The 57671-nt window shown below is 63.8% G+C and carries 50 protein-coding genes and 1 pseudogene (1 of these 51 running past the window's edge); 32 read left to right on the top strand and 19 right to left on the bottom strand.

All coding sequences use genetic code 11. The features are described 5' to 3' along the window. The 3 genes from AWB82_RS18895 to AWB82_RS18885 all read left to right on the top strand — a co-directional run. Nucleotides 1-4: the 3' portion of a GNAT family N-acetyltransferase gene (locus tag AWB82_RS18895; RefSeq protein ID WP_086969858.1), read on the top strand. The gene continues 509 nt to the left of window position 1, outside the view; only the last 4 of its 513 coding nucleotides appear in the window; its start codon lies beyond the left edge, outside the window; the stop codon is at nucleotides 2-4. 521 nt (nucleotides 5-525) lie between these two features. After that, on the top strand, nucleotides 526-1083 hold the full coding sequence (locus AWB82_RS37160) for a hypothetical protein (protein WP_143756773.1): 558 nt from the start codon (nucleotides 526-528) through the stop codon (nucleotides 1081-1083). Between the two features lie 54 nt (nucleotides 1084-1137). Next, nucleotides 1138-1848, top strand: coding sequence for a DUF2968 domain-containing protein (locus AWB82_RS18885; protein ID WP_086969854.1), 711 nt, complete (start codon nucleotides 1138-1140; stop codon nucleotides 1846-1848). An 88-nt stretch (nucleotides 1849-1936) separates the two neighbouring features. Here the strand turns inward: AWB82_RS18885 and AWB82_RS18880 are convergent, their stop codons facing one another. From AWB82_RS18880 to AWB82_RS18860, 5 genes are all read right to left on the bottom strand, one after another. Beyond that, nucleotides 1937-3343 carry a gamma-glutamyl-gamma-aminobutyrate hydrolase family protein gene (locus tag AWB82_RS18880; protein WP_086969852.1) on the bottom strand — a complete coding sequence of 469 codons (1407 nt, stop codon included), beginning with the start codon at nucleotides 3341-3343 and terminating at the stop codon, nucleotides 1937-1939. 162 nt (nucleotides 3344-3505) lie between these two features. Next, a complete protein-coding gene (locus AWB82_RS18875) occupies nucleotides 3506-5263 on the bottom strand; it encodes a cation:proton antiporter (RefSeq protein WP_086969850.1) in 1758 nt (585 codons plus the stop codon). Between the two features lie 220 nt (nucleotides 5264-5483). Beyond that, nucleotides 5484-5822: a P-II family nitrogen regulator gene (gene glnK / locus AWB82_RS18870; RefSeq protein WP_086969848.1), complete on the bottom strand. Its 339-nt coding sequence runs from the start codon at nucleotides 5820-5822 to the stop codon at nucleotides 5484-5486. A 149-nt stretch (nucleotides 5823-5971) separates the two neighbouring features. Next, entirely contained in the window at nucleotides 5972-8026 is a 2055-nt protein-coding gene (locus tag AWB82_RS18865) for an NAD(+) synthase (RefSeq protein ID WP_086969931.1), read from the bottom strand. A gap of 103 nt (nucleotides 8027-8129) precedes the next feature. Next, nucleotides 8130-9272 carry a GNAT family N-acetyltransferase gene (locus AWB82_RS18860; RefSeq protein ID WP_086969845.1) on the bottom strand — a complete coding sequence of 381 codons (1143 nt, stop codon included), beginning with the start codon at nucleotides 9270-9272 and terminating at the stop codon, nucleotides 8130-8132. 174 nt (nucleotides 9273-9446) lie between these two features. On the opposite strand from AWB82_RS18860, the gene AWB82_RS18855 reads away from it, so the two are divergent. Further along, on the top strand, nucleotides 9447-9740 hold the full coding sequence (locus tag AWB82_RS18855; RefSeq protein WP_086969929.1) for a GIY-YIG nuclease family protein: 294 nt from the start codon (nucleotides 9447-9449) through the stop codon (nucleotides 9738-9740). Between the two features lie 54 nt (nucleotides 9741-9794). Here the strand turns inward: AWB82_RS18855 and ppa are convergent, their stop codons facing one another. Then, nucleotides 9795-10322, bottom strand: a complete 528-nt coding sequence (gene ppa / locus AWB82_RS18850; RefSeq protein WP_086969843.1) for an inorganic diphosphatase — start codon at nucleotides 10320-10322, stop codon at nucleotides 9795-9797. A 231-nt stretch (nucleotides 10323-10553) separates the two neighbouring features. On the opposite strand from ppa, the gene AWB82_RS18845 reads away from it, so the two are divergent. The 19 genes from AWB82_RS18845 (at nucleotide 10554) to ureG (ending at nucleotide 28704) form a co-directional block, all read left to right on the top strand. Continuing rightward, nucleotides 10554-11993 (top strand): aldehyde dehydrogenase family protein, encoded by a 1440-nt coding sequence (locus tag AWB82_RS18845; protein WP_086969927.1) that lies wholly within the window; start codon nucleotides 10554-10556, stop codon nucleotides 11991-11993. Nucleotides 11994-12004: 11 nt separating this feature from the next. Beyond that, nucleotides 12005-12781 (top strand): SDR family oxidoreductase, encoded by a 777-nt coding sequence (locus tag AWB82_RS18840; RefSeq protein WP_086969841.1) that lies wholly within the window; start codon nucleotides 12005-12007, stop codon nucleotides 12779-12781. 177 nt (nucleotides 12782-12958) lie between these two features. Further along, nucleotides 12959-14275, top strand: coding sequence for an MFS transporter (locus AWB82_RS18835; protein ID WP_086969839.1), 1317 nt, complete (start codon nucleotides 12959-12961; stop codon nucleotides 14273-14275). A gap of 314 nt (nucleotides 14276-14589) precedes the next feature. Beyond that, entirely contained in the window at nucleotides 14590-15897 is a 1308-nt protein-coding gene (gene urtA / locus AWB82_RS18830) for an urea ABC transporter substrate-binding protein (protein ID WP_086969837.1), read from the top strand. A gap of 88 nt (nucleotides 15898-15985) precedes the next feature. Then, on the top strand, nucleotides 15986-17590 hold the full coding sequence (gene urtB / locus AWB82_RS18825; protein WP_086969835.1) for an urea ABC transporter permease subunit UrtB: 1605 nt from the start codon (nucleotides 15986-15988) through the stop codon (nucleotides 17588-17590). Nucleotides 17591-17593: 3 nt separating this feature from the next. Next, nucleotides 17594-18787 carry an urea ABC transporter permease subunit UrtC gene (gene urtC, locus AWB82_RS18820; protein WP_096031440.1) on the top strand — a complete coding sequence of 398 codons (1194 nt, stop codon included), beginning with the start codon at nucleotides 17594-17596 and terminating at the stop codon, nucleotides 18785-18787. Then, nucleotides 18784-19668 (top strand): urea ABC transporter ATP-binding protein UrtD, encoded by an 885-nt coding sequence (gene urtD / locus AWB82_RS18815; protein WP_407643012.1) that lies wholly within the window; start codon nucleotides 18784-18786, stop codon nucleotides 19666-19668. The genes urtC and urtD overlap by 4 nt, the downstream gene beginning before the upstream one ends. 84 nt (nucleotides 19669-19752) lie before the next feature. Beyond that, nucleotides 19753-20445 carry an urea ABC transporter ATP-binding subunit UrtE gene (gene urtE / locus AWB82_RS18810; protein ID WP_086969833.1) on the top strand — a complete coding sequence of 231 codons (693 nt, stop codon included), beginning with the start codon at nucleotides 19753-19755 and terminating at the stop codon, nucleotides 20443-20445. 30 nt (nucleotides 20446-20475) lie between these two features. Next, nucleotides 20476-21336 (top strand): urease accessory protein UreD, encoded by an 861-nt coding sequence (locus AWB82_RS18805; protein WP_086969831.1) that lies wholly within the window; start codon nucleotides 20476-20478, stop codon nucleotides 21334-21336. A gap of 172 nt (nucleotides 21337-21508) precedes the next feature. After that, nucleotides 21509-22297, top strand: coding sequence for a transporter substrate-binding domain-containing protein (locus tag AWB82_RS18800; protein ID WP_086969920.1), 789 nt, complete (start codon nucleotides 21509-21511; stop codon nucleotides 22295-22297). An 18-nt stretch (nucleotides 22298-22315) separates the two neighbouring features. Then, nucleotides 22316-22993 (top strand): amino acid ABC transporter permease, encoded by a 678-nt coding sequence (locus AWB82_RS18795; RefSeq protein WP_086969829.1) that lies wholly within the window; start codon nucleotides 22316-22318, stop codon nucleotides 22991-22993. Then, entirely contained in the window at nucleotides 22990-23640 is a 651-nt protein-coding gene (locus AWB82_RS18790; RefSeq protein WP_086969827.1) for an amino acid ABC transporter permease, read from the top strand. Before AWB82_RS18795 ends, AWB82_RS18790 begins: the two co-directional genes overlap by 4 nt. Then, the gene (locus AWB82_RS18785) at nucleotides 23627-24346 is read left to right on the top strand and encodes an amino acid ABC transporter ATP-binding protein (RefSeq protein WP_086969824.1); all 720 of its coding nucleotides are present in this window, start codon (nucleotides 23627-23629) and stop codon (nucleotides 24344-24346) included. Before AWB82_RS18790 ends, AWB82_RS18785 begins: the two co-directional genes overlap by 14 nt. A gap of 88 nt (nucleotides 24347-24434) precedes the next feature. Continuing rightward, on the top strand, nucleotides 24435-24737 hold the full coding sequence (ureA, locus tag AWB82_RS18780; protein WP_086969822.1) for an urease subunit gamma: 303 nt from the start codon (nucleotides 24435-24437) through the stop codon (nucleotides 24735-24737). Between the two features lie 4 nt (nucleotides 24738-24741). Further along, nucleotides 24742-25047 carry an urease subunit beta gene (locus AWB82_RS18775; protein WP_061121130.1) on the top strand — a complete coding sequence of 102 codons (306 nt, stop codon included), beginning with the start codon at nucleotides 24742-24744 and terminating at the stop codon, nucleotides 25045-25047. 15 nt (nucleotides 25048-25062) lie between these two features. Further along, nucleotides 25063-26781 carry an urease subunit alpha gene (gene ureC, locus AWB82_RS18770; protein ID WP_086969820.1) on the top strand — a complete coding sequence of 573 codons (1719 nt, stop codon included), beginning with the start codon at nucleotides 25063-25065 and terminating at the stop codon, nucleotides 26779-26781. Nucleotides 26782-26787: 6 nt separating this feature from the next. Continuing rightward, the gene (ureE, locus tag AWB82_RS18765; RefSeq protein ID WP_086969818.1) at nucleotides 26788-27375 is read left to right on the top strand and encodes an urease accessory protein UreE; all 588 of its coding nucleotides are present in this window, start codon (nucleotides 26788-26790) and stop codon (nucleotides 27373-27375) included. After that, the gene (locus AWB82_RS18760; RefSeq protein WP_086969815.1) at nucleotides 27362-28042 is read left to right on the top strand and encodes an urease accessory protein UreF; all 681 of its coding nucleotides are present in this window, start codon (nucleotides 27362-27364) and stop codon (nucleotides 28040-28042) included. Before ureE ends, AWB82_RS18760 begins: the two co-directional genes overlap by 14 nt. A gap of 11 nt (nucleotides 28043-28053) precedes the next feature. Next, a complete protein-coding gene (gene ureG, locus AWB82_RS18755; RefSeq protein ID WP_086969813.1) occupies nucleotides 28054-28704 on the top strand; it encodes an urease accessory protein UreG in 651 nt (216 codons plus the stop codon). An 18-nt stretch (nucleotides 28705-28722) separates the two neighbouring features. Here the strand turns inward: ureG and AWB82_RS18750 are convergent, their stop codons facing one another. From AWB82_RS18750 to AWB82_RS18730, 5 genes are all read right to left on the bottom strand, one after another. Then, a complete protein-coding gene (locus AWB82_RS18750; protein ID WP_086969918.1) occupies nucleotides 28723-29529 on the bottom strand; it encodes an FkbM family methyltransferase in 807 nt (268 codons plus the stop codon). 188 nt (nucleotides 29530-29717) lie between these two features. Next, the gene (gene waaA, locus AWB82_RS18745) at nucleotides 29718-31040 is read right to left on the bottom strand and encodes a lipid IV(A) 3-deoxy-D-manno-octulosonic acid transferase (RefSeq protein WP_086969917.1); all 1323 of its coding nucleotides are present in this window, start codon (nucleotides 31038-31040) and stop codon (nucleotides 29718-29720) included. Nucleotides 31041-31072: 32 nt separating this feature from the next. Next, a complete protein-coding gene (locus tag AWB82_RS18740) occupies nucleotides 31073-31957 on the bottom strand; it encodes a Kdo hydroxylase family protein (protein WP_086969811.1) in 885 nt (294 codons plus the stop codon). A 51-nt stretch (nucleotides 31958-32008) separates the two neighbouring features. Further along, on the bottom strand, nucleotides 32009-33004 hold the full coding sequence (gene waaC / locus AWB82_RS18735; protein ID WP_086969809.1) for a lipopolysaccharide heptosyltransferase I: 996 nt from the start codon (nucleotides 33002-33004) through the stop codon (nucleotides 32009-32011). Nucleotides 33005-33163: 159 nt separating this feature from the next. Further along, entirely contained in the window at nucleotides 33164-34564 is a 1401-nt protein-coding gene (locus AWB82_RS18730) for a phosphomannomutase/phosphoglucomutase (RefSeq protein ID WP_086969807.1), read from the bottom strand. Between the two features lie 454 nt (nucleotides 34565-35018). Between AWB82_RS18730 and AWB82_RS18725 the strand changes: the two genes are divergently transcribed. From AWB82_RS18725 to AWB82_RS18705, 5 genes are all read left to right on the top strand, one after another. Next, nucleotides 35019-36281 carry an oligosaccharide flippase family protein gene (locus AWB82_RS18725; protein WP_086969805.1) on the top strand — a complete coding sequence of 421 codons (1263 nt, stop codon included), beginning with the start codon at nucleotides 35019-35021 and terminating at the stop codon, nucleotides 36279-36281. Further along, nucleotides 36278-37084 (top strand): glycosyltransferase, encoded by an 807-nt coding sequence (locus AWB82_RS18720; RefSeq protein WP_086969804.1) that lies wholly within the window; start codon nucleotides 36278-36280, stop codon nucleotides 37082-37084. Before AWB82_RS18725 ends, AWB82_RS18720 begins: the two co-directional genes overlap by 4 nt. 82 nt (nucleotides 37085-37166) lie before the next feature. Further along, a complete protein-coding gene (locus tag AWB82_RS18715; RefSeq protein WP_086969802.1) occupies nucleotides 37167-38306 on the top strand; it encodes a glycosyltransferase family 4 protein in 1140 nt (379 codons plus the stop codon). Between the two features lie 25 nt (nucleotides 38307-38331). Continuing rightward, nucleotides 38332-39366 (top strand): UDP-glucose 4-epimerase GalE, encoded by a 1035-nt coding sequence (gene galE / locus AWB82_RS18710; RefSeq protein ID WP_086969800.1) that lies wholly within the window; start codon nucleotides 38332-38334, stop codon nucleotides 39364-39366. A gap of 86 nt (nucleotides 39367-39452) precedes the next feature. After that, complete coding sequence (locus tag AWB82_RS18705) at nucleotides 39453-40562, top strand: MraY family glycosyltransferase (protein ID WP_086969798.1); 1110 nt, start codon at nucleotides 39453-39455, stop codon at nucleotides 40560-40562. A 57-nt stretch (nucleotides 40563-40619) separates the two neighbouring features. On the opposite strand, the gene AWB82_RS18700 is transcribed toward AWB82_RS18705, so the two are convergent. Further along, entirely contained in the window at nucleotides 40620-41315 is a 696-nt protein-coding gene (locus AWB82_RS18700) for a dienelactone hydrolase family protein (RefSeq protein ID WP_086969796.1), read from the bottom strand. A 634-nt stretch (nucleotides 41316-41949) separates the two neighbouring features. On the opposite strand from AWB82_RS18700, the gene AWB82_RS18695 reads away from it, so the two are divergent. Further along, nucleotides 41950-43371, top strand: coding sequence for a hypothetical protein (locus tag AWB82_RS18695; protein ID WP_086969794.1), 1422 nt, complete (start codon nucleotides 41950-41952; stop codon nucleotides 43369-43371). A gap of 11 nt (nucleotides 43372-43382) precedes the next feature. Here the strand turns inward: AWB82_RS18695 and AWB82_RS18690 are convergent, their stop codons facing one another. The 7 genes from AWB82_RS18690 to AWB82_RS18660 all read right to left on the bottom strand — a co-directional run bounded on the left by AWB82_RS18690 (nucleotide 43383) and on the right by AWB82_RS18660 (nucleotide 54376). Then, entirely contained in the window at nucleotides 43383-43844 is a 462-nt protein-coding gene (locus tag AWB82_RS18690; protein WP_086969792.1) for a hypothetical protein, read from the bottom strand. 130 nt (nucleotides 43845-43974) lie between these two features. Then, the gene (locus AWB82_RS18685) at nucleotides 43975-46236 is read right to left on the bottom strand and encodes a tetratricopeptide repeat protein (protein ID WP_086969790.1); all 2262 of its coding nucleotides are present in this window, start codon (nucleotides 46234-46236) and stop codon (nucleotides 43975-43977) included. A gap of 427 nt (nucleotides 46237-46663) precedes the next feature. After that, nucleotides 46664-48892 (bottom strand): polysaccharide biosynthesis tyrosine autokinase, encoded by a 2229-nt coding sequence (locus tag AWB82_RS18680; protein WP_086969788.1) that lies wholly within the window; start codon nucleotides 48890-48892, stop codon nucleotides 46664-46666. Nucleotides 48893-48981: 89 nt separating this feature from the next. After that, nucleotides 48982-50136 carry a polysaccharide biosynthesis/export family protein gene (locus AWB82_RS18675; RefSeq protein WP_086969787.1) on the bottom strand — a complete coding sequence of 385 codons (1155 nt, stop codon included), beginning with the start codon at nucleotides 50134-50136 and terminating at the stop codon, nucleotides 48982-48984. Nucleotides 50137-50186: 50 nt separating this feature from the next. Continuing rightward, on the bottom strand, nucleotides 50187-51566 hold the full coding sequence (locus tag AWB82_RS18670) for an undecaprenyl-phosphate glucose phosphotransferase (RefSeq protein ID WP_086969785.1): 1380 nt from the start codon (nucleotides 51564-51566) through the stop codon (nucleotides 50187-50189). Nucleotides 51567-51702: 136 nt separating this feature from the next. Then, nucleotides 51703-53232 (bottom strand): mannose-1-phosphate guanylyltransferase/mannose-6-phosphate isomerase, encoded by a 1530-nt coding sequence (locus tag AWB82_RS18665; RefSeq protein ID WP_096031439.1) that lies wholly within the window; start codon nucleotides 53230-53232, stop codon nucleotides 51703-51705. A gap of 145 nt (nucleotides 53233-53377) precedes the next feature. Further along, entirely contained in the window at nucleotides 53378-54376 is a 999-nt protein-coding gene (locus tag AWB82_RS18660) for a GlxA family transcriptional regulator (RefSeq protein WP_086969915.1), read from the bottom strand. 1168 nt (nucleotides 54377-55544) lie between these two features. Between AWB82_RS18660 and AWB82_RS18650 the strand changes: the two genes are divergently transcribed. The 3 genes and pseudogenes from AWB82_RS18650 to AWB82_RS18640 form a co-directional block, all read left to right on the top strand. After that, nucleotides 55545-55997, top strand: a complete 453-nt coding sequence (locus AWB82_RS18650; protein WP_086969779.1) for a GDP-mannose mannosyl hydrolase — start codon at nucleotides 55545-55547, stop codon at nucleotides 55995-55997. 250 nt (nucleotides 55998-56247) lie between these two features. Further along, nucleotides 56248-57306, top strand: coding sequence for a GlxA family transcriptional regulator (locus AWB82_RS18645; RefSeq protein WP_086969776.1), 1059 nt, complete (start codon nucleotides 56248-56250; stop codon nucleotides 57304-57306). A 43-nt stretch (nucleotides 57307-57349) separates the two neighbouring features. Then, nucleotides 57350-57671: pseudogene (locus AWB82_RS18640) on the top strand (phosphatase PAP2 family protein); the annotation flags it as partial.

Genomic DNA, 57671 nt, shown 5'->3' with positions numbered 1-57671 from the left:
CTAGACACGAGACAGAAATTCAGTCAATAAGCATTCCTGTCAAAAATTGACAATAGGAATCCTCTGGTCGCCGGAAGCGTAACGATTTCGTATGATCGCGGGTCGAAATTTCGGCCTTCCTCGCGATGGTTGTTGTTCGCGTATAAACCGGCTCCGCAAGGCGTTACGCAGCCCGCGCCCGCCAACGAGGTCGCGACGCGCACACAGCCGGCCAAGCCCGCGTCGGCGCCGACGCAACTCGCGGCCACCGCCGCAGCCACGCAGGATCGCGCCGCCAAGGTCGCACGGACACCGAAAGCGCCGACGGCGTCGGCAACCAACGCTGCCCCCAAAGCAGACGCCAATAATTCGGCACCGCGAAGAACGGCGACCGTTTCCGCTGCGACGGCACTGCCGCCGGCAAAACCTGACAGGCGCGTCACTGCCGCAGCGGCGGAGCACAAGCACAGCGGGCGCGCGAAAGCCGTGCAGACGGCTCAAGCGAAGCCGGGGCGGTCGCGCGCCCATGCATCGGCGGAACGTGTCGTGAAGCAGGAATCCACGCCGCGCGCCCGCTCGACACCGTCTGTCAATACGGCGAGCCGGCCCGTGAAGCAGGAACTCGTGGAGCGCGCACGCTCGACATCGCCTGTAAATGTGGCGAGCCGCCCGGCGAAGCAGGAACTCGCGGAGCGCGCATATGCGACACCGCCTGTAAATATGGCGAGCCGCCCCGCGAAGCAGGAACTCGCGGAGCGCGCATATGCGACACCGCCTGTAAATATGGCGAGCCGGCCTGTGAAGCCGGAACCCGCGCAGCGCGCACGCTCGACGCCGATCGAAACGATCGCGAGCGGTTCCGTGACTCGCGAACCCCCGCCGCGCGCGTATGCGTCGCCGATGAAACCGGTCGCGAGCGTGCCCGTAAAACCCGAACGCACGCGGCATGCGCAAGCTCCGCTGTTCGCAAGAGCAACGAGCCGCCCCGCGACCGCTTCCGTTTCGATGGACCCGGAGACGCTCTACTCGATGCTTCAGCACTCACCGACTCTCGACAACAACGCGACCCCGTCCGGTCGCGGCGCTGCGAACGGCGCGCACTAACCGGCGCACTATGCACCAGCAGCACGATCAACCTTTCCGGCCACGATGCCAAACATGACGCAACTACGTTATCTCCGTTACGCGACGCTCACGCTCGCCCTGACCCTCTGCGGTCTGTTTGCGCCGGTCACGAGCACGTTTGCCGCGAAGGTCGCGCCATCGACTTCCGCGAGACGCGAGCCCGCACAGTCCGCGCCCGAAGACTTGTCCGACCTGAACGCCAATTCGAACGCGCCCCGGGTCGATGGCAACATCGACGAATTGCAGAAACTCACGCAGGCGGGCGGCCTCGCCGAATTGCGCGCGACGCGCAACGGCAGCTACGGCGCACGGCTCTACTTCCTCGCGACGGAAATGCTGTACTACGTCGCGCTGTCGCAGGACGCGCGCTGGTGGCGCGTCGTAAAGACGCAGGACGCAGCCCGCGCCGAATCGATCTACGCGCAGTTCTCGCGCAAGAGCTTCGAACTCGCCGATGGCGAAATCCGCCGCGTGCAATTGCAGGCGCAGAAGGAGTTGCTCGATCGCGTGATCGCGAAATCGGCGGATCGGGCGAACCGTCTCAGCGCCGATCTCGAACTTGCACAGCAGCAGGATTCGCAGGTATCGCAGCGTCAGCAACAGTTGCAGGCTGAATCGGCCGTGCTGCAAACAGACAAGCTGGAAGCCGAACGCAAGCTGCGCACGCTGCAGTTGCAGGTCGAACAGCTGCAGAGGCAGACGGAAGCCGGACTCGCGCCGGGAAACCTGCCGTCCTCGCGTTGATATCGGCAATACGCGCCTGAAGACGAAACAGGCCCGCTCGAACCGAGCGGGCCTGTTTGCTTTACGAAGTGACCGGAAGCGTTGCGCGTCAGAAGCGGGTTTCGCGCGCGACGCGCAGGAACGTGTCGAGCAGCGGCGTGCAATCGAGCAGTTCCGCGCCGCCCGCGCGATGAAACTCCGGATGCCACTGCACGCCGACGACGAACGGCGCCTTCCGGTACCGCACCGCCTCGATGATCCCGTCCGAGGCCGACACCGCCTCGATGTTCAGATCGCGCCCGATCGTCTTCACCGCCTGATGGTGGATCGAGTTGACGATCGCCTCGCGCTGGTGCGGGAACATGTTGACGAGCGTGGAGCCATCGGGAAAGCGGATCGAATGCCGATGCTGGTCGTATTGCTCGTTGACGTGGATGCCGGCCGTGGGCACGTCCGTGGCGATGTCGCCGTAGAGCGTCCCGCCGAACGCCACGTTGATCAACTGACAGCCGCGGCATACACCGAGCACGGGCTTGCCCGACTCGACGAACTCGTGCAGCAGTTCCAGCTCGTACATGTCGCGCACGCGGTCGCCGGGCCATTCGGGACGCGTCGTCGCTTCTTCGTATGACTGCGGCGAGACGTCCGCGCCGCCTTGCAGCAGCAGGCCGTCGAGATGTTTCGCGTAGTCGCGCAGACGGATATTGCTCGTGTGCAGCATGCCCTGATTGCCGACCGTCGGAATCATGAACACGAGCACGTCGCGCGACATCACCCAATGCGCGATGGATTCTTCCAGATATTGCAGCGTCTTGCCGCGCAAGCCTTTCGCGCCCGGCTCCGGATGAAAGATGCGCGCCGATACGCCGATGCGCAGCGTGCGCTGCGTCATGCGCTGTCCCGCGCGATCGAAAATCTGCCGTGCACGCGCCGCGATCACGCGGCCGAACACGGACCACGCGGAGTCGGATTGCCTGAAATACGCGGGTTGAGCCGGCGCGGCGGTCTGTTCGGTCGATGGCAGCGGCGGCGGATTGAGCGTGCTGAAATCCGGCGCCGCGGTGAATTCGGGCGGCAGGACCGTGGCGCGCCCGGTCGGGGAATCCGACGCGGCGGATTGCGCGTTGGCCGTGCTGGCGGCTTCCGCGTCGGTCGCGGCTTCGAAATTCTCGGCAAAGCTCGCCTTGGGTTTTCCGGATGCGCGCTGCCTCTCGCGCACCTCGGCTTCCTGCGCGGCGGTCGCGCTCGCCGCCGATGCGCGCGCCTCGCGGGCGTCCTGCAAGGCTTCGTCGCGGCGGGCCTGCGCGACATCGACCGCCTCGACACCCGACGCGCTCGAAGGCGCATCCGTCGATGCGCGTTCGGCCGCGCTCGCCTTCGGGCCGGGCGCTGCGGCCGCTGCCGCCGCTTCGGGCGGCGCCGTGGGATTCGCGCTTCGTGGCGCCGCCTGAGAATCCGCGCCGCTTCGGCGCGCGTCGGTGCTGTTTGCGTCGTTGGAGGTTTTGTTATCGCTCATTCTTGATTCAGGCGTTCGAACGCCATAGGGAGAATGGACAAGCCCCGATTATCCGCCTCAGAACAGCACGCGGCAAACCAGCACACATTTGGTCACATTGGCACACATTATCGCGGGAACCCGTCGCGCGCGGCTGTCAGGGCAATCCCGCGAAGAAAGCCGTCAATGGTCGCGCGTCTCTTCGAAGGTTTCGCGCAGGGCGATTTGCATCGTCGCGTGGATTTTCACGCACCAGCGCCACAACACCGTCAAGAGCAGCGCCACGCAGAACAGCACGGCGATCATCAGGCCGAACGGCGGAAGGATGCCGCCCGAGAGCGCCGCGACGAGCAGGAAGACGCCGAACATCGCGACGATCGGAATGAGGCCGGAAATCGCCAGGCGGATTGCGCGTGTGAAGCGCCCCGCTTTCGCGGGCTGCACGCTCACTTCCGCGAGCAGAAGCGCGAGCGATTCGAGCTTGCGATACACCGCGACCAGAAACGGCAACGCGACCACGAGCGCCGCGCTCCACAGCACGACGCGCTGCGCGTTGTCGGTATCGAGCCAGCGCGAGAGATAGCTCGACGCGAACGGCGCCGAATACGACGCGGCGAGGAAAATAGCCGAGACGAGCGCGAGATTCACCGCGATCTGCAGCACGATGCGCCGCGTCATCGAGAAGAGCGTCGGGCCGCCGGAAGCGGGCGTCAGGCTCGCGAGCCATTGCGAATAGAGACCGAACGTGTGCGCGAGCGGCGCGGGCATCGCGCGCGAGAGGCGCGCCGTGAGCGGGTCGGCGGCGCGGATCAGATACGGCGTGAAGAGCGTCGTGAGCGCGGACACGGCCACCGCGATCGGGTAGAGAAAGCTGCTCGTGACCTTCAGCGAAAGCCCGAGCGACGCGATGATGAACGAGAACTCGCCGATCTGCGAGACGCTCATGCCGACGCGCATCGACGTGCGTCCGTCCTTGCCGGCGAGAAACGCGCCGAGCCCGCACGACACGATCTTGCCGAGCACGACGGCGATCGTGATGACGGCGATCGGCCACGCATAGTCGACGAGCACCGTCGGGTTCAGCAACAGGCCGATGGTGACGAAGAAGATCGCCGAGAACATGTCGCGCACCGGCGCGATCAGATGCTCGATGCGCGCGAGATGGCGCGACTCCGCCATGATCGCGCCGATCAGGAAAGCGCCGAGCGCGATCGAATAATCGAGCTTCACGACGAGCAGACAGAAACCGAAGCAGAAGCCGAGCACGGTGACGAGCAGCATCTCGTCGCTCTTCGCGCGCGCGACGTAGTTGAGCGCGCGCGGCACCGTGAGAATGCCGACGACCAGCGACACCGTTATGAAAAGCAGCAGCTTGCCGAGCGTCACGACCGCGACGCCCGCGCTCACCGAGCCCGTCTGCGCGATGCCGGAGAGCAACACGAGCATTGCGATCGCGAGAATATCCTCGACGATCAGAATGCCGAACACGATCTGCGCGAAGTGCTCGCCCTTCATGCCGACCTCGGAGAGCGCCTTCACGATGATGGTCGTCGACGAGATCGCGAGCATCGCGCCGAGAAAGAGCGAGTCCATCGAGTTCCAGCCGAACCAGCGCCCGATCTCGTAGCCGACCCAGATCATCAGCACGATTTCCGAGAGCGCGGCGACGAAGGCGGTCGCGCCGACCTTGAACAGCTTGCGCAAGCTGAATTCGAGCCCGAGCGAAAACATCAGGAAGACGACGCCTAACTCGCCGAGCGTCTGGATCGTCGCTTCGTCGTGGATGAGATTGAACGGCGGCGTGTATGGCCCGATGATGACGCCCGCAGCGATGTAGCCTAGGACGACCGGCTGCCGCAGACGGTGAAACAGCACCGTCACGACGCCCGCGATGGCCATGATCACCGCGAGATCCTGAATGAAGCCGATCGCATGATGCATCAACTATTTCCTTACAAAACAATTATGGGATAGCCGATGTTACCGCGCGGACGCGAATTCCTGCCTTCCGACGAGCTATGCGGTCGAAAAATCAGGATGACGGCGCGCATCGCGCTGGTGCACGGGCGCATCGGGAAGACGGGGAAAGAAAGGCCCGCGTGAATAGCGGGCCCGATATGACTTGAAAAGCGGTGTGACGCGTTGAAAAAGACCGCGGCGCTCAGACCGCCGCTTCGTTTTCCTCGCCGGTGCGGATGCGGATCACGCGCTCGACTTCGGCGACGAAGATCTTGCCGTCGCCGATCTTGCCGGTGCGCGCGGCGCCGATGATCGCATCGATGACCTGATCGGTTTGATCGTTCGCGACCACGACTTCGATCTTCACCTTCGGCAGGAAGTCGACCACATATTCCGCACCACGATAAAGCTCGGTATGCCCCTTCTGACGGCCAAAGCCCTTCACTTCCGTGACCGTGAGACCCGTGAGGCCCACTTCGGCTAGCGCTTCGCGAACTTCGTCGAGCTTGAACGGTTTGATGATGGCGGTGATGCGTTTCATGGCGTGCCTCGCGTAAAGGTCGATTCAGAGGGTTCGAAAAAAGTCGTGTCCCGCGCGGGACAGATGTTTTCGATTCTAGCCGCGTTTCATCGAGCAAGCGGTCCGGAAATTCGCGAGGCGTTCACCAGACGATCGAATATCGCGCGGTATCACTCTTTCGCCGGGACGCGTTCGAGGTCCGCGAGCCACACCGTCGCCTGCCCGTCGCTCGGCGCGCGCCAGTCGCCGCGCGGCGAGAGCGAGCCGCCCGAGCCGACCTTCGGCGCGTTCGGTATGCATGAGCGCTTGAACTGGCTCGTGCGGAAAAATCGATCCAGAAATATCCGCAGATTCTTGCGTATCTCGCCGAGGTCGTATTGATTGCGCGCGACCGTCGGGCCTTCCGGCCACGCGCCCGCATCGCGATCGCGCCACGCATGCAGCGCGAGAAACGCGACCTTCGTTGGTGCAAAGCCGAAGCGCAGCGTGTAGTAGAGGTTGAAGTCCTGCAGTTCATACGGACCGATGACGCTCTCCGTCTTCTGCTCCACCACGCCGCTCGTCTTGCCGGGGATGAGTTCCGGGCTGATGTCGGTGCTCAGGATGTTTTCGAGCACATCGGTTCCGCTTCCGCCGATCTGCCCCGACTCCGCGACCCAGCGCACCAGATGCGTGATCAAGGTCTTCGGCACGCTCGCATTCACGTTGTAGTGGGACATGTGATCGCCCACTCCATAGGTGCACCAACCAAGTGCCAGTTCGCTCAAATCTCCCGTGCCGATCACGATCGCATTGTTCAGGTTCGCGAGCCGGAACAGGTGGCTCGTGCGTTCGCCGGCCTGAACGTTCTCGTAGGTGATGTCGTATTGCTCCGCGCCCGTGCTATGCGGATGGCCGATGTCGGAGAGCATTTGCGCGCAGCTCGGCCGGATGTCGATCTCGCTCGCCGTGCAGCCGACGACTTGCATCAACTCGCGCGCCTGCCGCAATGTGCGGTCGCTGGTCGCGAAGCCGGGCATCGTGTAGGCGAGGATGTTGGCGCGCGGCAGTCCGAGACGATCCATCGCTTTCGCGCACACGAGCAGTGCATGCGTCGAGTCGAGTCCGCCCGAAATGCCGATGACGACCTTCGACATGCCCGACGATTGCAGCCGTTGCAGCAGCGCCTGCACCTGAATGTTGTAGACCTCGTTGCATCGTTCGTCGCGGCGCGCGGCGTCGGCGGGCACGTAAGGAAAGCGCGCAACGCGACGCGTGAGCGGCAGCTTTGCGTCGGCCGGAACTGCGAGCGGAAATTCGATCACGTCGAACTGCGCGACTTCGTCGGCGTGCCGGTGCGTCGAACGGCCGAAGGTGGTTTGCCGCATGCGCTCGCGCGAGAGCCGTTCGAGATCGACATCGGCGTAAATGAGATGCGACCGGTCCGAGAAGCGCTCGGATTCCGCGAGCAGCTCGCCGTTCTCGTAGATGAGCCCTTGCCCGTCCCAGGCGAGATCGGTGGACGATTCGCCGTGTCCCGCCGACGTGTACAGATAAGCCGCGACGCATCGCGCCGACTGCTGCCCGACGAGCTGATGCCGATACGCCGACTTGCCCACGACGATATTCGACGCCGACAGATTCACGAGCACGGTCGCGCCCGCGAGCGCCGCGAACGACGACGGCGGAATCGGCACCCACACGTCCTCGCAAATTTCGACGTGGAACCGAAAGAGCGGAAGGTCCCTGATCTGAAACAGCAGCGACGCGCCGAACGGCACGCTCTGGCCGCACAGCGTGATCGTGTTCGTGGCCGCGGCATCGGCCGGGCTGAACTGCCGCGCCTCGTAGAACTCGCCATAGTTGGGCAAATAGCTCTTCGGCACGACGCCGCGAATGAATCCGTCGGCGATCACGACCGCGCAGTTGAAGAGCTTGTGCTCGGCCCGGATCGGCGCGCCGACGATCATCGCGATATTGAGTCCCTTCGACGCGTCCAGGATGCTTTGCAACGCATCCTCGCAGGCATCGAGCAATACGCGCTGATGAAAGAGGTCGTCGCAGGTGTAGGCGGACACGCCGAGTTCGGGGAACGCGACGAGCACGGCGCCGTGCGCGGCGGCTTCTTTCGCCAGTTCGATCGTCTGCGCCGCGTTGAATGCGGGATCGGCGACCTTGCAGGACGGAACGCCGACCGCGACGCGCGCGAAGTCGTGGCTGTACAGGTTGAAGAAATTTCTGCTCATGGTCGACATGGATGTGCGCGTGTTGCTGCGGGAACGAGACGGTGCGAAAGGGACGAAAAGCCAGGCGTAAAGCCGGGCGAACGGTCTCGTCGATTATCGCATCTCAGCTTTTCTTCCTGAACGGCGTGTGTGCTTCGAGTTCCCCGATATGCTGATCCATCGCCTGGGTTTCGGCATCGAGAAACTCGCCGATCGCGTGCGCGAAACGCCGGTCCGCGATCCAGTGCGCGGACCATGTGGGCGTCGGCAAAAGGCCGCGCGACATCTTGTGCACGCCCTGCGCGCCGCCCTCGAAGCGCGCGAGCCCGTGCTCGATGCAATACGCGATGCCCTGCATGTAGCACGTCTCGAAGTGCAGTCCCGAGACGAACTCGCGCGTGCCCCAGTAGCGGCCGTACATCGTGTCGCCGCCGATCATGTTGAGCGCGCACGCGAGGCGCTCGCCGTCCGCCTCGGCGATCACGAGCAGCATGCTGTCGGGCGCATCGGCGTGAATCCGGCCGAAGAACTCGCGCGTCAGATACGGCGCGTTCCAGTGCTCGCGATACGTGTTGTCGTAGCAGTCGTAGAAGAAGTCGAGCGCGCTTTCGTCGATCTGCTCGCCGCGCAGCCAGGTGTACGTGACGCCCGCGTCCGCCACGCGCCGGCGATCCTGCTTCACTTTCTTGCGCTTGTCGTGGCTCATCGTCGCGAGGAAGGCGTCGAAGCTCGCGTAACCGTCGCCGGGCAGGTTTTCCCAGTGGAATTGCACGCCTTCGCGCAGCAGATAGCCCGCGTCCGTCAAAGCCTCGACATCCTGCGTGTGCGGAAACAGCACGTGCAGCGACGAGAGTTCCAGCCGGCGCGTCAGTTCGATTGCACCCCGCGCGAGCAGCACGCGATCCTCGTGATGCGCGGCGATGAGGCGCGGACCCGTGACCGGCGAAAACGGAACGGCGGACACCGCCTTCGGGTAGTAACGCAGACCGTGACGCTCGAAGGCATCGGCCCATGCGTGATCGAACACGTACTCGCCGCGCGAATGCGACTTGATATACAGCGGCATCGCGCCGGCGAACTCGCCGCCGCGCTTCAATATCAGATGATGCGCGCGCCAGCCGGTGCGCTTCACCGCGCACTCCGTCTCCTGCAACGCCGCGAGAAACGCGTGGCGCACGAACGGGTTATCGCCGGCGAGCCGGTTCCAGTCGTCGGCCGGGATCTCGTTGAGCGCATCGACCACATGAATTTCGACCTCGCGATTCAACAGGCTACCTCGCTGTGATTGATCGACGAGCGCGCCGATACAACGCAAAACGCGCCCGAAAGCGGCTATTCTCGCGCAAGTCGCAGCGCCACGCCGAAGCGGACAAAAGCGCCCCGGCGCGGTGCTTTCGGCGATAATGCGCGGCAAATCCTTCACGAACGCACACGAAACGCGATGCCGTGGTTCCTCTATCTGATCGAATGCGCCGACGGCAGCCTCTACACGGGCATCGCGACGGACGTCGAAGCGCGCTTCATCGCGCATGCGAGCGGCAAGGGCGCGCGCTATACGCGTTCGAGAAAACCGTTGCGCGTGCTGGCGTCGTTCGAGCTGGCGGGGAGATCGGAAGCGTCGCGCGCCGAATATCGCGTGAAGCAGTTGACCGCGCAGCAAAAGCGCGCGCTGATTGCGGGAGAGCGGACGCTCGAATCGTTGTTGCCTCAGACCGAGACAAGCGAAGAAGAATAAAAAACGCCGCCGCGCTTCGAAAACGCGGCGGCGCTTTGTCGGAAAAAAACCCGCTTACTTCTTGAAGTTCGCGACGCCTTCCGAGATTTCCTTGTGCGCGGCGTCGATGCCGGCCCAGCCCTCGACCTTCACCCACTTGCCCTTTTCGAGCGCCTTGTAGTTCTCGAAGAAGTGCTTGATCTGGTCTTTCAGATATTCCGGCACGTCGTCGATCGACTTGATGTTCGCCGTCATCGGGCAGACCTTGTCGTGTGCCACGGCGACGAGCTTCGCGTCCACGCCCGATTCATCGGTCATTTGCAGCATGCCGACTGCGCGCGCACGCACGACCGAGCCCGCCAGCAGCGGATAAGGCGTGATGACGAGCACGTCGACCGGGTCGCCGTCGCCGGAGAGCGTCTGCGGAATGAAACCGTAGTTGGCCGGATAGCGCATGCCGGTGCCGACGAAGCGGTCGACGACGAGCAGGCCCATGTCCTTGTCCGCTTCGTATTTGACCGGATCGCTCTGCGCGGGAATCTCGATGATGACGTTGAAATCGTGCGGGAGATCTTTGCCGGAAGGTACGTTGTTGAAGCTCATGAGCACTCTCTGGAGAAGTTGAGGTCGGAGATGGAATCGCACGGGCGGACGCGTTCTGCCGAAACCGCCGGGGCGTCGCGCCGGCCGGCGCGTGAATACATCATTATAGCCAATCGAGTCTCGCCGCCTGCCGCCGCCCGCCGCTTCCGGCGCGCGGCCGAGGTTGGCGCGATAATCGAAATACGCATCGAATTCGACCTGCAGGCAGAGAACCGATTTCAGGAGACGTGCATGGAAGACGCGAAGCATTTCATCGATAACCGCTGGATCGCGGCATCGGGCAACGAGACGATTCCCGTCGTCGATCCGTCCGACGGCCAGATCTTCGCGCAGATCGCGCGGGGCACCGCGGCCGATATCGATCGCGCGGTTGCCGCCGCGCGCGCGGCCTTCGAAGGCGGCTGGGGCGCGACGAGCGCCGCCGAACGCGGACGCATTCTCGCGCGCCTGTCGATGCTGATCGCCGCGTGCCACGAGGAGATCGCGCAGGTCGAGGCGCGCGACACCGGCAAGCCGCTCAAACAGGCACGCGCCGACGTCACCGGCATCGCGCGCTATTTCGAGTTCTACGCGGGCGCCGCCGACAAGCTGCACGGCGAAACCCTGCCGTATCAAACCGGCTACACCGTGCTCACGATCCGCGAGGCGCACGGCGTGACGGGCCACATCGTCCCGTGGAACTATCCGCTGCAGATTTTCGGGCGCAGCGTGGGCGCGGCGCTCGCCACCGGCAACGCGTGCGTCGTGAAGCCGGCGGAGGACGCGTGCCTTTCTTTGTTGCGCGTCGCGGAACTGGCGGCGGAAGCCGGCCTGCCGGATGGCGCGCTCAACATCGTCACCGGTTACGGGCACGAAGCGGGCGCGGCGCTCGCGCGGCATCCGGGCATCGACCATATTTCGTTCACGGGCTCGCCGGCGACGGGCGCGGCCGTCACGAAGATGGCCGCCGACAACCACGTGCACGTCACGCTGGAACTGGGCGGCAAGTCGCCGCAAATCGTTTTCGCCGATGCCGATTTCGACGCCGCCCTGCCCGTGCTCGTCGCCGCGATCGTGCAGAACGCCGGACAGACGTGCTCGGCGGGCAGCCGCGTGCTGATCGAGCGCGCGGCGTACGAGCCGCTCCTCGACCGGCTGTCGCAGGCGTTCGCGGCGCTCAGGGTCGGCCCGAGCAAGCTCGATCTCGACTGCGGCCCGCTCATCAGCGCGAAGCAGCAGCAGCGCGTCTGGGACTATCTGTCCGATGCGCAGCACGACGGCATTCCGATGGCCGCGCACGGCGAAGTCGTCGGCGATGCGCCCGAAGCGGGCTTCTACCAGGCGCCTACTCTGTTGCGCGATGTTCCGCGGACGCATCGTCTCGCGCGCGAGGAAGTGTTCGGTCCGGTGCTCGCCGCGATGCCCTTCGACGACGAAGCCGACGCGCTCAGGCTCGCCAACGGCACCGACTACGGCCTCGTGGCCGGCATCTGGACCCGCGACGGCGCGCGCCAGATGCGGCTTGCGCGCCGCGTGCGCTCGGGGCAAGTGTTCATCAACAACTATGGCGCGGGCGGCGGCGTCGAATTGCCGTTCGGCGGCGTGAAGCATTCGGGACACGGGCGCGAGAAAGGCTTCGAGGCGCTGTACGGCTTCACGACGCTCAAAACCATCGCCATCAAACACGGATAACGGGAGACACCATGCGACTGCAAGGCAAAACGGTGATCGTGACGGGCGGCGGCTCGGGATTCGGGGAAGGCATCGCGAAGACGTTCGCGCGCGAAGGCGCGAATGTGGTCGTCAACGATCTGAACGGGCCGGGCGCCGAGCGCGTCGCGAGCGAGATCGCGCTCGCGTCGTCGCCGGAGGTGAAGCACGGCCGCGCGATCGCCGTTCAGGGCGACGTGACCCAACGCGCCGACTGGCAAACGCTCTTCGATGCCGCGATCCAGGACTTCGGCAGCGTGCAGGTCGTCGTCAACAACGCGGGCACGACGCACCGTAACAAGCCCGTTCTCGACGTGACCGAGGCCGAGTTCGAGCGCGTCTATGCGGTGAACGTGAAGAGCATCTACTGGAGCGTTGCGCAGTTCGTGCCGTACTTTCGCGAGCGCGGCGGCGGCGCGTTCATCAATATTGCATCGACGGCGGGCGTGCGGCCGCGCCCGGGGCTCGTCTGGTACAACGGCAGCAAGGCGGCGGTGATCATCGCCAGCAAGGCGCTCGCGGTCGAACTGGGCGCGGACCGCATCCGCGTGAACTGCATCAATCCGGTGATGGGCGAGACCGCCCTGCTCACCGAGTTCATGGGCATGGAGGACACGCCCGAGAACCGCCGCAAGTTCCTCGCGACGATACCGCTCGGGCGCCTCTCGACGCCGCAGGACATCGCCAACGCGGCGCTCTATCTCGCCTCCGACGATGCCGAGTTCATCACCGGCGTCGCGCTCGAAGTGGACGGCGGACGCTGCGTCTGAACGTTGCCCGCGCACGCCGCGCGGCGAGTGCGGCGTGCGCTCAAATATCGGTGCTTTCCCTAGCAGAAACGAGCGTTTGGCGTCGTTGCCGGCGGGCTAGAATCCTTACGCGTCTGTAATCGCGAGCGGGCCCATCCGCTCGCCTGGCGCGCACAATAAATATTGGAGACAAGCAACATGGCCAGCACCGCCAATCCCATGCCGCGCCCCGGCGCGGGCACGCCTTCCGCCTTCGAGGAAGCGACCTACCGCAAAGTCGTCTGGCGGCTCGCGCCGCTCCTGCTCATCTGCTACGTGGTGGCGTATCTCGACCGCGTGAACGTCGGCTTCGCCAAGCTGCAGATGGCCACCGATCTGCAACTGTCGGACGCCGTGTATGGCTTCGGCGCGGGCATCTTCTTCTTCGGCTATTTCATCTTCGAGATTCCGTCGAACATCATCCTGCATCGCGTCGGCGCGCGCGTGTGGATCGCGCGGATCATGATCACGTGGGGCATTATTTCCGCCCTCACGATGTTCATCACGACGCCGACGATGTTCTACGTCATGCGCTTTCTGCTCGGCGCGGCTGAAGCGGGCTTCTTTCCCGGCATCATTCTCTATCTGACGTACTGGTTTCCGGCGCAGCGGCGCGGGCGCATCACGACGCTGTTCATGACGGCCATCGCGCTCTCGGGTTTGATCGGCGGGCCGATCAGCGGCTGGATCATGGACGCGTTCCATAACAAGAACGGCTGGCACGGCTGGCAATGGCTGCTGCTGCTCGAAGGGATTCCGTCGATCATCGTGGGCATCGTCGTATTCCTGAAGCTCGACGACCGCATCTCGAAGGCTTCGTGGCTCACGCAGGAAGAACGCGAACTGCTCGAACGCAACATCGCGGCGGATAACGTCGCGAAGGAAGATATGTCGCTCGGCAAGATCCTGTCGAGTCCGAAGGTCTGGCTGATGAGCATGATCTACTTCTCGTTCGTGATGGGGCTGTATGGCGTGAGCTTCTGGCTGCCGACCATCATCAAGTCGATGGGTATTTCGGATGCGCTCCACGTCGGCCTGCTCTCCGCGATTCCCTATGGCGCGGCGGTGATCGGCATGCTGTACGCGGCGCGCAGCGCGGATCGTTCCGGCGAGCGTCGCTGGCATATCGCGATTCCGGCGTTGATCGGCGCGATCGGGCTGGTGCTGTCGGTCGTGTGGTTCAACAACACCGTGCTTGCGATGCTCGGCCTCACGCTCGCGACGACGGGCATTCTCACCACGCTGCCCCTGTTCTGGAGTCTGCCGACCGCATTTCTCGCGGGCACCGGCGCGGCCGCGGGTATCGCCATGATCAACTCGCTCGGCAACCTCGCGGGCTTTCTGAGTCCGTATCTCGTGGGCTGGCTGAAGCAGGCCACTGCTTCCAATTCGAGCGGGATGTATATGCTCGCGGGATTTCTGGTGCTCGGCGCGGTGTTGGTGCTTAGCGTGCCGGCGCGGATGGTGAATCGATAAGTCTCTGTGCATCCCAAGCTTTGGTTCGCATCGCGTCTCTATGAAGCGCGCGCGAACCAAAGCGAAGCACGCTCGCCCATTCCCAGTCACAAGAAAATAAATAGAAGCAAACCCGCACCGCAACGATGCACGCAACACCCCGCGTGCACCAAAACCCCGCCGCCGGACGCAAGTCCCCGCCAGTAAAAGCTTCCTCCGATTCCCCGCAAACCCGCGCCACTCGGGCATTTCATCCTCATTGGCATAACCCTTGCAGAACGATGCGGGCAATCGTCATTGCTCAAACAAACACATCGGCAAGGGGAACACTCATCATGAAACGACGCAGTTTGCTGAAGTTCGGCTCCATGTCGGGCGCGCTCGCCCTCGCGGGCCAGCTTCCGATCACGAAAGCCCAGGCCGCCGATACGGGTCCGATCAAGGTCGGCATCCTGCATTCGCTGTCGGGCACGATGGCGATCTCCGAGACGTCGCTGAAAGACACGGCGCTCATGACCATCGCCGATATCAACAAGAGCGGCGGCGTGATGGGCCGGCAACTCCAGCCCGTCGTCGTCGATCCGGCTTCGAACTGGCCACTCTTCGCGGAGAAGGCGCGTCAGCTTCTCACGCAGGACAAGTGCGCGGTCGTGTTCGGCTGCTGGACGTCGGTGTCGCGCAAGTCGGTGCTGCCCGTGTTCGAGGAACTCAACGGCCTGCTCTTCTACCCCGTTCAATACGAAGGCGAAGAGATGTCGCGCAACGTGTTCTATACGGGCGCCGCGCCGAATCAGCAGGCGATTCCCGCCGTCGAATATCTGATGGGACAGGAAGGCGGCAGCGCCAAGCGCTTCTTCCTGCTCGGCACCGACTACGTGTACCCGCGCACGACGAACAAGATCCTGCGCGCGTTCCTTCACTCCAAGGGCGTCAAGGATGCGGACATTCAAGAGGTCTACACACCGTTCGGACATAGCGACTATCAAACCATCGTCGCGAATATCAAGACCTTTGCCCAAGGGGGAAAGACGACTGTCATCTCTACGATCAACGGCGATTCCAACGTACCGTTCTACAAGGAGCTCGGCAACCAGGGGCTGAAGGCGACGGACGTGCCGGTCGTCGCGTTCTCGGTCGGCGAGGAAGAACTGCGCGGCATCGATACGAAACCGCTCGTCGGCCACCTCGCCGCATGGAACTACTTCATGTCGGTGAAGAACCCGAACAACACGAAGTTCGAGAAGGAATTCTTCGCATACGCGAAGGCGCAGAACCTGCCGGGCGGCGACAAGCGCGTGACCAACGATCCGATGGAAGCGACCTTCGTCGGCATCCACATGTGGAAGCAGGCCGTCGAAAAAGCGAAGAGCGCCGACGTCGACAAGGTGCGTGTCGCGATGATCGGTCAGAGCTTCGCCGCGCCTTCGGGTTTCACGCTGTCGATGGACGGCAACCATCATCTGCACAAGCCGGTGATGATCGGCGAAATTCGCGGCGACGGTCAGTTCAACGTCGTCTGGAAGACGAAGACCGCGGTGCGCGCGCAGCCGTGGAGCCCGTATATCGCGGGCAACGAGGGCAAGCCGGATGTCGTCAGCTCGATTCCCGCGTTCCTGCGCCGTCAGCGCGTGCGCGTAGCCTGATCCTTGATGCTTTGATGGTTTGAAGCAGTGAGGCCGCGCGTTCATGCGTGATTCGCGCGGCCGCCGATGTTCTATCCGAAAGGCCATCATGACCGGTTCCCTGATGCGCGTCGTGCTCGCGCTATGCATCGCAATGACGTCGCTCGCGGCGCACGCGCTCACCAACGACGATCTCGCCCCGCTTGCCGGCGACGACTTCGAAGCAAAATCCGCCGCCATCGACAAGCTCATCGCCAATGCCGACGCGCCTTCCATCGCCGTGCTCGGTGCGCTCGCCGACGGCTCGCTCGTCGCCACCGACAACGGCCGCGTCTACATCCAGACCGACGACGGCACCAAAGACGCGATCACCGGCAAGACCGTGGAAGCGCCGGACGCGCAACAAATCACGCTGAACAACTCGCTACGCACGAAGGTAGCGGGCGCGTTGTCGGGCCTGCAACTCGCATCGCCGGATACGACCAGGCGCCGCGAAGCGATCGCGGCATTGTTGAAGAATCCGGACGCATCGATGAAGCCGATGATCGACCGCGCCCGCGCCATCGAGAAAGATCCCGAACTGAAGAAGCGCCTCGACACGCTCTGGGCGATGACCGCGCTGCACGATCCCGATGTGAGCAAGCGCCTCGACGCCGCGCAACTCGTCGCCGCGCGCCATGACCTCGACATGTACGAACTGCTGCGCCCGATCGTCGCGAAGAAGGCCGACGGCAGCTTCAACGAGCCCGACGAACGCGTGCGCAACGCGGCGCAGGAAGGCCTTTACGCGCTCGATTCGATTCAGCGCCGCAGCGAAATCTTCGGCACGATCTTCGCGGGCCTCTCGCTCGGCAGCGTGCTGTTGCTCGCGGCGCTCGGGCTTGCGATCACATATGGACTGATCGGCGTCATCAACATGGCGCACGGCGAGTTTCTGATGATCGGCGCATACGCGACCTATGTCGTGCAGAATCTCGTGCAGCACTACGCGCCCGCGGCGTTCAACTGGTATCCGCTGTTCGCGGTGCCCGCGTCGTTCATCGCGGCGGCGCTGGTCGGCATCGTGCTGGAAAGACTCGTGCTGAAGCATCTCTACGGACGTCCGCTCGAAACGCTGCTCACGACCTTCGGCGTCAGCCTGATCCTGATCCAGGCGACGCGCACGCTCTTCGGCGCGCAGAACGTGCAGGTGACGAATCCTTCGTGGATGAGCGGCGGCGTCTCCGTGATGCAGAACCTCATCCTGCCGTACAACCGTCTGACGATCCTCGCCTTCTCGCTCGCCGTGGTCGCGATCGCGTGGGGCGTGCTCACGAAAACGCGGCTCGGCCTGTTCGTGCGCGCGGTGACGCAGAACCGCCGCATGGCCGCGTGCGTCGGCGTGAAGACCGCGCGCGTCGATTCCTATGCGTTCGCGTTCGGCGCGGGAATCGCGGGACTCGGCGGCTGCGCGCTCTCGCAGATCGGCAACGTCGGGCCGGATCTCGGTCAGAGCTACATCATCGATTCGTTCATGGCGGTGGTGCTCGGCGGCGTCGGGCAACTCGCGGGCACGGTGATCGGCGGCTTCGGACTCGGGCTCGTGAGCAAGGCGGTCGAGCCGTTCTGGGGCGCGGTGCTCGCGAAGATCGCGGTGCTCGTGCTGATCGTGTTGTTCATCCAGAAGCGTCCGCAGGGCATGTTCGCCCTCAAGGGCCGCAGCGCGGAGGCTTGAGATATGACCGCCTCGACCAATATCGGCACGAATCTCGACGTGACGCCGCAACCCGATCCGGGCGCGGCGCGCGCGGGCTTCGCGCTCGGCCTGCCGCCGCGCGCCGCGCTTCTGCCGCGCAACGGCTGGCTCGCGTTGATCGCGCTCGTCATCGCGATGGGCATCGTCGTGCCGGTCGGCGCGCTCGTGCTGCCCGAGACGAGCGCGTTCCATCTGTCGGCATATGCGATGACGCTCGTCGGCAAGCTCATGTGCTACGCGATCGGCGCGCTCGCGCTCGATCTCGTGTGGGGCTATTGCGGCATCCTGAGCCTCGGCCACGCGCTGTTCTTCGCGCTCGGCGGCTATGCGATGGGCATGTACCTGATGCGCTCCATCGGCCGCGAAGGGACGTATCAAAGCGATCTGCCCGACTTCATGGTGTTTCTCGACTGGCACAAGCTGCCGTGGTACTGGGAAGGCACCGGGCATCTCTGGTATGCGCTTCTGCTCGTCGTGCTCGTGCCGGGCGTGCTCGCGTGGGTGTTCGGCTTCTTCACGTTCCGCTCGCGCGTGAAGGGCGTGTATCTGTCGATCATCACGCAGGCGATGACGTTCGCCGCGATGCTGCTCTTCTATCGCAACGAAACGGGCTTCGGCGGCAATAACGGCTTCACCGACTTCAAGCGCATCGCGGGCTTTCCGATCACGCATCCGGGCACGCGCGCCGCGCTCTTTCTCATCACGTTCGCGGTGCTCGTGCTCGCGTTTCTCGCGGCGCGCTGGATCGTCACGTCGAAGCTCGGGCGCGTCGTCACCGGCGTGCGCGACGGCGAAGCGCGTCTCATGTTTCTCGGCTACAGCCCGCTCGCGTACAAGCTCTTCATCTGGACCGTGTCGGCGGTGCTGTGCGGCATCGCGGGCGCGTTGTACGTGCCGCAGGTCGGCATCATCAATCCGAGCGAGATGTCGCCCGCGAACTCGATCGAAATGGCGATCTGGGTCGCGGTCGGCGGACGCGGCACGCTGATCGGACCGATCGTCGGCGCGTTCGCCGTCAATGGCGCGAAGAGTTTTTTCACCGCGCATTTCGCGGAGTACTGGCTGTTCTTCCTCGGCCTCATCTTCACGCTCGTGCCCTTGCTTCTGCCCAACGGCATCATGGGACTCATCGATCTCGCGCGCCGCAGGAAGGCGGCTGGAGACACAGCAGAATGACCGCGCACAACGCCTTGATCGTCGATCTGCCGCCCATTCCGCCGCTGCCCGAACCGCAGGAGTCGAGCCACAAGAACATCAACGTGATCTCGGGGCTCGGGCACGTGCTCGCGCCCGGCGAGATCGACATATCGCACGGCACGATTCTCTATCTCGAAGACGTCACCGTGAGCTTCGACGGTTTTCGCGCGCTGAACAAGCTGACGCTTTCGATCGACGTCGGCGAATTGCGCTGCGTGATCGGCCCGAACGGCGCGGGCAAGACGACGATGATGGATGTGATTACCGGCAAGACGCGCCCCGACGACGGCAAGGTGTTCCTCGGGCAGACGCTCGATCTCACGCGCATGTCGGAGCCGGTGATCGCGCGCACGGGCATCGGGCGCAAGTTTCAGAAGCCGACCGTGTTCGAGAATCATCCCGTGTGGGAAAACCTCGAACTCGCGATGAAGACGGACAAGCGCTGGTTCGCGTCGTTGCGCGCGCGGCTGGATGGGCAGGCGCAGGCGCGCATCGAAGAGACGCTGGAACTGATTCGCCTTCAGCATCAGGCGACGCGTCTCGCGGGCGAGTTGTCGCATGGACAAAAGCAGCGGCTCGAAATCGGCATGTTGCTGATGCAGCAGCCCGCGCTTTTGCTGCTCGACGAACCCGCGGCCGGCATGACCGATCATGAAACGATGGAACTCGCCGAATTGCTCAACAAGCTGCGCGGATCGTGTTCGATGATGGTCGTCGAGCACGATATGGAGTTCGTCGCCGCGCTCGCGGGTGATAGCGGGAAGGTCACGGTCATGGCCGAAGGAAGCGTTCTCGCCGAAGGCACGCTGGAAAGCGTCAAACGGGACGATGCGGTTATCGAGTCTTATCTCGGGCGCTGAGGTTTTTTTGTTTTGCATGGGCTGCTCGTGGAAACCCGCTTTCACCGAAGCCCGATCGAGCACCAACCGAAGCAGACAAAGCACATGCTAGAAGTCGAAAACCTGAACCAGTACTACGGCGGCAGCCACATCCTCCGCGATGTGAGGATGACCGTTCCCGACGGCGAACTGACCGTGCTGCTCGGCCGCAACGGCGTCGGCAAAACGACGCTGCTTCGCTGCCTGATGGGCGTCGTGCCGACGAAAAGCGGCACCATCGACTGGCGCGGCAACAAGATCTCTTCGATGCCCACGCACGCGCGCGTCGCGCACGGTCTCGCCTACGTTCCGCAAGGACGCGACATCTTCGGCCGTCTCACCGTCGAAGAAAATCTGCTCGTCGGCGCGGCGAGCCGCAAGGCGCCATCGAAGATTCCCGACCGCATCTACGATCTCTTCCCCGTGCTGCGCGACATGAAGAATCGACGAGGCGGCGACCTCTCCGGCGGTCAGCAACAGCAACTCGCAATCGGCCGCGCGCTGATGAGCGAGCCGCAACTGCTCATTCTCGATGAGCCGACCGAAGGCATTCAGCCTTCGATCATCCGCGATATCGGCAGAACGCTGCGGCAACTCGTCGACGAAATGGGCATGACAGTGTTGCTCGTCGAGCAGTATTACGACTTCGCACGCGAACTCGCCGATCGATACTGGGTCATGAGCCGCGGCGAAATCGTCGCGGGCGGCGCGGGTTCGGAGATGGACGCGCACGGAGTGCGTGAGCTAATCGCCGTATGATCCAGGTTCGATCCCAAGCGCACCGTCTCCATGCTTCATGAACCACATGCAACACTGGCCGACCCGAGCATCTGGCGCGGCTCGCTCGAACTCGGCTACGCGCGTCAGCATGGCCGCACGGTCTGCGTTCATCGCAAGCACGAAGGGCCGCTGCGGCTGCAACGGCCGCTCTATCCCGAAGGCGATATCTGTCATTCGGTGATCGTGCATCCGCCGGGCGGCGTCGCGGGCGGCGATCGTCTCTCCATCGACGTGCGTCTGCGGGAACGCACGCACGCCGTCATCACGACGCCCGGCGCGACCAAGTGGTACAAGGCCAACGGCAAGCTCGCGACGCAGCGCGTCGATATCGATCTCGCCGCGCACGCGAAGCTCGACTGGCTGCCGCAGAACAACATCGTGTTCGAATCGTCGAATATCGAGCTCGAATTCAATCTGACGCTCGATGAAGGCGCGAGCGCGATCGGCTGGGATGCCATGCTGCTCGGCCGCGCCGCCGCCGGCGAGAAGTGGACGCAAGGGCATATCAAGGCCGTATCGCGTATCGCGCAGCGCGACGGCGCCACGTTGTGGTTCGAGCGCACGCTGCTCGATGCGCGCGATCCGCTGCGCGACGCCGCGCAAGGTCTCGCGGGCTTTCCCGCTTACGGCACGCTCTGGGCGATCGGCCCCGCTTGCGACGATGCGCTCGCCGAAGCCCTCACCGCGCAACTGCCCTTCGACGACACACTGCGCGCGGGCGCATCGTGCGTCGTGCCGGGCGTGCTGATCGTGCGCGCGATCAGCCGGTCGATGGAGCCGCTGCAAAACGCGCTCGCCGATTGCTGGGCGCGTCTTCGTCCCATCGTGCATGGCGTCGATGCACGGCCCTTGCGGTTGTGGACTACCTAGTACGCACCAGCGAAGCGCATTCGCTTGCACATGTGTTGTGCGCAACGACGCGCGCAAAACCGGCAGACGCAGACAGCACAAGAAAGACGCATCGATGGCACGACTCTCGCTTTAAATGTTTGTTCGAGAGTCGCGCATTCCAACGCGGCCGTTCAAGACCGAAGGATCATCGATGCTCACCACGTTCTCCCGCACGCGACGCACCGCGCTCGTCGCGCTGCTGCTTTCTCTCACGCCTTTCGCCGCGCACGCCGACGCGCTCGATACCATCGCGAAGAACGGCACGTTGCGCGTGGCCGTGCCCGAAGACTATCCGCCCTTCGGCTCGGTCGGCGCCGACATGAAGCCGCAAGGCTATGACGTCGACATGGCCGCGCTGCTCGCCAAATCGATGAACGTGAAGCTGGAACTCGTGCCCGTCAACAGCGCGAACCGCATTCCGTATCTGACGACCAACAAGGTCGATCTCGTGATCTCGTCGCTCGGCAAGACGCCGGAGCGCGAAAAGGTGCTCGACTTCTCCACCGCTTATGCGCCGTACTTCCAGGGCGTGTTCGGTCCCGCCGACATCAAGGTGAGCGGCCCTGCCGATCTCACCGGCAAGACCGTCGGCGCGACGCGTGGCGCGCTCGAAGAGATCGCGTTGTCGCAGATGGCGCCGAACGCGACCATCAAGCGCTTCGAGGACAACAACGCGACCATCTCCGCGTTTCTCTCGGGACAGGTGCAACTGATCGCGGCGGGCAATATCGTCGCGGCGGCGATCCTCGCGAAGAATCCGCCGCGCCGCCCCGAGGCGAAGTTCATCATCAAGGATTCGCCCTGCTTCGTCGGCATGAACAAGAACGAGCCGCGCCTGATGACCAAGGTCGACGAGACCATCGCGCAGGCGAAGAAGGACGGCAGGCTCGGCACGATGTCGAAGAAGTGGTTCAATCAGCCGCTGCCCGCGACCCTTTGATCGAGAGCGCGGCATCGTATGGCCTATGAACTTCAATTCGCCGATCTCGCGCAATACGCCGGCATGTTCGCGAGCGGCGCGGCGACGACGCTCGCGCTGACCGCCGTCTCGACGACGCTCGGCGTGTCGGTCGGCGTGCTCGGGGCCGCCGCGCGCGACAGCCGGCATGCGTGGCTCACGGCGATTGTCGGCGGCTATGTCGAGGCGGTCCGCAACACGCCGTTCATCGTGCAACTGTTCTTCGTGTTCTTCGGCCTGCCCGCGCTCGGCATCCATCTGAGCGAATACGTGGCGGCCATTCTCGCGATGACGCTCAATCTCGGCGCGTACTCGATCGAGATCATCCGCGCGGGCATCGCTGCCGTGCCGAAGGGTCATCTCGAAGCAGCGTCATCGCTTGCAATGTCGCGCGGCGAAACGTTTCGTCATGTCGTGTTGCCGCAGGCGCTCGCGAAAGTGTTCCCCGCATTGACGAGCCAGATCGTCATCACCATGCTCGGCTCGGCGGTCGTATCGCAGATCTCGGTGCCCGACCTGACCTACGCCGCGAGCTATATCCAGTCGCGCAACTTCCGCGCGTTCGAGACGTGCTTTCTCATCACGGCCGCGTATCTCGTGATGGCGCTCGTTCTGCGCGCCGCGTTGAACGCAATGGGCAAGCGCCTCCTGATGAACAACCGGAGCACCGCGCGATGATCGAATTCACGCTCGCGCAGATCTTCGAGAATCTGTTGCTCGCGGCGCGCTGGACGGTCGTGCTGTCGATCGTGTCGTTCGTGCTGGGCGGCGTCGTCGGCTTTGCGCTGCTCGTGATGCGCGTGTCGAAATCCCAGGTGCTGCGCATGCTCGTCAAAGGCTATATCCAGGTCTTTCAGGGCACGCCGCTTTTGATGCAACTGTTCCTCGTGTTCTTCGGCCTGCCCTTGCTCGGCATCGACGTGTCGCCGTGGCTCGCGGCGTGTGTCGGCCTCACGCTCTTCACGAGCGCCTATCTCGCGGAAATCTGGCGCGGCGCGGTCGAAGCGGTGTCGAAGGGACAGTGGGAAGCATCGTCGTCGCTCGCGATGAGCTACCTCGAACAGCTTCGTCACGTGATCCTGCCGCAAGCAACGCGCATCGCGGTCGGTCCGACGGTCGGCTTCGCGGTGCAGGCGGTGAAGGACACGGCGCTCGTATCGATCATCGGCTTCACGGAACTCACGAAAGCCGGCACGATGATTTCGAATGCAACTTTCCGGCCGTTCCTCGTGTATGGGCTCGTCGCCTGCATCTACTTCTTGCTTTGCTATCCGCTGACGCGCTATGCGCGCACGCTCGAAAGGAAATGGAATGCCGCTCGTTGAAACCCGCAACCTTCAAAAGCAGTTCGGCGCGAATCAGGTGCTCAAGGGTATCGACTTCGCCGTCGAGCGAGGACAGGTCGTGTCGATCATCGGGCGAAGCGGCTCGGGCAAGAGCACCTTGTTGCGCACGCTCAACGGGCTGGAGAGCATCGACGAAGGTTCGATCGAAATCGACGGCGAGCATATCGATGCGCGTCATGCCGACTTGCGCGCGCTGCGTCTCAAAGTCGGCATGGTGTTCCAGCAATACAACCTTTTCCCGCATCTCACGGCCGGCGAGAACGTGATGCTCGCGCAGACCGTCGTCAAGAAGATCCACAAGGCGAAAGCGCGTGCGAGCGCGCATACGGTGCTCGAACGCGTCGGCCTCGGCGACAAGTTCGATGCCTATCCCGATCAGCTTTCCGGCGGCCAGCAGCAACGCGTGGCGATCGCGCGCGCATTGGCGATGAAGCCGACCGTATTGCTGTGCGACGAAATCACCTCGGCGCTCGATCCGGAACTCGTCGGCGAAGTGCTCGCGGTCGTCGAAGATCTCGCGCGCGACGGCATGACGCTCATCATGGTCACGCACGAAATGCGCTTTGCACGCAAGGTGAGCGACAAGGTCGTGTTCATGCATCAGGGGCGCGTGTGGGAATCGGGCGTGCCGGAAGCCATCTTCGAGCGGCCCTCGACCGTGGAGTTGCAGCGCTTCATCCAGTGAACCGCAAGCCTTCCGAAAGCCCTCGAATCAAGGCGTTCCAGTGCTAGCATTGCGAAGCCCGAAACACTTTTCTCCATAAAAGAAGCCCATGAAACTCACGCCCAGAGAAAAGGACAAGCTGCTTGTCTTCACCGCAGCCTTGCTCGCCGAGCGCCGCCGCGCGCGCGGGCTGAAGCTCAACTATCCGGAAGCGGTCGCGTTCATATCGGCTGCATTGATGGAAGCGGCGCGCGACGGCAAGACCGTCGCCGAAGTGATGCACTACGGCACCACGCTTCTCACGCGCGACGACGTGATGGAAGGCGTGCCCGAGATGATCCCCGACATCCAGATCGAAGCGACCTTCCCCGACGGCACGAAGCTCGTCACCGTTCATCATCCGATCCCCTGAAATCATGATCCCCGGCGAATATTTCATCGACGATGGCGAGCACGAACTCAACGCGGGCCGCGAGACGGTTACGGTCGTGGTCGCGAATCATGGCGACCGTCCCGTGCAGGTCGGCTCGCACTTCCACTTCTACGAAGTCAACGCGGCGCTCAAGTTCGAGCGCGAAAAGGCGCGCGGCTTTCGGCTGAACATCGCGGCGGGCACCGCCGTGCGCTTCGAGCCGGGACAGGAACGCACGGTCGAGCTCGTCGCGCTCGCGGGCGACCGGCACGTCTACGGCTTCAATGGCCTCGTGATGGGCCCACTCTGAACAGGACATAACAACATGACGTTACGCATCGGCCGCCGCGCTTATGCCGAAATGTTCGGCCCGACCACCGGCGACCGCGTGCGCCTCGCCGACACCGATCTCATCATCGAAGTCGAGCGCGACTTCACCACCTACGGCGAAGAAGTGAAATTCGGCGGCGGCAAGGTGATCCGCGACGGCATGGGCCAGTCGCAACGCTCTTCCGCCGACGTGGTCGACACGGTCGTGACCAATGCGCTGATCCTCGATCACTGGGGCATCGTGAAGGCGGATATCGGCATGAAGGGCGGACGCATCTTCGCCATCGGCAAGGCGGGCAATCCGGATATCCAGCCGAACGTGAACATCGCGATCGGCGCGGCGACGGAAGTGATCGCGGGCGAAGGCATGATCGTGACGGCGGGCGGCGTGGATACGCACATCCACTTCATCAGCCCGCAGCAGATCGACGAAGCGCTCGCGAGCGGCGTCACGACGATGCTCGGCGGCGGCACCGGCCCCGCCACCGGCACCAACGCGACGACCTGCACGCCCGGCCCGTGGCACATGGAGCGCATGCTGCAGGCCGCCGATGGCTGGCCGGTCAATCTCGGCTTTCTCGGCAAGGGCAACGCGAGCTTGCCCGAGCCGCTGATCGAGCAAGTAAAAGCAGGCGCGATCGGTCTGAAGCTGCACGAGGACTGGGGCACGACGCCCGCCGCAATCGACAACTGCCTCTCGGTCGCCGACGACACCGACACGCAGGTCGCCATCCACACGGACACACTGAACGAAGCGGGCTTCGTGGAGACGACCATCGCCGCGTTCAAGGGCCGCACGATCCACACGTATCACACGGAAGGCGCGGGCGGCGGCCATGCGCCCGACATCATCAAGGTGGCGGGCGAATCGAACGTGCTGCCCTCTTCCACCAACCCGACGCGCCCCTACACCGTCAACACGCTCGACGAACATCTCGACATGCTGATGGTGTGCCATCACCTCGATCCGTCGATTGCGGAAGATATCGCGTTCGCGGAATCGCGGATTCGTCGCGAGACCATCGCGGCCGAAGACATCCTTCACGATCTCGGCGCATTGTCGATGCTGTCGTCCGATTCGCAGGCGATGGGCCGCGTCGGCGAAGTCATCATCCGCACGTGGCAGACGGCGCACAAGATGAAAGTGCAGCGCGGCGCATTGCCGGAAGACAAAAAGGCGGACAACGCGCGCAACGACAACTTCCGCGCGAAACGCTACGTCGCGAAGTACACGATCAATCCGGCGATCACGCACGGTATCGCGCATGAAGTCGGGTCCATCGAGCCGGGCAAGTGGGCCGATCTCGTGTTCTGGGAACCCGCGTTCTTCGGCGTGAAGCCCGCGATGATCGTCAAGGGCGGCATGATCGCGGTCGCGCAGATGGGCGACCCGAACGCATCGATTCCGACACCGCAGCCGGTGCACTATCGCGAGATGTTCGCGACGCGCGGCGGCGCGCTCGGCAAGACATCGCTGACATTCGTATCGCAAATGGCGATGGAAGCGCGCATCGCCGATCGTTACGGCCTGCAGAAGCAGATCGTAGCGGTGAAGAACTGCCGAAATGTGACGAAGGCCGACATGATTCACAATGCATGGCAGCCGTCCATCAGCGTCGATCCGCAGACCTATCAGGTGATCGCCGACGGACAATTGCTCACCTGCGACCCCGCCACCGTTCTGCCGATGGCGCAGCGCTATTTCCTCTTCTGAGCCGCCATGCGTACCATCGACAAACGTCTGACCGCCAAGCTCGCGCCCGTGCTCGTCAAGCGCGCGCCCACCCTGACTCTTCCTTTCGATGCGCGCTGCAAGAGCCGGCTCGCCGCGACGCTCGACAATGGCGAGGAAGTCGCCCTCGTGATGCCGCGCGGCACCGTGCTCGCTGACGGCGACATGCTCGTCGCCGATGACGGCGGCTTCGTGCGCGTCGTCGCGGCGGCGGAGGACGTGCTGATCGTGCGCGCGCCGAGCGTGCGCCTGCTCACGCGCGCGGCTTACCATCTCGGCAACCGGCATACGCCTGTCGAAGTCGGCGCGGACTATCTGAAGCTCGAAGCCGATCCCGTGCTCGAAGACATGCTCAAGCGCCTCGCCGTGCTCGTCGCGCGCGAATCGCAGCCGTTCCAGCCCGAAACGGGCGCGTATGGCGGCGGACACAAGCACGGGCACGACGAAACCTTCAGCGAAGACTACGCGCTCGCGCAGAAGGTCTTCGATGAGCATCACGGGCACGATCATTCGCATGACCACGATCACTCGTCGTGCGGGCACGATCATCACCACCACGGCCATGCGCATCGCTGAGCTCACCGCGCTATTGCATCTCGCGTCTCCGGCCTTGCCGATCGGCGCGTTCAGCTATTCGCAAGGACTCGAAGCGGCGATCGAGCACGGCCTGATTCACGACGGCGACAGCGCGCGCGACTGGATCGCGGGCGGCCTCGCCAATGTGCTCGCGCGCGGCGAATTGCCGATGCTCGCGCATCAGATCGAACATTGGCGTTCGCACGATGAATCCGCGTTGAAAGCCGCGAACGATGAATACCTCGCGAGCCGCGAATCGGCGGAACTCCGACGCGAAACGGAACAGATGGGCTGGTCGCTCGCGCAGTTGTGCGCATCGCTCGAATGGGGCGACGAAGCACGCCGCGCGACGCTCGCCGCGATCAAACCCATCGCGCAGACGACCGCCTTCGCCTTCGCCGCGTTCGCGCACGATGCCGCGCCGGATGCTGCGCTCGCGGCCTACGCGTTTAGCTGGGTCGAGAATCAGGCGGCCGCCGCGCTCAAGGCGGTGCCGCTCGGCCAGCTCGCGGGACAGCGCATCATCGTCGCGTTGCGCGAGCCGATCGAGGCCGCCGTGCGCCGCGCGCTCGACACGACGCCTCAACAGATCAACACGTTTGCGCCGCAGCTCGGCGTTTTGTCCGCGCGGCACGAATCGCAATATTCGCGGCTTTTCCGCTCCTGAACCGACATTCCATGAACGCTCCCGCTTACTCTTCCGCCGCTCGCCGAACCAAGAAACTGCCGCCGTTGCGCGTCGGCGTCGGCGGGCCGGTCGGCTCCGGCAAGACCACGCTGCTCGAAATGCTCTGCAAGGCGATGCGCGAGAAATACGATCTCGTCGCCATCACCAACGATATCTACACGAAGGAAGATCAGCGTTTGCTGACCGTCGCGGGCGCGCTGCCGGCCGAGCGCATCATGGGCGTGGAGACGGGCGGCTGCCCGCATACGGCGATTCGCGAGGACGCGTCGATCAATCTCGAAGCCGTCGATCGCATGGTGTCGAAGTTTCCGGATGCCGATATCGTCTTCATCGAATCGGGCGGCGATAACCTCGCGGCGACCTTCAGCCCGGAACTCTCCGATCTGACCATCTATGTGATCGATGTCGCGGGCGGCGAGAAGATTCCGCGCAAGGGCGGGCCGGGCATCACGAAGTCGGATTTGCTCGTCATCAACAAGACCGATCTCGCGCCCTATGTGGGCGCGAATCTCGACATCATGGCGAGCGACGCGAAGAAGATGCGCGGCGAGCGGCCCTTCGTCATGTGCAATCTGAAGGCGCTCGAAGGGCTCGACGAAGTCGTGCGCTTCATCGAGAAGAAGGGGCTGTTGCTCGCCTGAAACGCGAAGAAAGAAACGCTACGTCAGCGCGATCGAATTGGAAATGGAGACCGCGTTCTCGCCCACCTGCACGAAGTCGCGCTTCATCTCGACGTGCCATTGCAGGAAGTTGCGGCTGTTCGATTCGCCGGGAAGCATCCAGTCGTGCAGTTCGATCATGACGACCGGAAACATGTTCAACGCATCGCAATGGCGCGAAAACAGGTCCGACTCCGCGCCTTCGATATCGATCTTGAGGATGAACGGCGTCACGCCCGATGCCGGCATGACGTCTTCGAGCGTTAGGGCTTCGACGGCATAACCCTTCTCCACGGGCTGCTCGGCCGTGCGGAACGCCCACTCGCCTCCGCCCGGATCGTTGAGATACAGCGTGCCGCGCCTGGCCGCGATCGCCGCGTTCAACGGCGTGATCGACGGAAACGCCTGCGCGTTCTTTTTGAGCAGCGCGAAATTCGATATGTCCGGCTCGATGGCCACGATTTTCGCCTTCGGATACGTAAGCGCGTACCACACGGCGGCCGCGCCGATATTCGCGCCCGCATCGACGATCAGCGGATTTTCGCAAGCTTCGTAGAACGACGCGATTTCCCGCGCGCGACGGAGATGATCTGTCGCGTATTCGCGCAGAAAGAAGATTTGCCTGCAGACCGAACGATCCGCCGGGCAAGGCCGGTATTCGAAACGCCGGTTGCCCGGCAGAACGAGACCGTGCGCGCCGTAGCGGACGGTGCCCCATGCGTCGGCCGGTCCCGGTGATGGCCGCAGCAGGCGCAACAGTCCTGGCGGCATCATGTCTTTGACGACGGACTTGATGAGGTCTTGCATGCGCGTCCTCGAAAAGAGAATTGGAAGCACGTTCGCAGGCATCCGGCCACTTCTTGTCCGTTCGAGGGGACCGGCTCGGGGAGTTCAGTATCCTCCGAAGTTTTTTGACGTTCAACCCGAGTTTTGTCGGCGGATTAACTGTTTTTGTCAGATGATTTGCGGTAGAAAGCGGCGAGATAGCGCCGCGCTTACTTCGCCGCGTCGCCTTCCTCTTCGAGCAGCGCGCTCAGCACGCTTACGGTCCGTTCCGTCGCGCCGCGATGCCGCGCCGCGAACGCCGAAGCCGCCGCGCTCATCGCGAGACGCCGCGCCTTGTCGCTGAAAATTTCGCGCAGCCCGCGCGCAAGCTCCTGCGGGTCCTGCACGCGCAACGCAGCGCCCGCCGCGATCGCGTCGTTGGTCGCCTGCGTGAAGTTGAAGGTGTGCGGGCCGATCAGCACCGGCACGCCCGCCGCGCACGCTTCGATCAAATTCTGCCCGCCGAGCGGCAACAGACTTCCGCCGATGAACGCCAGATCCGCCGCCGCGTAATACGCGCCGAGTTCGCCCATCGAGTCGCCGAGCAAGACCTGCACGTTCGCCGGCAACGGCTCCGGCACGTCCGCGCCCGATCCCGCCGCGACGGGCTTCGGCGCCCACACCGAACGGCGCGCGCTGGTGAGCCCAAGACTCGCGATCAGCGCCGACACTTCGTCGAAACGCTGCGGATGACGCGGCACCAGAATCAGCAACGCGTCGGGCACATTGAGCGCGGCGAACGCGCGCAGCACCAGCGTCTCCTCGCCCTCGCGCGTGCTCGCCGCGACCCAAACGGGCCGCTCGCCGATCGCCGCGCGCCACGCCTGACCGCGCGCGACCAGTTCGGGCGGCGCGGTCATGTCGAACTTCAGATTGCCCAGCACGGCGACATTGCGCGCGCCGAGCGCGGTGAGCCGCTCCGCATCGGACGGCGTCTGCGCGAGCACGCGCGAAAAACCGCCGAACACTTCGCGCGCCGCGCGCCCGAACTTCGTCGCGCGCCGGTACGAACGCTCCGACATGCGCGCGTTCGTCAGCACGAGCGGCACGTCGGCGCGCCGGCATTCGTCGATGAGCGTCGGCCAGACTTCGGTCTCCATCACGATGCCGAGCGACGGCCGCCACGCGCGCAGAAAGCGTCGCACGAGCACCGGCAGATCGTAGGGAAGATAGCCGCGTAGCACGCGATCGCCGAACAGCTCGACGCCGGTCGCGCGGCCGCTCGGCGTCATGTGCGTGAGCAGCACGCGCGCTTCGGGATGCGCCTTCATCAGCGCGTCGATGAGCGGTTGCGCCGCGCGCGTTTCACCGACGGACACCGCATGCACCCAGATGAGCGGCGCGAGATCGTCGGCGCGGCGCGGCGCGATGCGCCCGAATCGTTCGCCGATATGCTCGCGATAACCGCGCTCCTTGCGCGAACGGACATAGAGCCGCAGCACCGCGAGCGGCGCGACGATCCACCAGAGCGCGCGGTAGACGAGCCTCAGCACGGAAGCCGATGCGCCAGGAGACGCGGCGGCGCTCAAACGAGCGCCTTACCCTTCAGGCGCTCAAGAATGCCGAGCGGCGCGCAATCGGGGCGCGCCATCGCCTTGACGGGTAAAAAGAAGGTCTGTTCCATCATGAACTGACCGGACATCACCGCATGCGAGGCGTGATCGGAGTAGCAGACCCACACCGAGCCGGGCGGAAACGGCATGGTCTCCTGCGGCGAATTCTTCTGATAGTCGAGATCGGCTTTCATCGCGTCATGCAGATGCAGCATCAGATGGTCGTACTCGGAGCGCGGCGACTTCGTGATGTGCAGCAGATTCATGAGCCACGCGGAACCGGGCGCCTGCGTCTTGATGCCGGGCAAGAAACGCTTCGCCATGTCCTCGAACGGCTCGCCGACACGCCAGACGCGCGGCGCGCCTTGCGGGTTGATGTTCGTGAACACGCGCAGGATGCGCTCGCCGTGAGTCGGCCGCGAAGGAAAGGCGTCGACGTGAAGACGCGCGTCGTCCTTGCGCCAGGAGGTTTCGCGCGTTTCGACCTGACGCAGGCGCAGACTCGTGGGCGCGACGCGCAGCTTGCCGTCGTATTCGGGAAAGAGTCCGTCGACGAGCGAGCGCGCGTGATCCTGATAACGCTTGATGAGCGAGCGCACCGCCGACTGCATCACGTCGTCGCCGAGCACGCCGTTCAACGTGCCGCCGTTGGGCGCGAGGCTGATGTTCTTGCGCTTCGGGTCTGCGATTTTCGGATCGAGCAGCGAGCGTTCGCCGCCTTCGATCGGAAAATGCAGATTGGGGAAATACAGCACCTTGCCGTTTTCGACGCCGGCGAGCAGCGTCTCGCGCGGCACGGACAAATTCCTGCCTTGCCAATCGCCCGAGGCGACTTCGATGATTTGAGATTCCGTCATGTGTCTACGACCTTGAGTTGCACGCGCACGGTGGCGCGCGCGATGAAACCGCTACAGCAGGCCGAAGCCCGCGAGCGCGGACTTGACTTCGGAAAGCGTCGGATGCCGGCTTGCGTCGCCGAGATTGACGACGTTCGGCGACCAGTAGCCGCCAGTGCGCCATGAGGTCGAGAAATTGTACAACTCGACGGTCGGACGCTTCAGCGCCGCGGCAATATGCACCAGACCGGTATCGACGCCGACGGTCGCAGCGGCCCCGTCGATCAGGCCGACCACCGCCGGCAGCGAGAGCTTCGGCGGCACAATCGCGGCCGCGCCGAATTCCTTCGCGAGCTTTTCGCTCGTCGCGCGTTCGGCGTCGCTGCCCCACGGCAGCACGATCGACGCGCCGCGCGTGACGAGCGCCTGGCCCAGTTCGATCCACGCGGCTTCGGGCCATTGCTTGTCGGCGCGCGAGGTGGCGTGCGCGAACACGACGTAAGGCACCGGCAGATTCAGCCCGAGCGCGGAGACGGCGAGCGTCGCGCGGCGCGTGTCGAGGCCGAAGTCGATGTCGTCGCTCGTTTGCGGCCTGGGCAGATCGAGCGCCGCCGCCACGAGCTGCCGCGTGCGCTCGACCACGTGCGTGCGCGGCTCGATCGGCACGCGCCGGTCGTAGAAGAAGCGCACCGGCCATTCGTAGCCCGCGCCCTCCGTGCGGTTGCCGAGGCCGACCAGCGGCCCGCGCGCCCAACGCGCGACCCAGGCGGTCTTGATGAGCCCCTGACAGTCGATCACGAGATCGTATTTTTCGGCGGCGAGCGCGCGCTTGAACTTGCCGATCTCGCGCCAGTTGGCCGGCGATACGAACCCCTTGCGCCAGCGCCTGAGCGAGAACGGAATCGCGCGGCGCACGCCGTGCACCAGTTCGACGAGACTCGCGAAGCTTTCCTCGACGAGCCAGTCGATCTGCGCATCGGGATAGCGGCGGCGGATGTCGGCGATGGCCGGCATGTTGTGAACGACGTCGCCGAGCGACGACACGCGGACGATCAGGATCTTTTGCACGCTGGGAGGGAAAGGCGCGGACGGCGAGGCGCAATGAGCAGGGAAACGGCGATTTTAGCGCGGCGCGCGCGTCGGATAAGCTCGATGAAGCCAAAAAAAACGGCGCGACCGGTTTGAATCGCGCCGCTTTTCATCGGGCATCCGCGACGCCCGCGAGACTCAGAACGGCAACTTCGCGTCCGGTTTCTCCGCCAGAATCACCCGGCGAAAATCCTCCTGAATGCGCTTCAACGCCGCGTCGTTGTCCGCCTCGAAACGCATCACGACGACCGGCGTCGTGTTCGACGAGCGCGCAAGCCCGAATCCATCGGGATATTCCACGCGCAAACCGTCGATGGTCAGCACGTCGTCCGCGCCGGTGAACTTCGCCGATTTCTGCAGACGCGCGATGAGTTCGAAGTTCTCGCCTTCCTCCAGCTTCAGTTGCAGCTCGGGCGTGGAAAGCGAATTCGGCAGATCGTTGAGCAGCTTGCTCGGGTCCGCCACGCGCGAGAGGATTTCGAGCATGCGCGCGCCCGTGTACAGGCCGTCGTCGAAGCCGTACCAGCGATCCTTGAAGAACACGTGGCCGCTCATTTCGCCCGCGAGCGGCGCGCCGGTTTCGCGCAGCTTCGCCTTCACGAGCGAGTGGCCCGTCTTCCACATGACCGGCTCGCCGCCCTGCTCGCGCACCCATTTCGCGAGATTGCGCGTGCACTTCACGTCATAAATGATCTGGCCGCCCTTGTTGCGCGACAGGACTTCTTGCGCGAACAGCATCAACTGGCGATCCGGATAGATGACCTGCCCGTCTTTCGTGACGACGCCGAGACGGTCGCCGTCGCCGTCGAACGCGAAGCCAATTTCCGCGTCGGTTTCCTTGAGCGCCTTGATGACGTCCTGCAGATTTTCCGGATGCGCCGGGTCCGGATGATGGTTCGGGAAGTTGCCGTCGATGTCCGTGAAGAGCTCGACTAGTTCGCAGCCGAGCATCTTGAATAGACGCGGCGCGAGATCGCCCGCGACGCCGTTGCCCGTATCGACGACGATCTTCAGCGGGCGCACCGGCTTCACGTCCGACACAATGCGGTCGAGATACATCTGCGACACGTCGAATTCGGTGTACGTGCCTTCGCCCGTCGTGAAGTCGCTATCGACGATGCGCTTGTACAAGCCCTGAATCTGCTCGCCGTAGATCGCCGCGCCGCGCAGCACCATTTTGAAGCCGTTGTAGTCGGGCGGATTGTGGCTGCCCGTCACGACGATGCACGAATCCACGCGCCGCTCGCCCGAAGGCAACGGCAGCGGCACGCTCGCCGCGAAGTAGCCGACCGGCGTCGGCACCATGCCGATATCGACGACATCGACGCCCGCCGCGCGCAGGCCATCCGAGAGCGCGCCGACGAGTTCGGGACCGGAGAGCCGGCCGTCGCGCGCGACCACGACCGAGTCGCCGCCCTGCTTTTTGATCTCGCTGCCGAATGACTGGCCGATGCTCTTCGCGACGTCCGTGTCGACCGTCTTGCCCACGATGCCGCGAATGTCGTAGGCCTTGAAGATGGATTGGGAAATTTGGCTCATGAGATGGCTACCTCTTGTCTATTAATTGATGGTTTCTCGGCGATGCAGCCATGAGGGCATGCAGGTCGTGACGATTGGCGCGCCTGTGCAACGTGCCGAGCGCGCGAACGACTGCCAGATGACGTTTCGAATTCTGCCTATGCGTCTGTCAAATCGGTGCGAAAGAAACAATTGGAAGCAAATGGATGCAAAACCGGAGCAGCGGGCGGGCCGCGGATCGCACTTATAATCGCTGTCTTTCGGCGCTCTCGCGGTTGCGCGCGTGCTGGGACAAACCCAGTTCAAGCCTGCGCGTTCATTCTAATCCAATGCTCAAACGCTCTTTAGCCTCGATGCCTTCGAATGAGGCAAGTCTGCGTGCAAACACACAAATCTCGACGGGTCGCCCGTTTGCACGAGGCGTTCAGGCTCGGGTAGCACGCGTCATGCCCGGCCGCGCGGCGGGATTCGCCGCATGAAGGCGTTGACGCGCTCCGGCAATCCGGACGTCGCCCGCGCGCTCGCCAACATTGTCTGGCTCGGGCTGGAGCGGCTCACGCAGATCGCGGTGGCCATCGTCATTTCGGGTTTGCTCGCGCGCTATCTCGGTCCGGACGACTTCGGCAAATGGCAATACGCGAACACACTGCTGCTCGTGATCGCGCCGATCACCTGGGTCTGCGGCGCGGAAATTCTCGTGCCGACGATCGTCAAACGCGCGGGCGCCGACACCGGCGCGGCGCTCGGCAGCGCGTTCGTGCTGCGCATGGGCGTCTCGATCGTCGCGCTTTGCGTGACGTGGATCTGGATTGCGGCGGGCGGCACCGATCCGATGGTCGGACTGATGCTCGCGGGCTTAGCCGTCACGATGCTCTTTCGCGAGCCGTTCATCGGCGTCGTCAATTCGTGGCTGCAAAGTCTCACCTACAGCAAGCCGCAGCTCATCGCGAGCATGGCGGCGGCCATCGTCAAGGCGGCGCTCGTCTTCGCGCTCGTGCGCGCGGCGGCCGCGCCGTTCGCCTTCGGCTGGCTCTGGGCGCTCGAAGCCGCGGCGATCAGCGTCGCGCTCGTCGTGTACTACATGCGTCGTCACGGCGGCAAGCTGGGCTGGCGCTTCGATCGCGCACTGTTCAGACATTTCGCGAGCGCGGGCACGGTGTTCTGGCTCGGCCTCATCTGCATGTATCTGTTCCTGAAACTCGACCGGCTGATGCTCGCGCATCGCGTGTCGTTCGCGGAACTCGGGCTTTACTCCGCCGCGCTGCAATTGAACGAGAACTGGATCGCGCTCGCGCTGATGCTCTCGCAAACCATCGCGCCGGCGTTCGTTTATCGCGTGCAGGAAACCGCGCGGCTCAGGCGCAATCTCGTTCGTCTTTTCGCGATGACCACCGTGCTGATGATCGCGGGCGCGGCCGTCCTCGATGCGCTCGCGGGCTTCATCATCGCGCGCGTGTTCGGGCCGAACTATGCGGGCGCGGCGGACATTTTTCGCTGGGCCGTGTGGCTTTCGGTGCCGGCGGGCATCGAGGCGATCGGCAATCTCGTCGTGCTGAAATATCAGGCCAAGTACGTGCTGTTGTCGAAATGGCTCTTCGCGCTCGCGGTCGCGTTCGTGGTGAACTGGTTCGCGATCCCGCGCATCGAAGGCTATGGCGCGCTCATCGGGCTCGCGGCGGGTTATGTCGCGGCGGCGTCGGTGAACTTCTACTACATTCGCTTGCGGCTGCGCGCATGAACGAACTCCACGATGTCGCCGTGCTGATGCCCGCGTTCAACGGTCAGGCCGATGTCGAACGCACGCTCGCGTCGTTCCGGGAAACGTCGACGGTGAACGTGCTGATCGTCGACGACGGCAGCGTGCCGCCGATCGTCGCGCCCGCCATCGACGGCATGAAGATCGAGATTCTGCGCATGCCGAAGAACGGCGGCATCGAGCGCGCGCTCGAAGCGGGCATCGCCGCGCTCGACGCGCGCGGCATGCGTTACGCGGCGCGCATCGACGCAGGCGATCTCGCGACGCCCGCGCGGCTCGCGAAGCAGCGCACGTATATGGAGGCGCATCCGCGCGTCGCGGTCGTGGGCATGTGGACGCATGTCGTATCGACCGAAGGCGCGCCGCTCTTCGATCTCACGCCGCCCACCGAGCCCGGCGCGATCCGCCGCACGATGCTCGCGCGCACGTGCTTCACGCATCCGTCGCTGATGCTGCGCATCGATGCCGTGATCGACGCGGGCAACTATCGCGCGCAGTATCGCGCCGCCGAGGATCTCGATCTGATTCTGCGTTTGATGCAGCGGCACGACGGCGCGAACCTGCCCGAGTTCGGTCTCTTCTACGAGCTGAACGAGAGCGGCATCAGCGCGACGAAGCGGCGCACGCAAGTGATCTCGACGCTGCGTCTGCAACTGCGCCATTTGCGCGTGACGAATCCGCTCGACTGGGCGGGCGTGGCGAAGAGCGTCGCGCATCTCGTTTTGCCGTATCGCGCGTTGCGTGGACTGAAGGCGCGCTTGCTGAAGAGCGCATCCTCCGCGTGAAAATATTGCTTGTTCTAGTTGAGCGCACGGCGAATCCGCGCGATGCATGTCGCGATGGACGCCGTCGAACCCTGAATTCCGGATGACGAAAGAAAAGTCGAATCTTCGCATCGCCCTCGTGTGCAACACGGCGTGGGCGATCTACACCTACCGGCAAGGCGTGCTGCGCATGCTGACCGCGCGCGGCGCGCAAGTGACGATCATCGCGCCGCGCGACCGCACCTTCGAGCCGCTCACCGAAATGGGCTGCCGCTGCGTCGAGTTGCCTGTCGCATCGAAGGGCACGGACCCGCGTCAGGATCTGAAGACGCTCGCCGCGCTCTATCGCGAATATCGCGCGACCCGCCCGCATATCGTGTTTCATTACACGATCAAGCCGAACATCTACGGCTCGCTCGCCGCGATGCTCGCGCGCGTGCCGTCCATCGCCGTGACGACCGGTCTCGGCTACGTCTTCATCCAGAAGAGCCGCACGGCGCAGGTCGCGAAGCGGCTGTACCGTTTCGCGTTCCGCTTTCCGCGCGAAGTCTGGTTCCTGAATCGCGACGATCACGAAGCCTTCCTGCACGAAAATCTGCTCGCGCATCCGGATCGCGCGCGGCGTCTGCACGGCGAGGGTGTCGATCTCGACGAATTCGCTTTCGCGCCGCTGCCCGCGCGCGAGGACTTCGTGTTCATCCTGATCGGCCGGCTCTTGTGGGATAAAGGCGTGGCGGAATATGTCGAAGCCGCGCGCAGAATCCGCGCGAAGTTTCCGCACGCGCGTTTCCAGTTGCTCGGGCCGGTCGGCGTCGACAATCCGAGCGCGATCGGCCGCACCGACGTGCAGAAGTGGGAAGCCGAGAATATCGTCGAATATCTCGGCGAAGCGAACGACGTGCGGCCGCTCGTCGCGGCGGCGGATTGCGTCGTGCTGCCGTCGTATCGCGAAGGCGTGCCGCGCACGCTGATGGAAGCCTCGGCGATGGGCCGCCCGATCGTCGCCACCGACGTTCCCGGTTGCCGCGAAGTGGTCGAGGACGGCGTGAACGGCCTGCTCTGCGAGGTGAAGAACGCGGACAGCCTGACCGAAGCGCTCGAACGCATGCTGACGCTCCCCGCCGAAGAGCGCGCGGCGATGGCCCGGCGCGGCCGCGAAAAAGTCGCCAGCGAATTCGACGAAAAGAATGTCGTCGAACGCTACAAAGGCACAATACATGCCATCACCGGCATTTCACTTTGATTTCATGCAATCGGGAGAGCACAAGATGAATGGCAATCAGCCGACCAAGGGCACGATTCTCGTGACCGGCGGAGCAGGCTTCATCGGTTCGCACACGTGCGTCGAACTGCTCGATGCGGGCTATGGCGTCGCGGTCATCGACAATCTTGTCAACAGCCGCGCCGAGTCGCTCAAGCGGGTCGAGCGCATCACGGGAAAGAGCGTCACGTTTTACGACGCCGATGCGCGCGACGAAGCCGCGCTCGGCCGCATCTTCGATGCCCACGAGATCACCGGCGCGATTCACTTCGCGGCGCTCAAGGCCGTGGGCGAATCGGTCGCGAAGCCGGTCGAGTACTACGAGAACAACGTCGGCAGCCTGCTCGCGGTGCTCAAGGTCATGAAAGAACGCGGCGTGCGCAACTTCGTGTTCAGCTCGTCCGCGACGGTCTACGGCGTGCCGAAGAGCGTGCCGATCGACGAATCGTTTCCGCTTTCGGCGACGAATCCTTACGGCCAGTCGAAGCTCATCGCCGAGCAAATCCTGCGCGATCTCGAAGTGTCCGATCCGTCGTGGCGCATCGCGACGCTGCGCTATTTCAATCCGGTCGGCGCGCACGAAAGCGGGATGATCGGCGAAGATCCGGCCGGCGTTCCGAACAACCTGATGCCGTATGTGGCGCAGGTGGCCGTCGGCAAGCTTGCGCGCCTGCGCGTATTCGGCAGCGATTACGATACGCACGACGGCACCGGCGTGCGCGATTACATTCACGTCGTGGATCTGGCGCGCGGGCATATCGCGGCCATCGACGCGCTGAAGAAGCTCGACCGCAGCTTCGTCGTGAATCTCGGCACGGGGCAAGGCTATAGCGTGCTCGACGTCGTGAAGGCTTTCGAGGCAGCGTCGGGCAAGCCCGTGCCTTACGAACTCGTGCCGCGCCGCCCGGGTGATATCGCCGCCTGCTACGCCGATCCGGCCGCCGCCGCGGAACTGATCGGCTGGCGCGCGGAGCACGGCATCGAACGCATGTGCGCGGATCACTGGCGCTGGCAGTCGCAGAATCCGCAAGGTTTCGCGTAAAGTCTCGCTGCGCCCCGCGTCGGCGTTCCGAAGTTTTCGACGTTTTCGAGCGATGCGGGGCGGCATATTTCAACCGGTTCTATTTCATGCTTAGTTTCGCGCTTGCTTTTCTGGTCTCGCTGCTCGTGACCTTGTTGATCGTGCGCTTCGCACACCTGCAGGAAGGCGTGCTCGGCGACACCGATCTCGCCGGCGTGCAGAAGTTTCACGCGCGCCCCGTGCCGCGCATCGGCGGCGTGGGCATCATTTGCGGGCTCACCGCGTCGGCCGTGCAGTTGCGATGGGGCTATCCGGCCGTGTCGGGCGGCATTCTCGGCATTGTCGCGTGCGGCATGCCGGCGTTTTTCTCCGGGCTGATCGAAGACCTGACCAAGCGCGTCTCGCCGCTCGCGCGCCTCATCTGCACGATGGCCGCCGCGGGCCTCGCCTATGCGTTCCTGAATATCGCGGTCACGCGCATCAGCGTGCCGCCGCTCGATTTCCTGCTGTCCTACGCGATCATTTCGTGCGCGGTGACGGTGCTCGCCGTCGCGGCGCTCGCCAACGCGGTGAACATCATCGACGGCTTCAACGGCCTCGCGTCGATGGTCAGCTTCATGATGTTCGCCTCGCTCGCCTACGTGGCGTTCCAGGTGCACGATCCGATCGTGTTGTCGGGCTCGCTCATCATGATGGGCGCGGTGATGGGCTTCTTCATCTGGAACTTCCCCGCCGGGCTGATCTTTCTCGGCGACGGCGGCGCGTACTTCGTCGGCTTCATGCTGGGCGAACTCTCGATCATGCTCGTGATGCGCAACCGCGATGTCTCCGCGTGGTATCCGGTGCTGCTCTTCATGTATCCGATCTTCGAGACGTGTTTTTCGATTTATCGCAAGAAGTTCATTCGAGGCATTTCGCCGGGCATTCCGGACGGCGTGCATCTGCACATGCTCGTCTACAAGCGTCTGATGCGCTGGGCCGTGGGCGTGAAGAACGCGCACGAACTCACGCGGCGCAATTCGCTCACGTCGCCGTATCTGTGGCTGCTGTGTCTGGTTGCCGTGATTCCCGCGACGCTCTTCTGGCGGCACACGCTGCATCTGTTCTGCTTCGTCGTCGTGTTCGCGGCGACCTACGTGTGGCTCTACATGAGCATCGTGCGCTTCAAGTCGCCGCGCTGGCTGGTGTTTCGCCGGCCGCACACGGTTAAGAAGTAAGCGCCCTTTCGTGACGATGAACGCCGCCCACTCCGGGCGGCGTTCTCGTTTTGGGCCTTATTTCAGGTGCTTTTCGAAGAAATCGGCGGTGCGGCCGTTGGCGAGTTGCGCGGCCGCCGCGTCGTAGTGAGCGCCCTGGTTGCGCGCGAACGCGTGATGACAGCCGGGATACGTGAACGCCTCGACATTCGACTGCCCTTTCGCCGCGGCGAGCACGCGATTGCGCGCGTCGGCGGGAATGAATTCGTCTTCTTCCGCGAGATGCAGCATGAGCGGCACCTTGATCTTCGGCATTTCGGCGAGGTATTGATCGGTGCCGCCGCCGTAATAGGAAACCGATGCATCGACATCCGTGCGCGCCGCCGTCAGGAACGACAGCAATCCGCCGAGACAGAATCCGACCGAGCCGATCTTGCCCTTCACCTGCGAAAGCGCGCGCGCGAAGCCGATGGTCGCCGCGATGTCTTCCACGCCCGTGTTCACGTCGAATGCGTTGTAGTACTTCATCGCCTGCTGCCATTCCGCTTCGGTGCGGTCGGTGAGTTCGACGTTCGGTTCGAGCCGCCAGAAAAGATCGGGGCACAGCGCGACGTAGCCCTGGCGCGCGTATTCGTCACAGGTTTCGCGCATGTCGGCGTTGATGCCAAAAATCTCCTGGAGCACGACCACGGCCGGCGCGGGCGTTTGCGTGGGCCACGCGACGTAGGCGTCGAAATTGCCATCGGGAATGGAAATGCTGAGCGTGTCGGACATGGAAGTCTCCTGAATGATGGACAAAGCAGGTGATCACGCGGGAGACCGCGATGTGAGCCGATCACCACGAACGGCATGATATATAAACCAGCCCGATCGGGTGTCGGCGGGCGTGCGGCGGACGCAGCACGGCGCGGGAATTGGGAGCGGGCCACTCATCTCGGCGATGCTCGCGGGGCCCCGGATGAATCGAGTCGTATCGATCGATCGGGGCCTTGCATGCGTGTCGCGCCGAACTGGCCCATGCCATTTCCCTTCTGCGAGGGTCGATTGTTATCGAGTGGCTCGCGCGGCAGAAACCGCGCGTCCTCGTCGGCCTGCTTTCCCCGACTTCGCGGGGTACCTCGTTCCGGCGTGTAGCACGCACATCGCACATATTGAGTGGTCTCAGGCCGGAACGGACCGCTTCCGGCCATTGAATCTTCGGTCCAACGACCGGCGGCGATCCGCCAGAATGCCGTGCTTTGCGGCCATCGATCCGCGGCGTTGCGGCGCGCCGGCCGAAGCGTGGCGCGGCGCACATGCGCATCCGTCGTTTCGCGCCGAAGACTAGTCGCGAGACGCCGCCGCAACCGCGCGCCACAAAACCCGCTGATATATTCGACGCGAAAAACAAGGGGTTCCCGGGGCCGTCATGCGCAACAAGTTCGCCGTCGTCTGGATCTGGCTTTGCCTGCTTGCGCTCGCGTTCGACTTCAGGGGCGTGGAGACGGCCAGCAAAGCCATCGATGTTCTGCTCACCGTGACATCGATGGGCGCCGCCTGCGCGGTGCTGCTCATCGCGCCGCGCTTCGCCCGCCGTTCGCGCATGCGCGGGCTCGTCACCTCGCTCTTTCTGCTCACGATTTTCGGCAGCGTCGCCACGCAATGGCTGCAAGGCAACGACGCCGGCAACTACGCGCGCGTGATCCTGCCGTTCCTGCTGATGCTGCTCGGCTATTTCGTCGGCTGCCGTCCGTGGGATTCGCTACGTCTCGAACAGATCGAGCGCGCGATGATCTGGTCGATGATCGCATCGCTCGTGTTCGGCGTCGGCTTCGATATGGCGATGACCGGCGGAATCGGCAACATGAGCGTTCACGTCGCGCCGGTCACGTTCCTGTGCTTGCAAGGGCTGCTGCTGCACGAATTCATCTTCGCGCAGCGCGTCGGGAAGTTCGCCGTGCTGCTCTTTCTCGCGACGATCGTCATCGAGATTCTCTTCGGCACGCCGAGCCTGCTCGTCGGCACCGTGTTGCTCATCGCTTACGCGACGTGGCTCGCCGCGCCTTCGTTCCGCGATTTCTTCGCTGCGGGTCTGCGCGCGGCCGTGATCCTGGCGCTGCTCGGCGCGATGGCCACCGCGACGGCCACGTTCTTTCCTACCATCGCGCAGCCGTGGATGCAACGCATGTCGCTCGCGCAGAACGCGCCGCCCGCGCGCGATCCGGTCGTCATCGCACGTCTCGCGGAAATGAAGGATCAGCTCGATCAGACCACGTCGTCGGCGCTGTCGGCGATCGTCGGCATGGGCTATGGACACGACTATCGCTACGCGCCTTCGTATCTGCCGGAGCTTGCGGGCGACATCGGCGAGAGGGACTTTTACGCGTTCAGGAAATGGGCGGCCGGACGCGATTTCTGGGTCTATCAGTTCTTCGCGGGTGGCTTGCTGTTCGGACTCGCCTTGCCGATCGCCATATTGTGGGCGCTCTGGCGCGGCTCGCGGGCGTATCGCGCGTGGCGGCACAGCACGCCCGATGCGCCCTGGCTGCCCGTGCTCGGACGCGCGCTCTTCGTGCTCGCGGCGCTACCCGCGACGTCGATCGGTGGCAATCCGCTCGGCGAGCGCTTTCCGGGCTTGGTGTTCGGTGTCGCGCTGGGGCTGGCCGTCGCGTCGTATGCGCGCATCGCGCACGGGATACACGCGCGCGCCGAGGAAGCGGCCGGGCGCACGCCGCAGCCGAGAACGCCGTTCTACGGCGCGCCGCCAGACATGCGTCCGCACGACGAGCCGCTCACGGAAATGCTTCCGGCGAATCCGCCGCGCGCGTCCGGCACGCTGCCCGCGCAATAACGTCTTTCGGCTTACTGCGCGGGCAGATGCGCCCGCAGATACGGCGCGAAGCCGTTCTGAACGGAGATGATCTTCGTTGCGCAGTCGTCGAAGTCGGAGCCTCGCGCGCGCTCGTCCTCGAACATGCCCTTGCATTGCGCGAAGAGCGAGATCGTCGCGCCGCCGTTGCCGCTCGCGACGCGCGTCGCCGAGTACACGGGCTTGCCCGTATCCGAAGGCACTTCGGTTTCGATCGCGGCTTCGTCGGCGCGCGTCAGGCGTTCCTTCGAATTCTGCGCGACGTAAGTCTTCGTGAGCCTCCAGGCCGCATCGCACTGCGCGGCGTCGCGGCACGCAACGGTCGCATTGCGTTGCGCCGTATCGAGCGTCTGCTGCGAGAGCAGGAACGTGCGCTCCTTCTGCTGCTCCTTGTCGACGGACGAGCAGGCAGTGAGGAAGATCGAAGCGACGGCGAGAGCGATGAGCTTTTTCACGGGCAGAAACCAAAGAATCAGGTCGGACGGCGATTATAACGATGCGCGCCCCCGCGCGAAAAAGACACCGCCCGTCGCGCGGAATGTTGGCGACGCGCGTGGGATATCCGCCGCGCCGCGAGATCGCCGGTCAGTGCGAGGCGACGAATTCCGCCAACGCTTCGGCGACGTCCGCGACCGTGTCCGTCCATTGCATTGCGTGCACGGGCTGCCGGAACAGCCGAAGCACGCCGGGATACCAGAGGCAATCGCTTACGCCATGCCTCCAGCGCCAGTCGACGCCGACATTGGGCAGCAGAACCCACGTCTTCGTCCCCAATGCGGCGGACAAATGCGCGACCGCCGTGTCCACCGCGATCACCAGATCGAGTTGGGAAACGATCGCTGCGGTGTCCGCGAAGCTCGAAACCTTGTCGCCGAGACTCAGGATGGGCTTGTCGCCGATCTCCCGCGCGATGTCCGACTCCGTGCATTCCTTCTGAAGACTGACGAACGTCACACCGTTCACGCTCCACAGCGGGTCGAGCATGCGCAGGCTCGGCAGGGACCGCGTCGCATCTTGCGTGTTAGTGCGGCTTCCCCGCCAGGCCAGCCCCACCTTCTTCGACGTCCCGCCAAGGAGCGGTCGCCATTTCTCGCGAAGTTCGTCCGTGCTTCGCAGATAGGGAATCTGCGCTGGAATCGTGCCGGGACGCTCGCCGAGATTCAGCGGAATGCTGAAAGCACACGTCCAGAAGTCGTGATCCGGCGATCCCGACGCGTAATACATGTCCCGCGTCATCGCGACATCGGCTTCCTCGATCGACGCGAACAGTGGCACGAGCGCCGCCTCGCCTACGAGCGTAATCCGCGATGCGCCGCGCTCGCGCAGCCGCCGGACGTAACGCGCGAGCTGGATCTGGTCGCCGAATCCCTGCTCGGGCCAGATCAGCACGCTTTTCCCGATGAGCGGCTCCCCGTGCCACTGAGGGAAAGTCACCTGCGGTTTTGGAGCATGCGGACCCGATAAAAATGCTTCGTGCCGGGTTTCCCACAGTGGCAGGCCCTCTTCCCATCGATCCACGGACAGAAGGAGCAACCCGAGCGACGCGGCATGATGCACGTGACCGGGATTCAGTTCGAGCGCCGTTCGGTAGGCGGCTTCGGCCTCGGGAAATCTTTGGAGATCCAGCAGGATCGAAGCGAGCGCGGCAAACGCGACGTCGCTGGACGGATGCAGCGCAATCGCACGACGGGCATAGCTTTCCGCTTCGGGCATCTGCCTTTGTGCCCGAAAGAGACGTGTGAGGTCCAGATAGGCCGGCAAGGCGTCCGGCGCGAGTTGAACGACCCGTTCGAAGCGCCGAATGGACTGCTGTGGCTGCCCCTTGTCCCTGTACAGCACGCCAAGATTACCCAGCGTAGCGACGCAGTCGCGGTTCTTCGTGAGAATCTGCGACCAGCGGCGTTCGGCGAGGTCCAGTTCGCCGAGATTGAAATGGCATGTTCCCGCGAGACCGAGAAGTGCGATTTCGCTTCGCTGCGACGCAGGCAGCGTGGCGATCTCCTCAAGCGCCTCAGCGTACTTCGATGCGGCGTAAAGGGCGTTGGCGCGTGCGACCTTCTGCTCGACGGACGAGGCGGTCTGTTTGAATGTGAGCTTCAAGCGAAAGTGATCCGGGAAAGACGGTGTTGGGTTCGCCGCCGGACGTCGTCTCGATTCGGCACGAAGAAAGGCCAGGCGTCTGAACGCGTCCCAGACTAGAGGACTCAACTTTTCCGAGGCGGGTTGAATTTGAGAGCAAGAAGACAGTGGCGATATGGATGTGATGAACGGGAACACGAATCCCGACGTAAGCGTGCCGTGCAGAACGAGATTCTTCAGAACGAGGTCATACGCTGTGTCGAGAGATTCGATCGATTTCAGTATTTCAAGAAGCTTTAACTTTGATCGAGCGTTGAGCGTGTATGCAGTCGCGCCGGCGAAATCGATCTGACGGGTGTCATATACCGACACTTGATCTTTCAATGACCTGCGTAATTGGAACAGCCGCATCATCCATGAGGCGGTGGGAATGCATAAGTCCGTGAACACAATGTCTTTTTCTTCGAGTTCGGCCGACAATCGCGTCAATAAGGAGGCACTGTTCGTGCCGAAGATTGCATCGTCTTCGAGGATTAGCGAAGGGCCCGGGTCGTCGAGTGATAACTCGATCGCTTTCATATGGCTAAGGTAGCAAGCCTTTTCGTTCGGTCTCAACGAACCTAGAATGCCGCGCTTCTCGACAAACGCGCTGTCGTATGCCGGAACGCGATGAATTCGATGTTCCGGACCGGCTAACTCTCCAAGATTCGTCTCGATCGAAGCTCGGCGCTCGGTTGAAGCGTCAAGGTTTATGAAATAGATATTCATTGTGAAGAGGCAGGATATTCCATCCGCGCGTTACATTCAAAGAACGAAGCTGGAGTTTTCCTTTCATAATTTACGCGCGTTAGAGACGCATCCAGTAATTCGCATACCAAATTAATAAGCGAGGCGATCTCCATGAGAAGCACCACGAATCTTTAGCCGATACATGGCTGGCAAATATATAACGCGCGCACAAAAATTCGTAACAAGTGCTCGCATTGCGACAATCTTTTTCCAATCAACAGCCGCTGCTGCGCACGAAGCCATCGCCGCATCAGCAGGCCGATTGGGATGCGCGGAAACTCAGATCTCCGCTTTCGTCAACGCCGACCTCGCGATCGCACCGATCGTTGCCCCCCGAAGCACAAAAACAAAAAAGCGCCGGCATCGCTCACGATGCCGGCGCTCCTCGACGCAGATTCCGAGAGGCCTACTCCGCAATACTCTCGTACCCGTAATACCCCGCATACGTGCTGCCCATCAGCACCTTCGACTGCGGCACATCCGTAAGCAGCACGCCCTTCATATGCACGCCGCCGTGATAAAGCCGCTTCATCGTTTCGCCGATTTCCTGCACCTGATTCTTCCCGTGCCGCACGACGAGCAAACTCGTGCCCGCGTGCCGCCCGATCACCGTCGCGTCGGTGACGGCGAGAACCGGCGGCGTATCGATCACGACAAGATCGTAAAGCTGCTTCAGTTCCCCGAGAATTTCACCGAGCCGGTCGCTCGCGAGCAACTCCGCCGGATGAGACGGCAGCGAGCCCTTCGGGATCAGATCCACGCCGGGCAGCACGTCGCGAATGATCACGTCCACCGCGTCGGCGCCCATCAGCACTTCGGAGAGGCCCGGCGAATGGCGCACGCCAAAGTGCGAGTGTATATCGCCGCGGCGCATGTCGGCGTCGATCAGCAACACGCGCTTTCTCGTCGATGCAACGAGCGTCGCGAGATTCGCCGAGAGAAACGACTTGCCCGCCTCGGGACGCGAGCCGGTCAGCATCACGACATTGTTGCGGGCCTCGCCGAGCTGGAGTTGCAGCGACGTGCGCAGGCCGCGGATGCCCTCGACGGCCGCATCTTCCGGCGCCTGCGCGGCAAGCACGTGCAGCCCTTCGCGGCGCATGCCGACCTGGCGTTGCAAACGAAGCTGCTGCGTGCTGCGCGGCACGATTGCGAAAACGCGCGTGCCCAGTTGCCGTTCGATGTCTTCCGGACGCTCGACGCCGCCCCACAGCGACTTGCGGATGAACGCGGCAACGATGCCCAGCACGAGGCCGATGGCCGCCGAGATCAGGATCACGAGCGCGCGCTTCGGACGCACGGGATCGTCGGCGGCTTGCGCGAGATCCACGATGCGCACGTTGCCCACCTGCCCCGCCTTCGCGATGCGCAGTTGCTGCGCGCTGTTCAGCAGGTTCGTGTAAAGCTCGCTGTTCGCGCGCACGTCGCGCGTGTAGCGCAGCGCGGTCTGCTCGGTATCGGGCAGCGTCGAGACGTTCTTGCCAAGGCGCGTCTGCGCGGCGTTAAGCGCGGCGATCTGCGCATCGAGCGCCTGCACCGAAGGGTGATTCGCCGTGAAGCGCAGCGATAGCTCGGCGCGCTGTTGTTGCAGGTCCGAAAGCTTCGTCTTGTTGTCGACGATCTGCTGCAAGAGCAAGCGGCTTTCCTCGGAGAGATTCACCGAGCCTTGTTTGTTGCGAAACGCGCTGTAGCGCTGCTCGGCTTCGTCGAGCTCCTTCTTCACGAGCGGCAATTGTTGCTCCAGAAACGCGAGCGTATGTTCGGCTTCCGCCGAACGCTTCTGCGTGTCCTGCTGCACATAGCGGTTCGCAATGTTGTTGACGATATCGGCAATTTGTTTCGGATTACTACCTTCCAGAGACACGCCGATAATGCCGGATTGCAATGCGGTCTCAGCCACGGTCAGGCGCTGCTGAAGACGGTCGATGGTCGTGATCGTCGAGAAGCGTTGCAGTTCGAACTGCACGCCCGGCTTGCCATCGAGCTTGTCGACCTTGAGCGTCACCGGACCTTGCGGCGTCGCGCCCGACGCTTCCTGGCCGACGTGGCCAGTCAGAACGCTCAAGCCATCCGGATCGCGCAGCTCGTAAGCGCCGCGCGCGCCCGCGACGAGCGTGAACTTCCTGTCGTACAACTCCTTGGGCGTCTCGAAGAGCGGCACGTCGATCGCTTCGCCGCCCCACGCGAAGCGCGACAGATAGCCCGGGGGAATCGGCCGGTTCAACATCGCGAACACATTGCCGACGAGCTTGCCCACGACCGGAAGCGCACGCGGCGACGCGCCGATGTCGAGATGCAGGCGCCGCACCGTGTCGTCGATGACGAGGCGCGAGCGCAACAGTTCGATCTGCGCGGCAGTGGCGGATTTCGTTTCGGTCAGTTGTGGAACGGCGGCCTGCAGCGCCTTGGCGCCGGCGTTCGCGTTGTTGTTGCTGGCCTCGTCCACCTGGATCATCGCGTCGGCCTTGTAGGTCGGCGGCGCGAGAAAGGCGTAGGCGGTTCCGAGTGCGATCACGGCGAGCATGACGAGCGCCACGAGCTTCCAGTTGCGCATCACCGCGGCCAGATAATCGGACAGGCGCAACTCGTCGCCCGTCGATACGTCCACGTACCGCGTATCAAAGTTCATCGCCATGATCTCGCTCGCTTATATTTTTTCAAGTCGAACAGTGATGCTCCGGCGCGCCCCGCGCGCGCCGGTCAAGCGCTTGTGCTAGCAATCGCTTACTTGGTCAACACGGCCGCCGTCAAACCAGCGTTGATCGCCGGCAGGAGCAGGTTGAGCACGCGCGAGAAGCGCACCAGCCCGTTGTTGTCCACGTAGACGACGTCGTGCGGCTGCAGCTCGAAGTTGTTCGCGAGCAGCATCGCCACCGGCGAAATCGCGTCGAGCTTGTAGACCTCCGGCGTGTCCGTCTGGCCGTTGCGGATCACGTACAGCTCGCGCGGGTTCGACGTTTCCGGATTGAAGCTGCCCGCCTGCGAGATCGCGTCCGACAGCGTGAGCTTGCCGTTACGCATCGGGATGACAGTGGCCGGCTTGGTCACTTCACCCATCACGTAGACGCCGTTTTCGTCGCGCGAATCGACGCGCAGCGCATCGCCCGGCTTGAGCATGATGTCCGACGGGCTGCGGCCCTTCGCCGTCATGCCGGCCATGTTGATGTGGTACGTGACGCCATCGCGGATCAGCGTGACGCGGCTCTGGTCCGCCGTCGTCGCAAAGCCGCCCGCGCGCCCGACCGCTTCGGTGAGCGTCATCGGAATGTCGTTGATCTGCTGCGCGCCCGGCGTGCGCACGTCGCCGTCGATATACACCTGCGACGCACGGAACGACGCGACGCGCACCGTCACCTGCGGCTTCACGAACACCTTCGAGAGTTCGTTGTACAGCTCGCGCTGAACCTGCGTCTCGGTCTTGCCCGCGACGTGCAGCGAACGGTTCACGTACGGAAACTGCAGATTGCCGTCCGCATCGACGACGAAGCCGGGCGCGGCATCCGACGTGCGCGTCTGGTTCGCGGGCTGGCCGAGCGCCGCGACGAGTTCCGGGTGATCCCAGACCGTGATCTGCAGCACGTCGCCGACGCCCAGCTTGTACGGCGCCGGCTTGCCGTAGAGCGACGCGTTCGGATCGGACTCGACGGGCGGCTGCGTGGCGCGCATCTTCTTCACGAGCGCGGCATCGATCGTCGTGATCGGAATGTTGGTCGTGGTGGCCGGATCGCCCTGATCGTTCGACGTTTCGACGAGCTGGGCGGGCTTCTCCATGTGCATGCCCGGAGCGAATCCGCAACCCGTCAGGATCACGGAAATCGAAGCTGCCGCAGCCAGGCTCGTGAGGCGGAAGATACGCGACACGTTGGTGTTGGCGGCCATGGAGGTGGTGCCCGGTTGTTGTTGGTTTTGCATAATGGTCGTCCCCTGCTTCAGTAAGCGTTGGTGTGGCGTAGTCCCTTGAAGATCGTAGCGGCGATGATTCTCATATCGAGTCCGAACGACCAATTCCCCAGATAGTACAAATCGTGAGCGACGCGTCCTTCCATCTTTTCTATCCGATCCGTTTCCCCACGAAAACCGTTGACCTGGGCCCAGCCGGTAATGCCTGGCTTGATCCGGTAACGATGGATGTACCCCGACACGACCTTTTGATACAGGTCGTCATGTTCGAGCGCGTGAGGACGCGGGCCCACGACCGACATGTCGCCGCGCAGAACGTTGAAGAACTGCGGCAGCTCATCGAGGCTGGTGCGGCGCAGGAACGCCCCGACACGGGTCACGCGCGGGTCGTTGCGCGTGGCCTGCTGGAGCACTCCGGCCCGTTCCGTGTGCATGCGCATCGAACGGAACTTGTAGATGGTGAAGACGCGGCCGTCCGCGCCTTTGCGGTTTTGCCGGAACAGCACCGGCCCGCGCGAAGTCAGCTTGATTGCGAGCGCGATGCAGATGAGCGCCGGCGACACGGCGATGATCGCGCCGAGCGCGAACACGCGGTCGAAGATTTCCTTTTGCAACTGCGCGGACGCCGACAGCGGCGACGCGACGAGATTGATCGCGGGCTGGCCGAGCAGATCCGTCACGCCGCTTTCGAAGAGCGCGAGACTGCGCACGTCCGGAATGAAGCGCACGTTGATGAGATCGTCGCGGAATTCGTTCACGAAGCGCAGGATCGTGCGCTCTTCGGAGAGCGGCAGTGCGAGCCACACTTCATGGACGTTCTGCGTGCGCACGAAGCTCACGAAGGCCTCGAAGTCGTCGTACACCGGCACGCGCGTGTTGAGCCGCGCCTTGCCCGGCGCCGCGTTGAACGCCGCGCGCATGCGAAAGCCCGTGTCCTGCGAACGTTCGATCTTGCGAAGGATCGAATCGCAATGTCTGCCGCAGCCGACCATCGCCACCTGTTGCAGATTCAGGCCCGCGTTGCGCATGTGGGCGAGGATCGCGTGCGTGATGAGACGGCCGGCGATCATGAGGCCGCCGGACATCGCGGTCCAGTAGGCGAACCAGAGGCGCGACACGTAGTCGAGCCGATGCAGCGAGAACATCAGCGCGAGCGCGCAGCCCTGCACGACGAGCCAGCCGAGCGAGACCTGGCAGGCAAGCTGAAGCTTGCTGCGGCCACGCCACGACTGGTAGACGCCGAAGCCCGGAAAGAGCGCAAGCGAGAACGCCGCCGCGAATGCGACGAACGCCACCGAATAGGTGTGTGCCTCGATGTACTCGAACCTGATTTGCGACGCCACTGCCGCACCGCCGACGATCATTACGACGTCGAACAGGCGCGCGAGCAATCCCTGTAAATCGCGCATGTCTTTTTCCCCGAACGCAATCAGCCCTTTACTGCCCTCTTGAGTCTCCTCCTCGCGTTAGCCCCGTCTTTTTCGTGTGAAAGCGGTTGCAAGAAAGTCTGCTGCCTCATCTGTCGCGCCATCGCGCTTCGAGCCGTCAACTGCGCCCGTAGGTATCGTCGAAGCGCACGATGTCGTCTTCGCCGAGATAGCTCCCCGACTGCACCTCGATGATTTCGAGCGGCACCTTGCCCGGATTCTCCAGACGATGCCGCACGCCGAGCGGAATGAACGTCGATTCGTTCTCGCTCAGCAGGAACTGCTCTTCGCCGCGCGTGACAAGCGCCGTGCCGCACACGACGACCCAGTGCTCCGCGCGATGGTGATGCATCTGCAGCGACAGCTTCGAGCCCGGCGACACCACGATGCGCTTCACCTGAAACCGCTCGCCGTGCTCGATCGAATCGTAAAAACCCCACGGACGGCGCACCTTGCGATGCGCGTCCGCCTCGGGCGCGTGCTGCTCGCGGATGCGCGCAACCAACCCCTTGATGTCCTGCACGCGCGAACGGTCCGCGACGAGCACGGCGTCGTCCGTCTCGACGACGATCACGTTGGTCGTGCCGACACACGCGACGAGCCGCCCGCCTTCGGAGCGCGCATAGCTCGACGTCGCGCCTTCGAACACGACGCGACCGCTTGCGACGTTGCCCGACTCGTCCTTGTCCATCGCGTCCCACACGGCGTCCCACGAGCCGAGATCCGACCAGCCCGCGACGAGCGGCACGACGATGCCGTCGCACGGGCGGGTCGGCGTGCCGATGTGCTCCATCACGGCGTAGTCGATCGAGTCGGACGGCGCGCGCCCGAACTGCGCCGCCTGCGGACGGAAGAACTTGCCGTCGGCCTCGCCTTCCTGCGCAGCGGCCGAGCACGCCGCGTGCATGTCGGCGTTCAGTTGCTTGAGCGCCGCGAGCCACACGCTCGCGCGCACGACAAAAATGCCGCTGTTCCACCAGTACGTGCCCGCCGCGACGTATTGCGCGGCCAGCTCGGCCGCGGGCTTTTCGACGAAGCGGTCGATCTCGTGCGCGCCGTCGTCGAGCGCCGCGCCCAGACGGATATAGCCGAAGCCGGTGTCGGGGCGCGTCGGCGGAATGCCGAGCGTCGCGATCACGCCGCGCTCCGCATGCTCCGCCGCGATCGCGATCGCGCGATGCAGCGCCGGAATATCGGCGATGGAATGATCCGCCGGCATCGCGACCATGATCGCGTCCTCGCCGTTCTTCAGCGCGGCGAGCGCGGCGAGCGTGAGCGCGGGCGCGGTATCGCGGCGCGCCGGCTCGACGATGATGTGTGCATCGACGCCAGCCTCGCGCGTTTGTTCTTCCGTCGTGAAACGATGCTCCTCGCCGCACACGATGATCGGTTCGCCATCGACCTTGAAGTCGCCTGAAAAGCCTTTGAGCCGCGAAACCGTGGCCTGCAGCAACGAGTCACGCCCGACGACGCCGATCAGCTGCTTCGGGAACTGTTCACGCGACATCGGCCACAGGCGCGTGCCCGAGCCGCCGGCGAGGATCACAGGGACGAGGCGGCGGCACGGCCCGGCCACCTTGGCCGGGCCTGCCTCCACACCAGCTGCTCCCTGCTCCACCCCACCTTCCGTGCGTGCTTCATTCGTCATAGAGGACTCCTGCCTGCCTGTTCATACGAACGGTGATGCCGTCCGGGAAATGATTAAGTGCCGGACCGATCAGGTCCGGCCAAACGTCCGACGTTTTACGCCATAGTCGGGCTCAGAGCGGCCCACGTCACACTTGGCGCGCGGGTCAGCCATTCGCCTCGCGTCTGCTCTGCATCCGATACTCCGTCGGCGAGATCAACAGACGCTTGCGGAAAATCTTCGCGAGCCGGTCGCCGTTGCCCATGCCGCTTCTGCGCGCGATCTTGTCGACCGGCAGTTCCGAATCCGTCAGAAGCGCGCAGGTCACGGCGAGGCGCGCCTGCAGCAAATAATCGGATGGCGTGATGCCCATCTCGATCTTGAAGCGGCGCAAAAAGTTGCGCTCGCTCATCGCGGCCACCTGCGCCGCATCGACGACCGAAATCGGCCGTTCGCAGTTGTCCTGCAGCCAGCGCGCCGCCGCGCGGATCTTGTCGCCCGCCGACGCCACGCCGCTGTCGCCGAGAATCGACACGAGCTTCGCGGTCGAACCGGGCATCAGACGTTCGGCGACGCTGCGCGACACGTCGATACCCAGATCGCGCTTCACGATCAGGAGCGCGCCCTTCATCGACTCGTAGCGGTCGCCGGCATCGCCCTGCTGCTCGTCGCGCACGAGATGCATCGCGTTGCCGTAGCGCGCCTGCACGTCCTGCGCCTGACCGATTCCGGCGGCGTCGAGCACCTTGCGGCCCTCGGAAATCGCGCGCACGACCGTGGTCTTGGTTTGCACGCGACGCAGCCATTCGATGATGCGATCGTCCTTCGCGGCTTGCTCGGCGCCACGGCCGCCGGCGACGAAGAGCGCGTCGAAGCCGCCGTAGTGCCGCGCGTCCAGGCCGTCGCTCCACACGCGCACCGACGACGAGCACGCCACGTTGCCGCCCTCGACCGACAGAAAGCGCACGTCGTAGCTGCAGTCCGGCCGCGACTTCGCCGACGACAGCTCGTTCGCCATGTGGAACACCTCCGCGACGATTCCCGCGCCGAGCAGGGAAAAGCCGTCGAACAGCAAGATCGCGACCTGACGGACCTCGGTCTGCGAGGCTTTCGACGCGGGCGGCGTCCAACCCATAACTGCGGGTTCAAGAGTGGCGTAAGGCATGGTCATCCTCTGCAGCTTTGTTTCCTGGAAGGCGCGGAGAGTTTTTCGGCCATTGCGGCGCATCAATGGACTTTCCCGAACTTCGCCGGGTTGCCGTGACCGATTGGAACGAAGTGTTGGCGGAATCGATCCGCTGGCTTGAATAATAAGCAGACAATCTTTTTTGTGCTCTAGATTTTCGCGCTTAAACCACAAAATCTGTTCCGCTGTGAGGGTGAGCGCACATTGATATCCTTCCCCAAATTCCGGAAAGCCTGCATTCAATGCAAGCAATAGAAAGCGGATTTGTCATACAAAGCCTGATACGGCCGTTTAGCGCAATCCGGTTCCGGTGCCGCCGGATCGGACAGACGGTCTGCCGCCAAGCCCCGAACCACGGCCCTGTACGGATCGCCGGGCGCGATTGCCGCCAGGTCGGATCATATCAATTGATTCATTTATGAAACATCGAACGGCGTCAAAGCGGACGTTCGTATTGCTGGAATCGGAAAATTTTGGTTTTATCGTTACATTTTGGCACTATATGTAATCGGTTTTTTAGACGCGGAATTAGAAAGGAATCGGGCGCGCCCGTTAATTAGCACCGATTTTAAGATAATCCAAAAGTGGCCCGCCGCACGATTTTAGATTAACCAGTTTGATTTTTATTCAAAGGCATAATGCGGTATTTTCATATGAAGTTTTATGCTGCATTGCAGCGCACCCAAGACGGCGTCGAACCTACGCGCACGCGGGACTCGGGCACTGTCGCAGTCCGCCATCGGCTAGTCTTTTTGCGGCGGCGCACGCTTTGACACTATTTGCGGCATCGTCCAATCAAACTTTTGCAATGGTCGGGCGAATGATGCGCGAATCGCGCGCACGTTCGAAATCGGCATCGCGCGATTTTCGCGACGAGCGCGCACTTCGAAATCGGTCAAGTTTGCCGTGCGCGCGGCCAATGCGCCGACCGTTGCTCGTCAGCCTTGCTTGTTTCACCCGTGAAATTCGCTCGGCGCTCGCAGAACGTGCGGCCCGAAGGCGTTCAGTTTCGCAACACGCGGGTGCGCGCATCGCCGCTTTCGGACGAAGCACGTCTCCGCGTGCGCGCACGCACGGTCATGCGAGGACGCGGGCATCATCGTTTGCGCTTGACGCACCCCACACCGATGGCCAACACGGAGCAACGATGCTGAGCAACGCGGATTTCCTGACGGTGGTGCGGCTCACGCCGCTCGTGGCGATCGATCTGATCGTCACCGACGGCAACCGGCGCATCCTCGTGGGCCATCGGCGCAACCGGCCCGCGCAAGGCACGTGGTTCGTGCCGGGCGGGCGCATCACCAAGGACGAATCGCTCGATGCCGCGTACAAGCGCATCGTCAGCAACGAACTGGGCGTCGCGAGCGCGCAGCGTTCGGCCGCGCGCTTTTTCGGCGTCTACGAACATCTCTACGACGACAATTTCGCGGGCGCCGATGGCATCGGCACGCATTACATCGTGCTCGCCTACGCGTTGACGCTGAGCAGCCAGGTGCCCATCGGCCGCTTCGATCAGCACAGCGATTATCGATGGCTTCTGCCCGACGATTTGCTCGCGCGCGACGACGTGCACGAGAACACGAAGGCCTACTTCCGCTGATTCATCGGGACGCGCAGACGCGCATTGATGGCGTCGTCTGACGAAATCGGGCGATGCAGGTTCTACCTTTAGCGCGTACCGAGATCATCTGCCAACAGTTCGTCAATTTCGGCCTCGGCGCGCGGCGGCTGCCGGGCGCCGCGTATAGTGCGCCCATATAAGCTCACTTTCCCGCTACTTACGTTCCTGCATGTATCGGACCCCGGCCGCCAAGACGACGCCGGCCGCGGTTCGCACAGGGGAGAAGTCGATGGTGTACGCCAATGGTACGGGCAGGCTTCAGGTCGTGCGCGCGGTCGCGCCCGACACGCCGTCCGCCGATATGGCCAGCGCGGCGAAGCGGATCGGCATTCTGATCTTCGAGGACTTCTCGCTCGTAGAAGTCAGTTCGATCTCCGAGGTGTTCTCGGTCGCGAATCAGGTGCGCATGCCCGCCGACGCAGGCGCGCGCGCACAAGCGCCGAACTATTCGTTGCTGTTTCTATCGAGCGATGGCGGCAGCGTGGCGAGCACGTGCTCGATGCGCATCTGGACCGAAAGTCTCGAAACGCGCTGGATGAACGAATGCGATGCGCTTTTCATCGCGGGCGGCGTGGGCGCGCGGCATGCGCGCAACGACGCCGTGCTGAGAAAGCGGCTCGCTCGCGTGGCGCCGAAAATACCGTTCATCAAGGCGATTGGCGAAGGCGCGTATGTTCTGGCCGCGGCCAATCTCGACGCGCAGAACCGCTCGCTCGATTTCGCCGGCGAGCCGGAGAACCGCGCGCTTGCCTCGGCGCTGGCGAATCCGCTTTTCATCGCGGAACGAACGCTCACGCTCGACGATCCAAAAGGGCCGATCGCGGCGGCGCTGTCGATCATCAAGCGCGATCATGGCGCCGCGCTCGCGCGTGAAGTCTCGGAGCGCTCGATTCCCGGCGCGTGGCAAAAGCTCGCCACCGTGCTCGACGATACCGAAGCCGGTGGCGTGCGCCAGAAGATCGACGCGGCCGCGCGCTGGATTCGCGAGAACTACGTGCAGCCGATCTCCATTACCGATGCCGCGCGCGTCGCCGCGATGAGCGAACGCAATTTCCTGCGCCGTTTCAAGGCGCAGATCGGGCTTACGCCTTCGGAATATCTGCTGCGCGCGCGGCTCGACGCGAGCTGCATGTTGCTGGCCGCGACCGATCTTCCGGTGGACAAGATCGCGCGGCGTTGCGGCGCGGGCAGCGGCGACGGCCTCGCGAAAATCTTCCGCAAGCGGCTCTCGATTTCGCCGACCGAATACCGCATGGCAGGCCGCCGGAAACAGGGCGACAGCTCATAGTTGGCGTCGATCGGGGCCGTGAGTCGACCTAAAACGGATACGCATGGAATCAAAGGTACTCTGGACGCTTTCGAATCTCGGCGACGCGGCCTTTCTTCTCCCGCTCGCGCTCGTGTGCGCGCTGTGGCTGCGCAGCGTCGACGTGCGCCTCGCGCTGCGCTGGGCCGTCCTGCTCGCGATCGGCATGGGGCTCGTCGGTCTCTCGAAGATTCTCTACGCCGGCTGCGGCGTCGAGATCGCCGCGATCCAGTTGCGCATGATCAGCGGCCACACGATGCTCGCGGCGTCCATCTACACCGTCGCGGGCGGATTGCTGTTCGGCGGCTTCGGCGGAAGCTGGCATCGGCTGGGCGCGGCGGGCGGCC

It is taken from the genome of Caballeronia glebae (assembly GCF_001545035.1).
In the GTDB taxonomy this organism is placed as follows: domain Bacteria; phylum Pseudomonadota; class Gammaproteobacteria; order Burkholderiales; family Burkholderiaceae; genus Caballeronia; species Caballeronia glebae.
This window is presented reverse-complemented; position numbering and strand designations above follow the sequence as displayed.

Coding starts and splice junctions, on each gene's coding strand:
- AWB82_RS18885 (WP_086969854.1), top strand. CDS start 1,138: ATGACGCAACTACGTTATCTCCGTTACGCGACGCTCACGCTCGCCCTG.
- AWB82_RS18880 (WP_086969852.1), bottom strand. CDS start 3,343: ATGAGCGATAACAAAACCTCCAACGACGCAAACAGCACCGACGCGCGC.
- AWB82_RS18875 (WP_086969850.1), bottom strand. CDS start 5,263: ATGCATCATGCGATCGGCTTCATTCAGGATCTCGCGGTGATCATGGCC.
- glnK (WP_086969848.1), bottom strand. CDS start 5,822: ATGAAACGCATCACCGCCATCATCAAACCGTTCAAGCTCGACGAAGTT.
- AWB82_RS18865 (WP_086969931.1), bottom strand. CDS start 8,026: ATGAGCAGAAATTTCTTCAACCTGTACAGCCACGACTTCGCGCGCGTC.
- AWB82_RS18855 (WP_086969929.1), top strand. CDS start 9,447: ATGCCGTGGTTCCTCTATCTGATCGAATGCGCCGACGGCAGCCTCTAC.
- ppa (WP_086969843.1), bottom strand. CDS start 10,322: ATGAGCTTCAACAACGTACCTTCCGGCAAAGATCTCCCGCACGATTTC.
- AWB82_RS18845 (WP_086969927.1), top strand. CDS start 10,554: ATGGAAGACGCGAAGCATTTCATCGATAACCGCTGGATCGCGGCATCG.
- AWB82_RS18840 (WP_086969841.1), top strand. CDS start 12,005: ATGCGACTGCAAGGCAAAACGGTGATCGTGACGGGCGGCGGCTCGGGA.
- AWB82_RS18835 (WP_086969839.1), top strand. CDS start 12,959: ATGGCCAGCACCGCCAATCCCATGCCGCGCCCCGGCGCGGGCACGCCT.
- urtA (WP_086969837.1), top strand. CDS start 14,590: ATGAAACGACGCAGTTTGCTGAAGTTCGGCTCCATGTCGGGCGCGCTC.
- urtB (WP_086969835.1), top strand. CDS start 15,986: ATGACCGGTTCCCTGATGCGCGTCGTGCTCGCGCTATGCATCGCAATG.
- urtC (WP_096031440.1), top strand. CDS start 17,594: ATGACCGCCTCGACCAATATCGGCACGAATCTCGACGTGACGCCGCAA.
- urtD (WP_407643012.1), top strand. CDS start 18,784: ATGACCGCGCACAACGCCTTGATCGTCGATCTGCCGCCCATTCCGCCG.
- urtE (WP_086969833.1), top strand. CDS start 19,753: ATGCTAGAAGTCGAAAACCTGAACCAGTACTACGGCGGCAGCCACATC.
- AWB82_RS18805 (WP_086969831.1), top strand. CDS start 20,476: ATGCTTCATGAACCACATGCAACACTGGCCGACCCGAGCATCTGGCGC.
- AWB82_RS18800 (WP_086969920.1), top strand. CDS start 21,509: ATGCTCACCACGTTCTCCCGCACGCGACGCACCGCGCTCGTCGCGCTG.
- AWB82_RS18795 (WP_086969829.1), top strand. CDS start 22,316: ATGGCCTATGAACTTCAATTCGCCGATCTCGCGCAATACGCCGGCATG.
- AWB82_RS18790 (WP_086969827.1), top strand. CDS start 22,990: ATGATCGAATTCACGCTCGCGCAGATCTTCGAGAATCTGTTGCTCGCG.
- AWB82_RS18785 (WP_086969824.1), top strand. CDS start 23,627: ATGCCGCTCGTTGAAACCCGCAACCTTCAAAAGCAGTTCGGCGCGAAT.
- ureA (WP_086969822.1), top strand. CDS start 24,435: ATGAAACTCACGCCCAGAGAAAAGGACAAGCTGCTTGTCTTCACCGCA.
- AWB82_RS18775 (WP_061121130.1), top strand. CDS start 24,742: ATGATCCCCGGCGAATATTTCATCGACGATGGCGAGCACGAACTCAAC.
- ureC (WP_086969820.1), top strand. CDS start 25,063: ATGACGTTACGCATCGGCCGCCGCGCTTATGCCGAAATGTTCGGCCCG.
- ureE (WP_086969818.1), top strand. CDS start 26,788: ATGCGTACCATCGACAAACGTCTGACCGCCAAGCTCGCGCCCGTGCTC.
- AWB82_RS18760 (WP_086969815.1), top strand. CDS start 27,362: ATGCGCATCGCTGAGCTCACCGCGCTATTGCATCTCGCGTCTCCGGCC.
- ureG (WP_086969813.1), top strand. CDS start 28,054: ATGAACGCTCCCGCTTACTCTTCCGCCGCTCGCCGAACCAAGAAACTG.
- AWB82_RS18750 (WP_086969918.1), bottom strand. CDS start 29,529: ATGCAAGACCTCATCAAGTCCGTCGTCAAAGACATGATGCCGCCAGGA.
- AWB82_RS18740 (WP_086969811.1), bottom strand. CDS start 31,957: ATGACGGAATCTCAAATCATCGAAGTCGCCTCGGGCGATTGGCAAGGC.
- AWB82_RS18730 (WP_086969807.1), bottom strand. CDS start 34,564: ATGAGCCAAATTTCCCAATCCATCTTCAAGGCCTACGACATTCGCGGC.
- AWB82_RS18725 (WP_086969805.1), top strand. CDS start 35,019: ATGAAGGCGTTGACGCGCTCCGGCAATCCGGACGTCGCCCGCGCGCTC.
- AWB82_RS18720 (WP_086969804.1), top strand. CDS start 36,278: ATGAACGAACTCCACGATGTCGCCGTGCTGATGCCCGCGTTCAACGGT.
- AWB82_RS18715 (WP_086969802.1), top strand. CDS start 37,167: ATGACGAAAGAAAAGTCGAATCTTCGCATCGCCCTCGTGTGCAACACG.
- galE (WP_086969800.1), top strand. CDS start 38,332: ATGAATGGCAATCAGCCGACCAAGGGCACGATTCTCGTGACCGGCGGA.
- AWB82_RS18705 (WP_086969798.1), top strand. CDS start 39,453: ATGCTTAGTTTCGCGCTTGCTTTTCTGGTCTCGCTGCTCGTGACCTTG.
- AWB82_RS18700 (WP_086969796.1), bottom strand. CDS start 41,315: ATGTCCGACACGCTCAGCATTTCCATTCCCGATGGCAATTTCGACGCC.
- AWB82_RS18695 (WP_086969794.1), top strand. CDS start 41,950: ATGCGCAACAAGTTCGCCGTCGTCTGGATCTGGCTTTGCCTGCTTGCG.
- AWB82_RS18685 (WP_086969790.1), bottom strand. CDS start 46,236: ATGAATATCTATTTCATAAACCTTGACGCTTCAACCGAGCGCCGAGCT.
- AWB82_RS18680 (WP_086969788.1), bottom strand. CDS start 48,892: ATGGCGATGAACTTTGATACGCGGTACGTGGACGTATCGACGGGCGAC.
- AWB82_RS18675 (WP_086969787.1), bottom strand. CDS start 50,136: ATGGCCGCCAACACCAACGTGTCGCGTATCTTCCGCCTCACGAGCCTG.
- AWB82_RS18670 (WP_086969785.1), bottom strand. CDS start 51,566: ATGCGCGATTTACAGGGATTGCTCGCGCGCCTGTTCGACGTCGTAATG.
- AWB82_RS18665 (WP_096031439.1), bottom strand. CDS start 53,232: ATGACGAATGAAGCACGCACGGAAGGTGGGGTGGAGCAGGGAGCAGCT.
- AWB82_RS18660 (WP_086969915.1), bottom strand. CDS start 54,376: ATGCCTTACGCCACTCTTGAACCCGCAGTTATGGGTTGGACGCCGCCC.
- AWB82_RS18650 (WP_086969779.1), top strand. CDS start 55,545: ATGCTGAGCAACGCGGATTTCCTGACGGTGGTGCGGCTCACGCCGCTC.
- AWB82_RS18645 (WP_086969776.1), top strand. CDS start 56,248: ATGGTGTACGCCAATGGTACGGGCAGGCTTCAGGTCGTGCGCGCGGTC.